This window comes from Mycobacterium pinniadriaticum, from assembly GCF_026242045.1.
GTDB classification, from domain to species: Bacteria; Actinomycetota; Actinomycetes; order Mycobacteriales; family Mycobacteriaceae; genus Mycobacterium; species Mycobacterium pinniadriaticum.
In genome coordinates this window covers 57,672-114,805 of record NZ_JAPJDO010000015.1, presented here as the reverse complement: position 1 = coordinate 114,805, position 57,134 = coordinate 57,672, and the positions used below count along the sequence as shown (strand labels likewise).

Annotated in this window: 55 protein-coding genes and 2 pseudogenes (1 of these 57 only partly in view); 37 read left to right on the top strand and 20 right to left on the bottom strand. The window is 66.6% G+C overall.

Annotated features, from left to right (window positions below; genetic code table 11):
• Positions 1-60 precede the first annotated feature (60 nt).
• Together ORI27_RS17985 and ORI27_RS17980 are read right to left on the bottom strand one after the other, a co-directional pair.
• Complete coding sequence (locus tag ORI27_RS17985) at positions 61-1,341, bottom strand: cytochrome P450 (RefSeq protein WP_265998336.1); 1,281 nt, start codon at positions 1,339-1,341, stop codon at positions 61-63.
• The gene (locus ORI27_RS17980; RefSeq protein ID WP_265998335.1) at positions 1,338-1,553 is read right to left on the bottom strand and encodes a ferredoxin; all 216 of its coding nucleotides are present in this window, start codon (positions 1,551-1,553) and stop codon (positions 1,338-1,340) included. Before ORI27_RS17980 ends, ORI27_RS17985 begins: the two co-directional genes overlap by 4 nt.
• A 139-nt stretch (positions 1,554-1,692) precedes the next feature.
• Between ORI27_RS17980 and ORI27_RS17975 the strand changes: the two genes are divergently transcribed.
• Positions 1,693-2,292, top strand: a complete 600-nt coding sequence (locus ORI27_RS17975; RefSeq protein WP_265998334.1) for a TetR/AcrR family transcriptional regulator — start codon at positions 1,693-1,695, stop codon at positions 2,290-2,292.
• Here ORI27_RS17975 and ORI27_RS17970 read toward each other — a convergent pair.
• From ORI27_RS17970 to ORI27_RS17955, 4 genes are all read right to left on the bottom strand, one after another.
• Positions 2,285-3,124, bottom strand: coding sequence for a mycofactocin-coupled SDR family oxidoreductase (locus ORI27_RS17970; RefSeq protein ID WP_265998333.1), 840 nt, complete (start codon positions 3,122-3,124; stop codon positions 2,285-2,287). The two genes, ORI27_RS17975 and ORI27_RS17970, sit on opposite strands and share 8 nt — an antisense overlap.
• A gap of 66 nt (positions 3,125-3,190) precedes the next feature.
• Positions 3,191-3,997: a carboxymuconolactone decarboxylase family protein gene (locus tag ORI27_RS17965; RefSeq protein ID WP_265998332.1), complete on the bottom strand. Its 807-nt coding sequence runs from the start codon at positions 3,995-3,997 to the stop codon at positions 3,191-3,193.
• Positions 3,994-4,806, bottom strand: coding sequence for a mycofactocin-coupled SDR family oxidoreductase (locus ORI27_RS17960; RefSeq protein WP_265998331.1), 813 nt, complete (start codon positions 4,804-4,806; stop codon positions 3,994-3,996). Before ORI27_RS17960 ends, ORI27_RS17965 begins: the two co-directional genes overlap by 4 nt.
• A gap of 7 nt (positions 4,807-4,813) precedes the next feature.
• Complete coding sequence (locus ORI27_RS17955) at positions 4,814-5,644, bottom strand: mycofactocin-coupled SDR family oxidoreductase (RefSeq protein ID WP_265998330.1); 831 nt, start codon at positions 5,642-5,644, stop codon at positions 4,814-4,816.
• Between the two features lie 123 nt (positions 5,645-5,767).
• Here ORI27_RS17955 and ORI27_RS17950 point away from each other — a divergent pair, with 123 nt between their 5' ends.
• On the top strand, positions 5,768-6,346 hold the full coding sequence (locus ORI27_RS17950; RefSeq protein ID WP_265998329.1) for a TetR family transcriptional regulator: 579 nt from the start codon (positions 5,768-5,770) through the stop codon (positions 6,344-6,346).
• Positions 6,347-6,374: 28 nt separating this feature from the next.
• Positions 6,375-7,373, top strand: coding sequence for an oxidoreductase (locus tag ORI27_RS17945; RefSeq protein ID WP_265998328.1), 999 nt, complete (start codon positions 6,375-6,377; stop codon positions 7,371-7,373).
• 62 nt (positions 7,374-7,435) lie between these two features.
• On the opposite strand, the gene ORI27_RS17940 is transcribed toward ORI27_RS17945, so the two are convergent.
• Positions 7,436-8,428 carry an esterase family protein gene (locus tag ORI27_RS17940; RefSeq protein ID WP_265998327.1) on the bottom strand — a complete coding sequence of 331 codons (993 nt, stop codon included), beginning with the start codon at positions 8,426-8,428 and terminating at the stop codon, positions 7,436-7,438.
• 189 nt (positions 8,429-8,617) lie between these two features.
• On the opposite strand from ORI27_RS17940, the gene ORI27_RS17935 reads away from it, so the two are divergent.
• From ORI27_RS17935 to ORI27_RS17810, 26 genes are all read left to right on the top strand, one after another.
• The gene (locus tag ORI27_RS17935) at positions 8,618-9,745 is read left to right on the top strand and encodes a homogentisate 1,2-dioxygenase (RefSeq protein WP_265998326.1); all 1,128 of its coding nucleotides are present in this window, start codon (positions 8,618-8,620) and stop codon (positions 9,743-9,745) included.
• On the top strand, positions 9,745-10,929 hold the full coding sequence (locus ORI27_RS17930; protein WP_265998325.1) for an alpha/beta hydrolase family protein: 1,185 nt from the start codon (positions 9,745-9,747) through the stop codon (positions 10,927-10,929). The genes ORI27_RS17935 and ORI27_RS17930 overlap by 1 nt, the downstream gene beginning before the upstream one ends.
• Before the next feature lie 85 nt (positions 10,930-11,014).
• Complete coding sequence (locus ORI27_RS17925; protein WP_265998324.1) at positions 11,015-12,217, top strand: CaiB/BaiF CoA transferase family protein; 1,203 nt, start codon at positions 11,015-11,017, stop codon at positions 12,215-12,217.
• Positions 12,214-13,119 carry a hydroxymethylglutaryl-CoA lyase gene (locus tag ORI27_RS17920; protein ID WP_265998323.1) on the top strand — a complete coding sequence of 302 codons (906 nt, stop codon included), beginning with the start codon at positions 12,214-12,216 and terminating at the stop codon, positions 13,117-13,119. The genes ORI27_RS17925 and ORI27_RS17920 overlap by 4 nt, the downstream gene beginning before the upstream one ends.
• A 6-nt stretch (positions 13,120-13,125) precedes the next feature.
• A complete protein-coding gene (locus ORI27_RS17915; protein WP_265998322.1) occupies positions 13,126-13,752 on the top strand; it encodes a TetR/AcrR family transcriptional regulator in 627 nt (208 codons plus the stop codon).
• Between the two features lie 19 nt (positions 13,753-13,771).
• Entirely contained in the window at positions 13,772-15,016 is a 1,245-nt protein-coding gene (locus ORI27_RS17910) for an acyl-CoA dehydrogenase family protein (protein WP_265998321.1), read from the top strand.
• Entirely contained in the window at positions 15,013-15,990 is a 978-nt protein-coding gene (locus ORI27_RS17905; RefSeq protein ID WP_265998320.1) for a phosphotransferase family protein, read from the top strand. The genes ORI27_RS17910 and ORI27_RS17905 overlap by 4 nt, the downstream gene beginning before the upstream one ends.
• A complete protein-coding gene (locus ORI27_RS17900) occupies positions 15,987-16,337 on the top strand; it encodes a DUF6285 domain-containing protein (RefSeq protein ID WP_265998319.1) in 351 nt (116 codons plus the stop codon). Before ORI27_RS17905 ends, ORI27_RS17900 begins: the two co-directional genes overlap by 4 nt.
• On the top strand, positions 16,337-16,720 hold the full coding sequence (locus ORI27_RS17895; protein ID WP_265998318.1) for a nuclear transport factor 2 family protein: 384 nt from the start codon (positions 16,337-16,339) through the stop codon (positions 16,718-16,720). Before ORI27_RS17900 ends, ORI27_RS17895 begins: the two co-directional genes overlap by 1 nt.
• A gap of 24 nt (positions 16,721-16,744) precedes the next feature.
• The gene (locus tag ORI27_RS17890; RefSeq protein WP_265998317.1) at positions 16,745-17,263 is read left to right on the top strand and encodes a YceI family protein; all 519 of its coding nucleotides are present in this window, start codon (positions 16,745-16,747) and stop codon (positions 17,261-17,263) included.
• Between the two features lie 95 nt (positions 17,264-17,358).
• On the top strand, positions 17,359-17,763 hold the full coding sequence (locus ORI27_RS17885; RefSeq protein WP_265998315.1) for an Rv3143 family two-component system response regulator: 405 nt from the start codon (positions 17,359-17,361) through the stop codon (positions 17,761-17,763).
• 162 nt (positions 17,764-17,925) lie between these two features.
• Entirely contained in the window at positions 17,926-18,285 is a 360-nt protein-coding gene (locus ORI27_RS17880; RefSeq protein ID WP_265998314.1) for an NADH-quinone oxidoreductase subunit A, read from the top strand.
• The gene (locus ORI27_RS17875) at positions 18,276-18,830 is read left to right on the top strand and encodes a NuoB/complex I 20 kDa subunit family protein (protein ID WP_265998313.1); all 555 of its coding nucleotides are present in this window, start codon (positions 18,276-18,278) and stop codon (positions 18,828-18,830) included. Before ORI27_RS17880 ends, ORI27_RS17875 begins: the two co-directional genes overlap by 10 nt.
• Positions 18,827-19,573 (top strand): NADH-quinone oxidoreductase subunit C, encoded by a 747-nt coding sequence (locus tag ORI27_RS17870; protein WP_407666348.1) that lies wholly within the window; start codon positions 18,827-18,829, stop codon positions 19,571-19,573. The genes ORI27_RS17875 and ORI27_RS17870 overlap by 4 nt, the downstream gene beginning before the upstream one ends.
• A complete protein-coding gene (gene nuoD, locus ORI27_RS17865) occupies positions 19,573-20,871 on the top strand; it encodes an NADH dehydrogenase (quinone) subunit D (protein WP_265998311.1) in 1,299 nt (432 codons plus the stop codon). The genes ORI27_RS17870 and nuoD overlap by 1 nt, the downstream gene beginning before the upstream one ends.
• On the top strand, positions 20,868-21,602 hold the full coding sequence (nuoE, locus tag ORI27_RS17860; RefSeq protein WP_265998310.1) for an NADH-quinone oxidoreductase subunit NuoE: 735 nt from the start codon (positions 20,868-20,870) through the stop codon (positions 21,600-21,602). The genes nuoD and nuoE overlap by 4 nt, the downstream gene beginning before the upstream one ends.
• Entirely contained in the window at positions 21,599-22,924 is a 1,326-nt protein-coding gene (gene nuoF, locus ORI27_RS17855; protein ID WP_265998309.1) for an NADH-quinone oxidoreductase subunit NuoF, read from the top strand. Before nuoE ends, nuoF begins: the two co-directional genes overlap by 4 nt.
• Positions 22,924-25,356 carry an NADH-quinone oxidoreductase subunit G gene (locus tag ORI27_RS17850; protein WP_265998308.1) on the top strand — a complete coding sequence of 811 codons (2,433 nt, stop codon included), beginning with the start codon at positions 22,924-22,926 and terminating at the stop codon, positions 25,354-25,356. The genes nuoF and ORI27_RS17850 overlap by 1 nt, the downstream gene beginning before the upstream one ends.
• Complete coding sequence (gene nuoH / locus ORI27_RS17845; protein WP_265998307.1) at positions 25,353-26,582, top strand: NADH-quinone oxidoreductase subunit NuoH; 1,230 nt, start codon at positions 25,353-25,355, stop codon at positions 26,580-26,582. Before ORI27_RS17850 ends, nuoH begins: the two co-directional genes overlap by 4 nt.
• Positions 26,575-27,129, top strand: coding sequence for an NADH-quinone oxidoreductase subunit NuoI (nuoI, locus tag ORI27_RS17840; protein WP_323055623.1), 555 nt, complete (start codon positions 26,575-26,577; stop codon positions 27,127-27,129). The genes nuoH and nuoI overlap by 8 nt, the downstream gene beginning before the upstream one ends.
• Complete coding sequence (locus ORI27_RS17835) at positions 27,126-27,860, top strand: NADH-quinone oxidoreductase subunit J (RefSeq protein ID WP_265998306.1); 735 nt, start codon at positions 27,126-27,128, stop codon at positions 27,858-27,860. The genes nuoI and ORI27_RS17835 overlap by 4 nt, the downstream gene beginning before the upstream one ends.
• Complete coding sequence (gene nuoK / locus ORI27_RS17830) at positions 27,857-28,156, top strand: NADH-quinone oxidoreductase subunit NuoK (RefSeq protein ID WP_005140925.1); 300 nt, start codon at positions 27,857-27,859, stop codon at positions 28,154-28,156. The genes ORI27_RS17835 and nuoK overlap by 4 nt, the downstream gene beginning before the upstream one ends.
• 11 nt (positions 28,157-28,167) lie before the next feature.
• Positions 28,168-30,051 carry an NADH-quinone oxidoreductase subunit L gene (gene nuoL, locus ORI27_RS17825; protein ID WP_265998305.1) on the top strand — a complete coding sequence of 628 codons (1,884 nt, stop codon included), beginning with the start codon at positions 28,168-28,170 and terminating at the stop codon, positions 30,049-30,051.
• Between the two features lie 5 nt (positions 30,052-30,056).
• Positions 30,057-31,622 carry an NADH-quinone oxidoreductase subunit M gene (locus ORI27_RS17820; RefSeq protein ID WP_265998304.1) on the top strand — a complete coding sequence of 522 codons (1,566 nt, stop codon included), beginning with the start codon at positions 30,057-30,059 and terminating at the stop codon, positions 31,620-31,622.
• Positions 31,619-33,184 carry an NADH-quinone oxidoreductase subunit NuoN gene (gene nuoN / locus ORI27_RS17815; RefSeq protein ID WP_265998303.1) on the top strand — a complete coding sequence of 522 codons (1,566 nt, stop codon included), beginning with the start codon at positions 31,619-31,621 and terminating at the stop codon, positions 33,182-33,184. The genes ORI27_RS17820 and nuoN overlap by 4 nt, the downstream gene beginning before the upstream one ends.
• A complete protein-coding gene (locus ORI27_RS17810) occupies positions 33,184-33,945 on the top strand; it encodes an enoyl-CoA hydratase (protein ID WP_265998302.1) in 762 nt (253 codons plus the stop codon). The genes nuoN and ORI27_RS17810 overlap by 1 nt, the downstream gene beginning before the upstream one ends.
• On the opposite strand, the gene ORI27_RS17805 is transcribed toward ORI27_RS17810, so the two are convergent.
• From ORI27_RS17805 to ORI27_RS17795, 3 genes are read right to left on the bottom strand one after another with little or no spacing between them, the layout of a single operon-like run.
• Positions 33,942-34,133 carry a hypothetical protein gene (locus ORI27_RS17805; RefSeq protein ID WP_265998301.1) on the bottom strand — a complete coding sequence of 64 codons (192 nt, stop codon included), beginning with the start codon at positions 34,131-34,133 and terminating at the stop codon, positions 33,942-33,944. The genes ORI27_RS17810 and ORI27_RS17805 overlap by 4 nt on opposite strands.
• A gap of 2 nt (positions 34,134-34,135) precedes the next feature.
• Complete coding sequence (locus ORI27_RS17800) at positions 34,136-35,023, bottom strand: SDR family NAD(P)-dependent oxidoreductase (protein WP_265998300.1); 888 nt, start codon at positions 35,021-35,023, stop codon at positions 34,136-34,138.
• On the bottom strand, positions 35,020-35,640 hold the full coding sequence (locus ORI27_RS17795) for a TetR/AcrR family transcriptional regulator (RefSeq protein ID WP_265998299.1): 621 nt from the start codon (positions 35,638-35,640) through the stop codon (positions 35,020-35,022). Before ORI27_RS17795 ends, ORI27_RS17800 begins: the two co-directional genes overlap by 4 nt.
• A 42-nt stretch (positions 35,641-35,682) precedes the next feature.
• On the opposite strand from ORI27_RS17795, the gene ORI27_RS17790 reads away from it, so the two are divergent.
• The 4 genes from ORI27_RS17790 to ORI27_RS17775 all read left to right on the top strand — a co-directional run bounded on the left by ORI27_RS17790 (position 35,683) and on the right by ORI27_RS17775 (position 40,430).
• A complete protein-coding gene (locus ORI27_RS17790; RefSeq protein WP_265998298.1) occupies positions 35,683-36,825 on the top strand; it encodes a phosphotransferase family protein in 1,143 nt (380 codons plus the stop codon).
• Between the two features lies 1 nt (position 36,826).
• Positions 36,827-37,939 carry a hypothetical protein gene (locus ORI27_RS17785; protein WP_265998297.1) on the top strand — a complete coding sequence of 371 codons (1,113 nt, stop codon included), beginning with the start codon at positions 36,827-36,829 and terminating at the stop codon, positions 37,937-37,939.
• An 81-nt stretch (positions 37,940-38,020) separates the two neighbouring features.
• On the top strand, positions 38,021-39,001 hold the full coding sequence (locus ORI27_RS17780) for a TIGR03617 family F420-dependent LLM class oxidoreductase (protein WP_265998296.1): 981 nt from the start codon (positions 38,021-38,023) through the stop codon (positions 38,999-39,001).
• Between the two features lie 70 nt (positions 39,002-39,071).
• The gene (locus ORI27_RS17775) at positions 39,072-40,430 is read left to right on the top strand and encodes a flavin monoamine oxidase family protein (protein ID WP_265998295.1); all 1,359 of its coding nucleotides are present in this window, start codon (positions 39,072-39,074) and stop codon (positions 40,428-40,430) included.
• Here the strand turns inward: ORI27_RS17775 and ORI27_RS17770 are convergent.
• Positions 40,420-41,367 (bottom strand): alpha/beta fold hydrolase, encoded by a 948-nt coding sequence (locus ORI27_RS17770; protein ID WP_265998294.1) that lies wholly within the window; start codon positions 41,365-41,367, stop codon positions 40,420-40,422. The two genes, ORI27_RS17775 and ORI27_RS17770, sit on opposite strands and share 11 nt — an antisense overlap.
• A 194-nt stretch (positions 41,368-41,561) precedes the next feature.
• On the opposite strand from ORI27_RS17770, the pseudogene bluB reads away from it, so the two are divergent.
• A pseudogene (gene bluB, locus ORI27_RS17765) lies at positions 41,562-42,139 on the top strand (5,6-dimethylbenzimidazole synthase).
• A 73-nt stretch (positions 42,140-42,212) separates the two neighbouring features.
• Positions 42,213-44,201 (top strand): Ig-like domain-containing protein, encoded by a 1,989-nt coding sequence (locus ORI27_RS17760; protein WP_265998293.1) that lies wholly within the window; start codon positions 42,213-42,215, stop codon positions 44,199-44,201.
• 4 nt (positions 44,202-44,205) lie between these two features.
• Here the strand turns inward: ORI27_RS17760 and ORI27_RS17755 are convergent, their stop codons facing one another.
• Complete coding sequence (locus ORI27_RS17755) at positions 44,206-44,559, bottom strand: hypothetical protein (RefSeq protein WP_265998292.1); 354 nt, start codon at positions 44,557-44,559, stop codon at positions 44,206-44,208.
• A gap of 347 nt (positions 44,560-44,906) precedes the next feature.
• On the opposite strand from ORI27_RS17755, the gene ORI27_RS17750 reads away from it, so the two are divergent.
• Complete coding sequence (locus tag ORI27_RS17750) at positions 44,907-45,278, top strand: STAS domain-containing protein (RefSeq protein ID WP_265998291.1); 372 nt, start codon at positions 44,907-44,909, stop codon at positions 45,276-45,278.
• A gap of 163 nt (positions 45,279-45,441) precedes the next feature.
• On the opposite strand, the gene ORI27_RS17745 is transcribed toward ORI27_RS17750, so the two are convergent.
• Both ORI27_RS17745 and ORI27_RS17740 read right to left on the bottom strand, forming a co-directional pair.
• Positions 45,442-48,063 carry a helix-turn-helix transcriptional regulator gene (locus tag ORI27_RS17745; RefSeq protein WP_265998290.1) on the bottom strand — a complete coding sequence of 874 codons (2,622 nt, stop codon included), beginning with the start codon at positions 48,061-48,063 and terminating at the stop codon, positions 45,442-45,444.
• 242 nt (positions 48,064-48,305) lie between these two features.
• Positions 48,306-48,524: pseudogene (locus tag ORI27_RS17740) on the bottom strand (serine/threonine protein kinase); the annotation flags it as partial.
• A gap of 251 nt (positions 48,525-48,775) precedes the next feature.
• Here ORI27_RS17740 and ORI27_RS17735 point away from each other — a divergent pair.
• Positions 48,776-49,975 (top strand): pyridoxal phosphate-dependent aminotransferase, encoded by a 1,200-nt coding sequence (locus tag ORI27_RS17735; RefSeq protein ID WP_265998289.1) that lies wholly within the window; start codon positions 48,776-48,778, stop codon positions 49,973-49,975.
• Here the strand turns inward: ORI27_RS17735 and ORI27_RS17730 are convergent, their stop codons facing one another.
• The 6 genes in view from ORI27_RS17730 to ORI27_RS17705 are tightly spaced (at most 14 nt apart) and all read right to left on the bottom strand, a layout consistent with a single transcriptional unit that may run on beyond the window.
• A complete protein-coding gene (locus ORI27_RS17730; protein WP_265998288.1) occupies positions 49,976-51,274 on the bottom strand; it encodes a cytochrome P450 in 1,299 nt (432 codons plus the stop codon).
• Between the two features lie 5 nt (positions 51,275-51,279).
• Positions 51,280-52,014 (bottom strand): class I SAM-dependent methyltransferase, encoded by a 735-nt coding sequence (locus ORI27_RS17725; RefSeq protein WP_265998287.1) that lies wholly within the window; start codon positions 52,012-52,014, stop codon positions 51,280-51,282.
• Between the two features lie 14 nt (positions 52,015-52,028).
• On the bottom strand, positions 52,029-53,135 hold the full coding sequence (locus ORI27_RS17720) for a methyltransferase (protein WP_265998286.1): 1,107 nt from the start codon (positions 53,133-53,135) through the stop codon (positions 52,029-52,031).
• Positions 53,128-55,338: an MMPL family transporter gene (locus ORI27_RS17715; RefSeq protein WP_265998285.1), complete on the bottom strand. Its 2,211-nt coding sequence runs from the start codon at positions 55,336-55,338 to the stop codon at positions 53,128-53,130. The genes ORI27_RS17720 and ORI27_RS17715 overlap by 8 nt, the downstream gene beginning before the upstream one ends.
• Entirely contained in the window at positions 55,332-56,984 is a 1,653-nt protein-coding gene (locus ORI27_RS17710) for an AMP-binding protein (protein WP_265998284.1), read from the bottom strand. The genes ORI27_RS17715 and ORI27_RS17710 overlap by 7 nt, the downstream gene beginning before the upstream one ends.
• Positions 56,984-57,134: the 3' portion of an acyl carrier protein gene (locus tag ORI27_RS17705; protein WP_265998283.1), read on the bottom strand. It continues 119 nt past the right edge of the window; 151 of the gene's 270 nt are visible here — the last part of the coding sequence; its start codon lies off the right edge, out of view; it ends in the stop codon at positions 56,984-56,986. Before ORI27_RS17705 ends, ORI27_RS17710 begins: the two co-directional genes overlap by 1 nt.

The window sequence follows — 57,134 nt, the reverse complement described above, 5'->3', positions numbered from 1 at the left end:
CCAGCGCGGCGCCCCAGGGATGGATCAGCATGGGGATCTATGGTTCTCGTAGCCCACGCTTCACGCAACGGGTTTATACGTGAGGTGTAGTTCGCTCAGGCCGCGTAGCAGGAACGTCGGCTCGTAGCGATAGACGCGGTCTCCGGACGGGCCGTGCTGCGTCGCGTCGATACCGATATCGGTCATGCGATCCAGCAGTCGGTTCAGCGTGACCTTCGCCTCCACCCGGGCCAGCGGTGCGCCCGCGCAGGTATGGATGCCGCGGCCGAACGTGATGTGCTCGCGGACGTTCTTCCGGTCGAGCCGGAACTCGTCGGGCCGCTCGAACTTGCGCGGGTCTCGGTTGGCCGCGCCAAGGCACAGCATCAGCACGGTGCCGGCGGGGATATCGACGCCCCCGAGGGTGGAGGTCTTGCGCGCCAGCCGGAAGTCGACCTTGGTGGGGCTTTCGATGCGCAGCGACTCCTCGATGAAGTTGCCGATCAGACTGCGATCGGCCCGCAGCCTGTCCTGGAGATCAGGCCGTTCGGCCAGCACCCGCGTCGAGGCGCTGAGGAGCTTGACCACAGTCTCCTGGCCCGCGGCGAAGAGGAAGGTCGCTTGGCGGACGACCTCGACGACTTCCGGCGTGGAACCGTCGGGATACGTTGCGGCGGCCAGGGAACTGAGCACGTCGTCCGCCGGCTGACTGCGCCGCTCGGTGATGTAGCGGATGAACTTCTCCTCCAACCACTCCAGCGGGTTGACGGCGACCGGGGTGTGGTCCAACGCGCCCACGGCGCTGCCCGGCGACTTGCCGGCGCCCAGACTCTGGCGGAATTCGGCGCGATCGTCCTGCGGAACGCCCAACAGGTCGGCGATCACCAGCGTGGCGAACGGCTTGCCGTACTCCCCGAGGAATTCGCATTTGCCGTTGGCGATGAATTCGTCGAGTTGGCGGTCCGCCAGCTCCCACATGAAGTCTTCGTTCTCCTTCAGCCGCGCGGGCGTGAGCAGGCGACTGAGCAGCGAGCGGGCCCGGGTGTGCGCGGGCGGATCCATGGTCACCATCAGTTCGTTGATGGGGAACAGGTGCCGGTGCGCCTCGATCTGCGCGGAGATGTCGTCGCCCTCCGGCACGAACGGCAGCGGTGGGAACGGTCCGCCGATCGCGTTCACCGCGGAGAACGTCTCGTAGTCCTTGAAGGCTGCGACCGCCTCGTCGTACCCGGTGATCGCCACGACGCCGTAGTTCGGCTCACGGAAAACGGGGTTCTGGGCCCGCAGGTAATCCAGGTAGCCGTAGGGGTCCTGGGCGATGTCCTGATCGGAGAAGTAGTCGGTCGTTGCGAAATCGGTCATCGTTGCGGGCCTTTCACAATGCTGATGGCTTGGCGTGGGCAGGCTGCCACTGCGGCCTCGACCTGTTCGCGCACCCCGTCCGGCGGCGACTCGACACACGTGGCCTGATCGGCCGAATCGACGTCGAAGACTTCGGCGGCCAGTTCGACACACAGGGCATGACCCTCGCACAGGTGCCGGTCGACCTGCACGTGCCAGCGAGCCACGGTCATCCAACCTCCCGTTTCGATTTTTGATCGATCGATCAAATTGTGCACTGGGACATGCTTACCACGGACGGAAATCGGTGGTCAAGAGTCCGGCGGCTGGTCGTCTAGCCAAGTAGCGAAATGTCCTGAGAGGATGACGGGTATGGCATCGACACCGAAGTCCAAAGACAAAGATGCCGGCGCGCGCGCCCGCCTGATGGAGGCGACCGCTCAGATCATGCTCGAAGAGGGGTATGCCGCCGCGACGTCGCGTCGGGTGGCGGCCCGTGCCGGGGTCCGCTCTGCCCTGGTGTACTACTACTTCCCGGCCATGGACGACCTGTTCGTGGCGGTGCTGCGATCCGGTTCGGAGGCATCGCTGGCGCGGATGCGCCAGGCGATCACCGCCGAGGAACCGTTGCGCGCCTTGTGGTCCATCAACACCGATCCGCGCTGGACCGGGTTGTACACGGAGTTCGTCGCGCTGGCCAACCACCGCAAGGTCATCAGCGCCGAACTGAAGTCCTACGCCGAACGCGTTCGCGATATCGAGACCGCCGCCGCGACAGTCGCCCTGCGGGCACATGGCTTCGACCTCAACGAATATCCGCCGGTCGCAGTCTCGATGCTCGTTGCACAGATTGCCCGCAGTCTGTGCAACGAGAGCGCCATCGGGATGACCGAGGGCCACGAGGAGATGGGAGAGCTGGTGGAGCGCTTCCTGAGTCGGTTCGCCGCCACCGAGCAAGCGCAGGCTACTTGAGCATGCTCCCGGCGTCCACCGTCATGGGTAGGCCAGTGACGTAGCGGGCCTCGTCGGACGCCAAGAACAGCACCGCATTGCTGATGTCGACCGGCTCGACCCAGCCGATCGGCAGCACGTGCATCATCTGAGCCACCACCGCCATATCGTCGGGCCCGGGATTCTCCAGATCTGGACGGAACAGCTTCATCGTGCCTTCGTTCATGAAGAGTGGGGTGTTCACGTTGGTGGGGTGTACCGAGTTCACCCGGATGGAATGGTGGCCCAGCTCGACGGCGAAGGTCCGCATCAGTCCGACCACGCCGTGTTTGGCGGCGATGTAGTGGCCGGTGTGCGGATACGCTTTCAGCCCGCCCACCGAACTGGTCAGGATGATCGAGCCGCCACGACCGGCCGAGATCAGGTGCGGTACTGCCGCTTTCACAGTCTTCCACACTCCGGAGAGGTTGACGGCGATCATATCGTCCCAGTCGGACTCACTGGTGTGGTCGAGCGTCTGCCCGCCATTGCCGATGCCGGCGTTGGCGACGATGATGTCGAGCCGGCCGAGCTGTTCCACACCCCCGTCGACGGCGGCCTTCACGGCGGCGTAGTCGCGGACGTCGACCTCCGCGGTCACAATCCGGCGATTGAGACCCTTGACCAGATCGGCGGTCTCGGCCAGATCGTCCGGTGTGGGCGCGGGGATGTCCTCATTGCTGCTGATGCGTTTGCACACATCGATGGCGATGATGTCGGCGCCCTCGGCGGCCAGTCGGACCGCGTGACTGCGGCCCTGACCCCGCGCGGCACCGGTGATGAAAGCGACCTTGCCTTCGACTCGTCCACCCATGACAAACCCTCGTCTTTCAGAAATTTGATCGATCGATCAAAACCTTCGCAGTCCGGGCGCCGCGTGTCAACCTGCGGCTTCGGCGCGCCACTCTTCGAGGACGCGTTGGTGCTGTTCATCGATGACCTGATCGAGGTGCGACGCCTTGGGCCAGCCGTAGTACGCAGCGAAATGCAGTGCTAGTTCCTTCATCTCGTCGAAGGAGACGTCACGGCTCTTCAGCGCGGCGTACACATGGCTGATGATCGGTATCAGCGTGTCCTGCAAAGCCACACAGGCCACCGTGATGAGCCGGCGTTCCTTCATACCGAGGCCGGGCCGAAGCCACATCTCACCGAAGACGAAATTCAGGATTCCCGCGCCCGAGTAGGGGTTGTCGCGGATGGGTGCGTACGGAATGCAGTTGATCTCCCTGAACGACTGCTCGCCGACCAGCAGTCGGACCTCGGGGTCACTCGGCGTGATCAGCGGAAGCAGTGGTTCCGGTGGCGGTGGACTCTGCCCGCGGTCGCGGTGGATCCGCTCCCATTGTTCGTCGACGACCATGTTGAACCATGACGCCTTGGGCCAGCCGGCGTAGACCGCGAAATGCAGGACTGCCTCGCGCATTTCGACGATGGACACGTCGCCGCTGTTGAGGGCGGCGTAGACATGGTCACGCAACGGCGCCTCGGCGTCGGCCGCCGCCACGCATGCCAGGGTGACGAATCGCCGGTCGCGGCGGCTCAGGATCGGGCGCGACCAGATCTCGCCGTAGACGAAGTCGATCAGACCGCTCCCGGCAGGCGTGGCATCGTCTGGTGCCGGAAAGGTCATCACGTCGGCGAACGACCGCCTGCCACGCTCGCGCCGGTCGCTGTCGACCGCGGTCATCGGATGGTCACCCCGGCGTCGACCTTGAGTTCGGTGCCCGTCACATAGCGGGACTCGTCGGAGACCAGATAGAGCACCGCGTTGCTGATGTCGATCGGTTCGGCCATCACGATGGGTAGCGCATTGAGGAAGATCGGCACCAGGTCGGGTCGGCCCTCGCCCAGCACCTGGTGCAGCGACTCGGGTCGCATTCCGGTCTCGACGCCGGTCGGGTGCACGGTGTTGACCCGAACGTTCACCGCGGCAAGCTCGTTGGCCAGTGCCCGGCTCAGCCCGACGACACCATGCTTGGATGCCGTGTAGGGAAGATGCAGCGGTGTTCCCTTCAGCCCCGCCGCCGAGCTGATGTTGACCAGGCTCCCGCCGTGGCTGACCAGGTGTGGCAGCGCCGCCGCGCAGGTGTTCCAGGTTCCGATGAGGTTGACGTCCAACACTGTTCGCCACTGTTCCGCAGTCGTGGTGTCCCAGGTTCCCACCGTGAGCACGCCCGCGTTCGACACCGCGGCGTCCAGCCCGCCGAGTTGGTCGACGCCGTCGTTGACCGCCGCGGCCAGCGCCGCGCCGTCGCGGACGTCCACGACATGAGTGACCGCGCGCCGGTTGTGTTGCTCGACCAGCCGGGCCGTCTCCTGGAGATCCGCCGGTGAGGCCAGTGGATACTCGATTTCCGGAATCCACTCGCAGATGTCCACCAGAATCAGGTCGGCGCCCTCTTCAGCCAGTCGCACGGCATGACTGCGGCCCATCCCCCGGGCGGCCCCGGTGATCAGCACCCGTTTCCCGGCAACCCGCCCTCGTGTGTCCGTCATCGTCGTCCTAGAGCTTGTTGCAGAAGCCGGCGTCGACCGGGAACGTAACCCCGGTGACGAACTTGGCTTCGTCACTGACCAGATACGCGATCGCGGCGCTGATGTCCTCCGGTTCGAGGAGGTCCACCGGCATGGGGTTCTGCAGATGCGGTCCCCCGTCGGGATAGTTCTCCAGGAACGACACCATCGCGGGATTGACCGCCATCATGGTGCGCACCGCGGTCGGATGCACGGTGTTGACCCGAATACTATGCGGGGCAAGAGCATTGGCCAGGGTTCGCATCAGCCCGACGAGGCCATGCTTGGACGCCGCATACCCGAGCCCGCCGCCCTGCAGGCCGCCGAATCCGCGCAGGCCCGCCGTCGAGCTGGTGAACACGATCGACCCGCCACGCTGCCCGGCGATCAGGTGCCCGATCGCGGCCTTGGCCGTGTGGAAGGCCCCGACGAGGTTCACGTTCAGCACATCGGTCCATTGCTCGAGCTCTTCGTCGATGGTCAGTTCGCGAAATGCCATGGTGGCGATGCCGGCGTTGGCGCACACGATGTCGAGGCGGCCGAACTGTTCGACCCCGGCATCCAGGGCGGCCTTCAATCCGTGGAAGTCACGGACGTCGGCGACGCCGGCAATCATCTTGCCGCCCTTGGCTTCAACGAGTTCAACGGTTTCATCCAGCTCGGCGCGGCTGGCCATCGGATAGCCGTTGGAGCCGATGTCGGCGCAGATGTCCACACCGATGATGTCGGCGCCGTCGGCGGCCAGCCGAATGGCGTGGCTGCGGCCCTGCCCGCGGGCCACGCCGGTGATGAACGCGACCTTGCCGTCCAGAGAACCCATCGATCCCGCTTTCGTTGCGCCGGCGGCGTCGCCGGTGGAGTTTCACGGCACAGTAACCGCGTTACTGCGGTACAGTAACCGTGTTACTCATCGACGGCAAGGGCATGTGTGAACAGCGTTGAGATGACAGCGGGGACCGCTGTCGACAGCCGCGACAGGATCGTCGACATCGTGGTCGACATCCTCGAAACCGAGGGTTACGACGCGGTGCAGCTGCGTGAGGTCGCTCGGCGTTCGCGCACCTCGCTGTCCACAATCTACAAGCGCTACCCCACCCGGGACAGCCTGATCCTGGCCGCGCTCGAAGCCTGGATGGACGAGAACCGGTACGCCGCGCTGGCCCACCAGCATCACGATCCCGGCGAGTCGATCTACGACGGGTTGATGCGCGTGTTGCGCACCATCTTCGAGCCCTGGGAGCGACACCCCCAGATGCTCAAGGCCTACTACCGGTCGCGCTCGGAAACCGGAAACGAACGCCTCCTGCACCGGGGGCTGGACATGGCGATTCCCGCGTTCATGGCGGTGCTGGACGGGGTCGACGACGACTTCGTCGACGACCTCGACGCCGCGGTGTCCAGCCTGGTCTATGGATTGTCCGGGCGCTTCGCCGCCGGCGAGATCGCGATCACCGACATCCTGCCCACCATCGAGCGAACGGTTCGGTGGTTCACCGCCGGCTATGAGGCGACGCGCAAGTAGAACACCGGCGGGCGCTACGGTCTTCGCTATGGATTCTTTCACCGCACTGCTGGCACGTCAGGACGGCGACCAGGTCACCGCCGCGATCGAGACGCTCGACGCGACCGAACTGCCACCCGGCGACGTCACGATCCGGGTCGCCTATTCCAGCGTCAACTACAAGGACGCGCTGGCCCTGACACCGCGGGGCGGCGTGGTCCGGCAGTATCCGATCGTTCCCGGCATCGACCTCACCGGTGAGGTGGTGGAATCCCAGTCCGCCGAATTCGCGGTGGGCGACCAGGTTTTGGCGCACGGCTACGACATCGGCACCGGACACCACGGCGGCTACGGCGAATACGTCCGGTTGCCCGCCGAACAGGTCGTCGCGCTGGGCTCGCTGACGCCCCGCGAGGGCGCGGCGATCGGAACCGCCGGCTTCACCGCCGCGATGAGCGTCGAGGCGCTCATCGCGCACGGCATCACACCGCAGGACGGACCGATCGTGGTGACCGGCGCGACCGGAGGCGTCGGATCCGTCAGCGTCGACATCCTCGCGGCGGCCGGCTACGAGGTGGTGGCGTCCACCGGTAAGGCCGAGGCCGCCGAGCATCTCAAGGCGCTCGGCGCCGCGGAGGTCATCGGCCGCCTGCCCGAAGACCCCGACGCCAAGCCCCGCCCGCTGGGCAAGACGCGTTGGGCCGGTGCCGTCGACTGCGTCGGTGGGGCCACCCTGGCTGACGTCATCAGCACGCTGAAGTACGGCGGAGCCGTCGCGGCCAGCGGCCTGACCAGGGGGCCCGGCCTGAATACCACGGTGATGCCGTTCATCCTGCGGGGCGTCTCGCTGCTGGGCATCGACTCGGTGCAGCTGCCGATCGGCCCGCGCCGCGCGCTGTGGGAGCGCCTGGGCGGCGACCTGAAACCGCGCCACCTCGGCGACGTCACCCACGAGGTCGACGTCAAGGACGTCATCGCGGTCATCGACCAGGTGCGCGCCGGGAAGTATTCCGGCCGGGCGGTGGTGCGGGTGGCCGGCGGCTTCTGACCCACCGACAACGAAAGCGGGCCGCCGGCACTGAGACCGGCGACCCACTTTCGTTCAAACCGTCAGGCCTGCGGAGTAGCGCCCAGGTGGCTGATCAGGTCGGGCTTCATCGCCTGAAGCTCGCGACCCCAGTACGCCCAGTTGTGGGTGCCGTTGTCGGGGAAGTTGAACACACCGTTCTTGCCGCCCGCGGCGAGGTAGTTGTCGCGGAAGGTGATGTTGGTGCGAATGGTCAGGCCCTCCAGGAAGGTGGCCGGCAGGTCGCCACCGCCCAGCTCGTTGGGCTTGCCGTTACCGCAGTAGATCCAGATGCGGGTGTTGTTGGCGACGATCTTGGGGATCTGCAGCATCGGGTCGTTGCGCTTCCAGCCGCTGTTGGGATCCTCGGTCGGGCCCCACATGTCGTTGGCCTTGAAGCCGCCGGCGTCACCCATGGACAGGTTGATCAGGAACGGCCACTGACCCTCGGAGGGGTTCAGGAAGCCCGACATCGAGCCGGCGTAGATGAACTGCTGCGGGTGGTAGACCGACAGGATCAGCGAGGACGAGCCGGCCATCGAGAGGCCGATGGCGGCGCTGCCGGTGGGCTTGACGTCGCGGTTGGCCGACAGCCACTGCGGCAGCTCCGAGGTAAGGAACGTCTCCCACTTATAGGTCTGGCAGCCGGTCTTGCTGCACGCCGGCGAGTACCAGTCGGCGTAGAAGCTGGACTGCCCACCGACCGGCATGACGATCGACAGGCCGGACTGGTAGTACCACTCGAACGCCTGGGTGTTGATGTCCCAGCCGTTGAAGTCGTCTTGGGCACGAAGACCGTCGAGCAGGTAGACCGCGGGTGAGTTCGGGCCTCCACTCTGGAACTGGATCTTGATGTCATGTCCCATCGAGGGCGACGGAACCATCAGATACTCCACCGGCAGGCCGGGACGCGAGAACGCTCCCGCCGTTGCCGATCCACCGACCAGACCGATCAGGCCCGGAAGGGCAGCGGCCACGACCGTGGCGGCCGCGAATCGGCGCGGCCATGCACGCACCTTGTCGAACAAGGACTTCACTAATCCACCCCAGCTTTCTATGACCCCGGTTCCCGGATGCAGAGTCGAGTAAAACATGCCGTCTCGAACCTGTGAAAGTCCGCCACGTTACACATTGGGCGTCGGGCTCTTGTCAGTGGGTCGAACAAAAACTAATGTCACTTTTAGTTTTCTGCCGTTCGCACCTCGACGCCGAACTCGGGAGATTCCATGGAATCCTTCACTCACCTGCGCAAAGGCACCACACCACGGCGATTGCACGCCGATTTGGATGGCCTCAAGGACGACGAGTTGGGCAGGGGCGGATTCACCGGGCGGACCGCCAACATCTACCGCCGTAACGATCCCACCGCTTTTCGCGCCACCGGGCCACTGCGGCCGCTCGATGTGCTCTCCGGTGAGCTCAAACCGGGCGATCTGACCGACCCCGCCGGGGCCCCGCTGCTGCTGTTCTCCAACCCCGACTGCCGCATCTCGTTGAGCCGGCGCGAGGCGGCCATGCCGTTCTACGTGCGCTACGTCGACGGTGACCTGCTGTGTTTCGTCCACCAGGGCACCGGCACCCTGGAGACCGAATTCGGTCCGTTGTCCTATCGTCCCGGCGACTGGATCTATCTGCCGAAGGCCTGCACGTGGCGCCAGACGCCGGGCTCGGGGAAGAGCCTGGAAAGCACCTGGCTGATCATCGAGGCCACCGACGAGTTCCGGGTGCCACCGGCGGGCCCGCTCGGGCGGCACTGGCCCTTCGACCCGTCGCAGGCCGTCATCCCCGACCCGGTGCCCACGGCCGACGGCGACGGCCCGCACACCGACGGTGAATACCAGGTGCGGCTCTATCACCGCCCGATCGACGGCATCGAGACCACGACACTGACCTATCCGCACAATCCGATCGACGTCGAGGGCTGGCGCGGCGACAACTACGCCTTCACCTTCAACGTGGACGACTACAACGTGATCACCTCCGACAGCGTGCATCTGCCGCCGATGGTCCATCTGTTCATGGAGGCGACGGGTGTCTACGTCTGCAACTTCCTGCCCAAACCGGCCGAATCCGTGCCCGGCACCGAACGCACTCCCTGGTATCACCGCAACGTCGACTTCGACGAGATCGCGTTTTTCCACGGCGGTTCGCTGTACGGCATCCCGATGCCGCCGGGTTTGATCAGCCACGCGCCGCAGGGCGTGCATCACGGCGCGCCGGAGAAGGCGCGGGAACGCGCCCGGCGGAAGTTCGACGAGTTCAGCCAGGTGGATTGGCAGGTCATCGCCGTGGACACCCGGAGGCGCCTGGTTCCCTCACCGGAGGTTCTGGCCAACGACCTCGGGCAGCACTGATGGTCACGCCGGTCAAGCGCGCCTATGAGCGCATCCCGTATCTGATTGCCTACCAGAACAATTCCGCCGTCCGCGATGTCTACGGCGGGGTGGCCGAGCTGGTAGTGCTGGAAAGCTACCTACTCAAACCGACGATACCGTCGGATACCGTGCTGGTGTTCATGCACCCGATCGGCGGCGGCGCCTACCTGCCGATGATCAACGCGCTGGCGCGCGCCGGTCATCACGTCATCTACTGCAACAGCCGCTTTCGGGGCACCGACTCGGCCCTGCTGATGGAGAAGGTGGTCGAGGATCTCGGCGAGTGCATCAAGGACGCCAAGAACCGGCTGGGCTACGCCAAGGTGGTCCTGGCCGGCTGGAGCGGCGGCGGCTCGCTGTCGGTGTTCTACCAGCAGCAGGCCCAGCACCCGACGATCACGACCAGCCCGTCGGGTGACGGCCCCGATCTGACCACACTGGGTCTGCTTCCCGCCGACGGCATCATGCTGCTGGCCGCCCACATCAGCAGGCACGGCACCATGACCGAGTGGATGGATGCGTCGATCCTCGACGAGAACGACCCGACGAAACGGGATCCCGAACTCGACCTCTACAACCCGGACAACCCCAACCAGCCGCCCTACACGCGTGAGTTCCTGGATCGCTATCACCAGGCGCAGATCGCGCGCAACCGACGAATCACGGCCTGGGTCAAGGACAAGTTAGCCGAGTTGAAGGCGGCGGGCCGGCCCGATGACGAGTTCTGTTTCGTCGTGCACGGCACGATGGCCGACCCCCGCTGGCTCGACCCGACCGTCGACCCCAACGAGCGTGCGCCCGGCACCTGCTATCTGGGTGACCCACAGGTGGTCAACATGAGCCCGGTCGGGCTGGCACGGTTCTGCACCCTGCGCAGCTGGCTGTCACAGTGGAGTTATGACGACGCCAATGGTGACGCCGTGAAGGCCGGCCCGGATATCGCCGTACCCGCGCTGGTGATCGGCAATCTCGCCGACGACGCCTGTACGCCCAGCCACACCCGCCGGCTGTTCGAAGCGATCGGGCACCCCGACAAGGAGATGCACGAGATCCCCGGTGCCAACCACTACTACTCCGGGCCCGATCAGCGGGAGACGTTGCGCCAAGCGGTGGGGATCGTCACCGACTGGCTGATTCGGCACGATTTCGCAAAGGCGGACTGATGTCACTTGCACGAGCAGTCGCACAATCGCACTGCACGGACACTTTTCATGCGAGTCTGCGTCTGCTCGCGAAGGCGGAGACGCTGTGACAACCGGACCGCTCGACGGTATCCGGGTGATCGAGGTCGGCACGCTGATCTCGGGGCCGTTCGCCGGCCGGCTGCTCGGCGACATGGGCGCCGAGGTGATCAAGATCGAACCGCCCGGCGCTCCCGACCCGCTACGCACCTGGGGCCAGGCCGAACTGGACGGCCACCACTTCTTCTGGACCGTGCACGCGCGCAACAAGAAGGCGATCACCCTCAACCTGCGCGAGGCCCGAGGCCGCGAACTGTTCCTCGATCTGGTCGAGCGCTCCGACATCATCATCGAGAACTTTCGGCCCGGCACGCTGGAGAAGTGGAGCCTGGGTTACGCCGTTCTGCGCGAACGCAATCGGGGCATCATCCTGGTCCGCGTGTCCGGCTACGGGCAGACCGGACCGGACGCGAAGAAGGCCGGCTACGCCTCGGTCGCCGAGGCCGCCAGTGGACTGCGCCACATGAACGGATTCCCCGGCGGCCCGCCGCCACGGCTCGCCCTGTCACTCGGAGACAGCCTGGCCGGGATGTTCGCCGCGCAGGGTGCGCTGGCAGCACTGTATCGGCGCACCGTCACCGGCGAGGGTCAGGTCGTCGATGCGGCACTGACCGAATCCTGTCTGGCGGTACAGGAGTCGACGATCCCCGATTACGACGTCGGTGGAGTGGTCCGCGGACCGTCCGGCACCCGACTGGAGGGTATCGCCCCGTCCAACATCTACCGCAGCGCCGACGGCAGCTGGGTGGTGATCGCCGCCAACCAGGACACCGTGTTTCGCCGGTTGTGCGCCGCGATGGGCCAGCCCGAACTCGCCGACGATGACCGATTCGTCGATCACCTTGCCCGCGGGCGTAATCAGGACGAGCTCGACAAGATCATCGGCGACTGGGCGGCCGCTCGCGAACCCGCCGACATCATCAGCACCCTGAGCGAGGCCGGGGTCATCAGCGGCCCGATCAACACCGTCGCCGAGGTCGTCACCGACCCGCAACTGGTATCGCGCGGCATGATCGCCGATCACTGGGACGAGCGGATCGCCCGCAATGTGAAGGGTCCCGGCGTGGTGCCGGTGCTGTCCGAGTCACCGGGGACCATCCGCTCGGCGGGATCGTCGCGACCAGGCCAGCACAACACCGAGATCTACGCGGACCTGCTGGGGCTGCGCGGCGACGAGATCGCCGACCTCGAGGCCAAGGGGGTGCTATGAGCGTGCCAGGAGAACATGTCACCATCCGCGAGGTCGCCCTGCGCGACGGCTTGCAGATCGAAGACCCGATCCCGTTGTCGGCCAAGCTGGAATTGCTGGCAGCCATCGCCGCCACCGGAGTCCGGGAAGTGGAGGCGACGGCGTTCGTCTCACCGTCGAAGGTGCCCGCACTGGCCGACGCCGCCGAACTCGCCGCCTGCCTGAGCGACTACCCCGACATCGAATTCTCGGCACTGGTGGCCAGTCCGAACGGCGCCAACCGGGCCATCGCGGCCGGTCTGCGTTCGCTGGAGTACGTGGTGTCCGCCGCCGACGCGCACAGCCGGGCCAATGTCGGGCGCGGCACCGCCGAAGCCACCGCGCAGATCGCCGACATCGTGGCCATCGCCCACGACTCCGGCGTCAGCGTCGAGGTCATCATCGCCACAGCCTGGGACTGCCCGTTCGACGGCCCCACCCCACCGCAGCGGGTACTCGACATCGTCGACGCCGCCTGCGAATCCGGCGCCGACCGGCTGGCGATCGCCGACACCATCGGCACCACCACACCCGGGCGGGTCACCTCACTGGTAAACCAGGTCATACCCCGCATCGGCACCCTGCCGCTGGGTGCCCACTTCCACAACACCCGAGGCGCCGGACTGGCCAGCGCGTATGCGGCGGTCGCGGCCGGGGTGCGGCGGCTCGACTCGTCGGTCGGCGGCCTGGGCGGTTGTCCGTTCGCACCAGGTGCCAGCGGCAACATCGCCACCGAAGACCTGGTATACCTGCTGCGCGACAGTGGGATCGGGGTCGACGTCGATCTCGACGCGGCTATCCGCGCGGCAACCGTCGCTCAGGCAGCGGTCGGACATGATCTGCCCAGTGCGCTGCTGCGGGCCGGCGACCGGATCCTGAACTGAACCGCCATGCCCGCCCAGACGCCCGAGACACTGTCGAGCAAGGGTCGCCAGACCCGGCTGGCGATCGAGGCTGCGGCCCGGAAGCTGTTCGCCGAGCGTGGTTTCCACGGCACAACGCTGGGTGATATCACCTCGGCCGCCGGCAGGTCACCGGCGGTCTTCTATCGCTACTTCGACGACAAAGAGGATCTGCTGGCCGCCCTGGCCGACTCGTTTCTCCATGATGTCGTCCTGCCGTCCGGACTGCGGCTACACCTGCCGGAGTCTCCGGACGACACCCGGTTCTTCGTCACCGTCGTGACGGCCTACTGGGACATGTTCAAGCAGAGCATCGGGATCATGATCGCAGTGGATCAGCTCGCCGCCACCCAAGCCCGATTCGCCCGGTTACAGAATCAGTTCCGCCAGTTCGGCATCGACATCGTCGCCGCATCGGTGCTGCGCGCGCAGGAACAGGGATATGCGGCGGGCCTTCAGCCCGAACACACGGCACTGGCGATCGCGCTGTTGTTCGAACAGTTCACCACGGTGTGCCTGCGCCCCGACAGCGCCGGTCTGGGCCTGAGACTGTCGGACACCGAAGCCATCACCACTCTGTCCGCCATCTGGAAGAAGACACTGTACGGCTTCTGAGCACCCAAAGGAGATCAACGTGGATTTCACTCTGCCCGAACACCTCCCGGCTTTGCTGGCCGAGATGGACGCGTTCATCGAAGCCGAGATCAAGCCACTCGAGCGCGAGCACATGCAGTATTTCGACCAGCGCCGCGAATTCGCCCGCACCGACGTCGACAACGGTGGCATCCCGCGCCGGGAATGGGAGGATCTGCTCGACGAGATGCGCCGCCGCGCCGATGCGGCGGGCTGGCTTCGCTATGGTCTGCCCTCGAAGTTCGGTGGCCGCGACGGCACCAATCTGGACATGGCGGTCATCCGGGAACACTTGGCGCACAAGGGACTCGGGCTGCACAACGACCTTCAGGACGAGTCGTCGATCGTCGGCAATTTCCCGCAGGTCATCATGATGGACCGGTTCGGCACCGAGGCCCAGAAGAGCGAGTGGATCGAGGCGATGCTGACCGGCACGCGGTCGATGGCGTTCGGCCTCACCGAACCCGACCACGGCTCGGACGCCACCTGGTTGGAGACCACAGCAGTACGCGACGGCGAAGACTGGGTGATCAACGGATCCAAGCGCTGGAACACCGGGGTTCATCGGGCCACGCATGATCTGGTGTTCGCCCGCACCTCCGGCGAGCCCGGCCAGGCCCGCGGTATCACCGCCTTCCTGGTGCCCTGCGACGCCGACGGTTTCGAGGTGCCCTTCTACTGGTGGACCTTCAACATGCCCACCGACCACGCCGAGGTGGAACTACACGATGTGCGGGTGCCCGCCGATGCCGTACTCGGCAAGCTGGACCACGGACTCGAGGTGGCGCAGACCTTCCTGCACGAGAACAGGATTCGTCAGGCGGCCAGCAGCCTGGGTGCGGCCCAGCACTGTATCGACCGCGCGGTGGACTACGCCGGCAAGCGGGTGACATTCGGCAAACCGCTCTCGGTCAATCAGGCGGTGCAGTGGCCGCTGGTGGAGTTGCAGACCGAGGCCCAGATGGTCCGGCTGCTGGTCCGCTACGCCGCCTGGGAGCTCGACCGCAACCACCACCTCGAGGTCTCCGACAAGGTGTCGATGGCCAACTACCGGGCCAACCGGCTGGTGTGCGAGGCCGCCGACCGGGCCATGCAGGTACACGGCGGCGTCGGCTACAGCCGCCACGAGCCCTTCGAGCACATCTATCGCCATCACCGCCGCTACCGGATCACCGAGGGCGCCGAGGAGATCCAGATGCGCCGGGTGGCCCAGCGGATGTTCAGGTTCGGCAAGCCGGCCCGATGACCGTGGCCGCCGACACGCTGTCCACCGATCTGGCCGGGGTACTGCGCCCATTACTCGGCCCGGCCACCGAGATCGCCAACCTGCGCGCGCTGACCGGCGGGGCCAGCCGTACCACGTGGGCGTTCGAGGCGGTGACGGGATCGCAGCGGCGCGCGTTGATCCTGCGCACCGGCCCACCCGATGACGTGCACGCCGGCATGGAGTTGGAGGCCGCCGTCCAATCGGCCGCCGCGGCGGCCGGCGCCCCGGTGCCCGACGTCCTGGTCGCCTCCGATTCCGTTGAAGCACTGGGTAACCCATTTCTGATCTGCGGTGAGATCGCCGGAGAGACCATCGTGCGGCGCATTCAACGCCAACTCGACGACCAGGGCCGCGCGGCACTGCTGCGTCAGTGCGCGCAGGCGCTGGCGGCAATCCATCGCGGCGCGGCCGACGCTCCGGGCCTCACCCAGCAGGACGACCTGGCTGAATGGCGGCAGCGCCTCGACGAAATGCGCGACACCACAGCCACATTCGAATGGGCCTTCCGGTGGCTGACCGCCAACCGGCCGCCGGCCTCTCCCCCGCGGCTGGTGCATGGGGACTTCCGGATGGGCAACCTGATTGTCGACGGCTCGGACCTGGCGGCCGTGCTGGACTGGGAACTGGTCCACATCGGCGAGATCTATGAAGACCTCGCGTGGTTCTGCATCCGGGCGTGGCGGTTCGGCGCCCCACCCACGATGGCCGCCGGCGGGCTGGGCAGCATCGACGATTTCGTCGCGGCCTACCAGGACGCCGGCGGGGCCGCCGTCGACCGCACGGCGCTGCGCTGGTGGCTGGTGCTGGCCACCCTGCGCTGGGGAGTGATCTGCCGGTTCCAGGCTGAACGCCACCTGTCCGGCCAGACCCGCTCGGTCGAGCTGGCCGCCATCGGACGGCGGGTCTGCGAAACCGAATGGGATGTCCTCGACCTGCTGGAGGGTGCGCCGTGACCGGGCTCAACGGGCGGCCCACCGCCGCCGAACTGATCGCCGCCGTCGCCGAATTCCTCGAAGGCGACGTCCGGGCCAACACCACCGGGTCGGTCAACTTCCACGCCCTCGTCGCCACCAACGTCCTGCGCACCGTCGAACGCGAACTGCTCGACCAGACCTCCGCCGAACCACTGGCCGCGCTGCGGCGGCTCGGTTATCCCGACGAGAGCGCCCTGGCCGCCGCGATTCGCGCCGGTGACCTCGATGACCGCGAGGGCGAGGTCATGGCAACCCTGCGTGCTCTGGTCCACCACCGCCTCGCCATCGCCCACCCCGGATACGACCGACCCGACCGAGGACGTTGATGTTCACCCACGACCAGATCCTCGACGTTGCCGACCGGCTGTTCGCCACGATCACGGCGGGTAACGTCGCGGCGGTGGCAGCACTGTGGTCCGATGACATCACCGTGTGGCACCAGGGCGAGGAACGGGACAACGACAAGGCACGCGCTCTGAAGGTGATCCGGTGGTATATCGGCGCCACCAGCTATCGGCACTATGAAGTGCTGGATCGGCAGGTGTTCGACGGCGGCTTCGTCCAGCAGCACATCCTGCATTCCACCACCGGCCGCGGCGAAAACGTGGCGCTGCGGGTCTGCCTCGTGGTGAAGATAGGAGATGACGGCCTGATCCGGCGAATCGACGAATACCTCGATCCCGCCGAACTGGCGCCGCTGCTGCCCTGAAAGTTTGCTCCGGAAGGAGATCGCATGTCCGCAATGCAGGCACTACTCGATGACCCCACCACCGCCGGACGCTGGCGGCTGGTGCCCGACCGATCCTCGGTGCGGTTCAAGAACAAGACCTTCTGGGGTCTGGCCACCGTCACCGGCGAATTCACCGATGTGCGCGGCTCAGGCGAGATCACCGCGACCGGCGCGGTGTCGGGCACGCTCGATATCCGGGCCTCGTCGCTGAAGACCGGGATCGGGAAGCGTGACGAGCACCTGCGCTCGGCGGATTTCTTCGACGTCGAGAAGCATCCCGAGATCCACGTCGAGGTGAGCTCGGTGACGCCCACCGGAGAAGCGCAGGCCACCCTGACCGTGCGGGGCACCACTACGCCGTTGCCGTTGTCGGCCACCGTCGAGCGAGCAGGCGACGGCACGGTGCGCGTCACCGCACAGACGGCGATCGATCGCACCACACTGGGGGTCAGCGGCAACATGATCGGCATGATGCCGACGACGACCACACTGCTGGCCGACGTCGTGTTCGCCAAAGAGTGATTTCGGCGCGCTTTCGGTCGCACACAGCGAACGTTTCCGCGCCGAACCTGCCGAACGCGATCGGCGGCAGGCGTTTACGCAGTAGCATCGGCGGCGTGTCTCGCCCCGGTGCGCAGCCCCTCCACGTCCTGGTGTACAGCAGCAATGCCCGCACCCGGGAACAGGTGCGGCTGGCGCTGGGCAAACGGGTTCATCCCGAACTGCCGGAACTGACCTACACCGACGTCGCCACCGGACCGATGGTGGTTCAGCTGATGGACGCCGGCGGATTCGATCTGGTGATCCTGGACGGCGAGGCGTCCCCGGTCGGCGGCATGGGCATTGCCAAACAACTCAAGGACGAGATCGCCGACTGCCCGCCGGTGCTGGTCCTCACCGGCCGGCCGGACGACGCGTGGCTGGCCAGCTGGTCACGGGCGGAGGCCGCGGTACCGCACCCGATCGATCCGATCCGGCTCGGTGACGCGGTCGTTGGTTTGCTGCGCACTCCCGTGCGGTGATCTGAACGCCAAATACGCTGTCGCCCTTGCCCTCTCGGACCGAGATAGGCCGCGCTCAGCACTTCAAGCCATCCTAACGAAAACGCGACGACCCACGTCTCAAGATCGCTAGGCTGTGCCTTAGCTCACATCTCCAGCCCTAGCGAGGAGTGACACAGCCATATGAGTCTCTACACACCCATCTTGGTGTTGGGAGTTATCGCGGCGGGGTTCGCGATCGTGTCGGTGGTGATCGCATTGGTGATCGGTCCCCGGCGCTTCAACCGGGCCAAGCTGGAGGCATACGAGTGCGGCATCGAGCCGGTGGCCGTGGAGGCGGCCGGTCAGCGGTTTCCGATCAAGTACTACCTGACCGCGATGTTGTTCATCGTGTTCGACATCGAGATCGTGTTTCTGTATCCGTGGGCGGTGTCGTTCGACGCTTTGGGGACGTTCGCGCTGGTGGAGATGCTGATCTTCATGGGCACGGTGTTCGTGGCCTACGGGTATGTGTGGCGCCGGGGCGGGCTGGAATGGGACTAGAGGAGACGCTGCCGGGCGGCATCCTGTTGTCGACGGTGGAGAAGGTCGCCGGGTTTGTGCGCAAGGGGTCGCTGTGGCCGGCGACGTTCGGGTTGGCCTGTTGTGCGATCGAGATGATGGCGACGGCCTCGCCGCGGTTCGATATCGCCCGGTTCGGAATGGAGCGGTTCTCGGCGACACCGCGACAGGCTGATTTGATGATCGTGGCCGGGCGGGTGAGCCAGAAGATGGCCCCGGTGTTGCGGCAGGTGTACGACCAGATGGCCGAGCCGAAGTGGGTGCTGGCGATGGGGGTGTGCGCCTCCAGTGGGGGGATGTTCAACAACTACGCGGTGGTCCAGGGTGTGGATCATGTGGTGCCGGTGGATATCTATCTGCCCGGGTGTCCGCCGCGTCCGGAGATGTTGATGCACGCGATCTTGGCCCTGCACGCCAAGATCGCGCAGATGCCGTTGGGGGTGCATCGGGCCGAGGCGATCGCCGCCGCCGAGCAGGCCGCCCTGGCCGCCCCCACCACCCTGGAACTCAAAGGCCTGCTCCGATGACCGGAGGGCAGGAGCGCAGCGACCCGGGAATTGGCACCGGAGGGCAGGAGCGCAGCGACCCGGGAATTGGCACCGCAGGGCAGGATCCCGGTGAGTTCATCGGTGTTCGCCACGGCATGTTCGGCAGCACGGGCAGTGGCGACACCTCCGGTTACGGCCGACTGGTCCGTGAGGTCGCCCTGCCCGGCAGCACACCGCGACCCTACGGCGGCTACTTCGACGAGGTGGTCGACCGGTTGGCCGAAGTGCTGGGCGACGACGAATTCGCCGCAGCCGCCGAACGAATCGTCGTCTTCCGCGGACAACTCACCCTGGAGATCCGTCGCGAACACCTGCAGAGCGTCGCACGGGCACTGCGTGACGACGAATCCCTGCGGTTCGAATTGTGTTGTGGGGTTTCGGGTGTGCACTATCCCGATGACGATGGCCGGGAGTTGCATGCGTTCTATCCGTTGATGTCGATCACACACAACCGGCGAATACAGCTGGAGGTGGCGTGCCCAGACGTTGATCCGCATGTGCCGTCGTTGTTTTCGGTGTATCCCACGGTGGATTGGCATGAGCGGGAGACCTATGACTTCTTCGGGATCGTCTTCGACGACCACCCCGGTTTGACGCGTATCGAGATGCCCGATGACTGGGTGGGCCACCCGCAACGCAAGGACTATCCACTGGGGGGTGTTCCGGTCGAATACCACGGCGCACAGATCCCTCCACCCGACGAACGTAGGTCGTATCACTGATGAGCACTGAGGACACCGTGATCGTCCTGGGTGGCCAGGACTGGGAGGAGATCGTCGCCGCCGCCCGCAAGGGTGAGGCCGGCGAGCGGATCGTGGTGAACATGGGTCCGCAGCATCCTTCGACACATGGGGTGTTGCGCCTGATTCTGGAGATCGAGGGCGAAACCGTCACCGAGGCACGGTGCGGGATCGGATTTCTGCATACCGGGATCGAGAAGAATCTGGAGTATCGCACCTGGACCCAAGGCGTGACGTTTGTGACCCGGATGGATTACCTGTCCCCGTTTTTCAACGAGACCGCCTACTGCCTGGGGGTGGAGGCGCTGCTGGACATCACCGACCAGATCCCGGACCGGGCCAGCGTGGTTCGGGTGATGATGATGGAACTCAACCGGATCTCGTCTCATTTGGTGGCGTTGGCCACCGGCGGGATGGAACTCGGGGCGATGACCCCGATGTTCTTCGGTTTCCGCGAACGCGAACTGATCCTGAGCGTGTTCGAGGCGATCACCGGGTTGCGGATGAACAACGCCTATATCCGTCCCGGCGGGCTGGCCACCGACCTGCCCGACGACGGCCCCCAACGGGTTCGGGAGCTGTTGGGAATCCTGCCGGCACGGTTGCGTGAACTCGAAGACCTGTTGACCCAGAACTACATTTGGAAGGCCCGCACCCAGGGCATCGGCTATCTGGATTTGACCGGCTGCATGGCGTTGGGGATCACCGGCCCCGTTTTGAGGTCCACCGGGCTGCCCCACGATCTGCGCAAGACCCAACCCTACTGCGGCTATGAAACCTACGATTTCGACGTCATCACCGATACCGGCGCCGACTGCTATGGCCGCTATCTGATCCGGGTCGGCGAAATGCACGAGTCCCTCAAGATCGTCGAGCAATGCCTGGACCGCCTGGAGCCGGGGCCGGTGATGATCAGCGACAAGAAACTGGCCTGGCCCGCCGATCTGCAACTCGGCCCCGACGGCTTGGGGAACTCCCCCGCCCATATCGCCAAGATCATGGGCACCTCCATGGAGGGTTTGATCCACCACTTCAAACTGGTCACCGAAGGCATCCGGGTGCCCGCCGGGCAGGTCTACATCGCCGTGGAGTCCCCCCGCGGCGAACTTGGCGTGCACATGGTTTCCGATGGCGGCACCCGTCCGTATCGGGTGCACTACCGCGACCCGTCGTTCACCAACCTGCAAGCCGTGGCCGCGATGAGCGAGGGCGGCATGGTCGCTGACGTCATCGCCGCCGTCGCCTCCATTGATCCGGTCATGGGAGGTGTCGACCGATGACAATTGATTTGGTCCTGGGCCCCCGCCCCGAGGAACCCGGTCCCCCCATCGGGGGGCGGAGCAGCTACCCCTCAGACGTCGAAGCCCGATTAGCCGCTGATGCCGCGGTCATCATCGCCCGCTACCCCCAGGCGCGTTCGGCGCTGCTACCCCTGCTGCACCTCACCCAATCCGAGGACGGGTACCTCACCACCGCCGGGATCACCTTCTGCGCCCACCAGCTGGACCTGACCCCGGCCGAGGTCGCCGCGGTGGCCACCTTCTACTCCATGTACCGGCGCACCCCCACCGGGGACTACCTCATCGGGGTGTGCACCAACACCCTGTGTGCGGTCATGGGCGGCGACGCCATCCTCGACACGCTGGAAACCGAACTCGGTATCCACGCCGGGAACACCACCCCCGACGGGGCTATCACCCTAGAACACATCGAATGCAACGCCGCCTGCGACTACGCCCCCGTCATCATGATCAACTGGGAGTTCTTCGACAACCAAACCCCTTCCACCGCAAAACACCTCATCGACCAGATCCGCAACGGACAACCACCGGCCCCAACCCGCGGCACCCAACTCTGCCCCTTCCGGCAGACCGCACGCACACTCGCCGGACTATCGCCCGCGAGCGAATCACCCGGAGGTGCGCCCGGTGCGGCGACGCTGGCCGGCCTTCGGGTCGCACACGAGCTCGGCATGTCGGCACCCGCGGTTCCCGAAAGCGATGCGCGATGACACCTACCACACCGCTGACTCCGGTTCTGAGCCGGTTCTGGGACGAGCCCGAACCGTGGACGCTGGAAACGTATGTGCGCCACCAGGGTTATCAGGCGTTGCGCACCGCACTGAACATGAAGCCCGACGACGTCATCGCCATGGTGAAAGAGTCCGGTCTGCGCGGTCGCGGCGGTGCCGGCTTCCCGACCGGGACGAAGTGGTCGTTCATCCCCCAGGATGCGACCGGGGCGGGTGCCAAGCCCAAATACCTGGTGGTCAACGCCGACGAATCGGAACCCGGTACCTGCAAGGACATTCCGCTGATGCTGACCACACCGCATTTCCTCGTCGAGGGTGCGATCATCGCGGCGTATGCGATCCGGGCTCGCCATGCCTTCATCTACCTCCGTGGCGAGGTGGTGCCGGTGCTGCGCCGGTTGCAGGCCGCGGTGGCCGAGGCGTATTCGGCGGGCTACCTGGGTACCGACATCCAGGGCTCGGGATTCGATCTGGACCTGATCGTGCACGCCGGGGCGGGCGCCTACATCTGCGGTGAGGAAACCGCACTCCTGGACTCGCTGGAAGGCCGGCGCGGCCAACCCCGGCTACGCCCACCGTTTCCCGCGGTCGCCGGGCTGTACGCCTGCCCGACGGTGGTCAACAACGTGGAATCCATCGCCAGCGTCCCGCCGATCCTGCTGGGCGGCGTGGACTGGTTCAAGTCGATGGGTTCGGAGAAATCCCCCGGCTTCACGCTGTATTCGCTCTCCGGGCATGTCACCAACCCGGGGCAATACGAGGCGCCGCTGGGCATCACCCTGCGCGAGTTGCTCGAGTATGCCGGCGGGGTCCGCAAGGGGCACGAACTCAAGTTCTGGACTCCGGGCGGCTCGTCGACGCCGTTGTTGACCGCCGAACACCTCGACGTACCACTGGACTACGAGGGAATGGCCTCGGCCGGCTCGATGCTGGGCACCAAGGCGTTGCAGATCTTCGACGAAACGACGTGCGTGGTGCGGGCGGTGCGCCGCTGGACCGAGTTCTACGCCCATGAGTCCTGCGGGAAATGCACCCCCTGCCGCGAAGGCACCTACTGGCTCAGCCAGATCTACGAGCGGCTCGAGACCGGCCGCGGCACCGCGGACGATATCGGAAAGCTGCTCGACATTTCCGACACGATTTTCGGAAAGTCGTTCTGTGCGTTGGGTGACGGCGCCGCCTCACCGATCATCTCGTCGATCAAGCACTTCCGTGAGGAATATGAAGAGCATCTCTCCGGCGGCTGCCCATTCGATCCGTACGCCTCGATGCTGGCCGCACCGGAGGGGGTGGGGGCCTGATGACACAGACCTCAGATAGAGATGCACCGGCCGCTCCCGCTCTGGAGATGGTCAATCTCGTCATCGATGATGTCGAGGTGTCGGTGCCCAAGGGCACGTTGGTGATTCGGGCCGCCGAGTTGATGGGGGTGCAGATCCCGCGGTTCTGTGATCATCCGCTGCTGGATCCGGTGGGAGCGTGCCGACAGTGCCTGGTGGAGGTGGAGGGCCAGCGCAAGCCGATGGCCAGCTGCACCACCACGGTGTCCGACGGGATGGTGGTGCGTACCCAATACACCTCCGAGGCCGCCGACAAGGCCCAGCACGGGGTGATGGAGCTGCTGCTGATCAACCATCCCCTGGACTGCCCAGTGTGCGACAAAGGCGGCGAATGCCCGCTGCAAAACCAGGCGATGTCCAACGGCCGGGTCGAAACCCGTTTCACCGACATCAAACGCACCTTCCCCAAACCGATCAACCTGTCCAGCGAGGTCCTGTTGGATCGGGAGCGGTGTGTGTTGTGTGCCCGGTGTACCCGGTTTTCCGAGCAGATCGCCGGGGATGCCTTCATCTCGTTGCTGGAGCGCGGCGCGCTGCAGCAGGTCGGTATCGCTCCGGGTGAGGCATTCGACTCCTATTTCAGCGGCAACACCGTGCAGATCTGCCCGGTCGGGGCGTTGACGGGCGCCGCCTACCGGTTTCGCGCCCGACCGTTCGATCTGGTGTCCAGCCCCAGCGTGTGTGAACACTGCGCCTCCGGGTGTGCCCAGCGCACCGATCATCGCCGCGGTGTGGTGTTGCGCCGGCTCGCCGGCGACGACCCGGAAGTCAACGAGGAGTGGAACTGCGACAAGGGCCGCTGGGCGTTCACCTACACCCGCGCCGGAGACCGCATCACCACCCCGATGGTGCGCGACGAGAACGGCGCACTGCGCCCGGCCTCCTGGTCGGAGGCCATCGCCGTGGCCGCCGCGGGGCTGAGGTCGGGACGGGCGGGTGTGTTGGTGGGTGGCCGAGTCGGCGCCGAGGACGCCTACGCCTACGCCAAGTTCGCCCGGATCGCTCTGGGCACCAACGACATCGACTTCCGATCCCGGCCGCACTCGGTGGAGGAACAGGAATTCCTGGCCGCGCAGATCGCGGGCCGCCGCGAGGTCAGCTACGCCGATCTGCAGGCCGCCCCGATGGTGGTCCTGGTCGGCTTCGAACCCGAAGACGAGTCCCCGATCGTATTCCTGCGGCTGCGCAAAGCGGTCCGCAAGCAGGGTCTGCGGGTGGTGAGTGTCGCCCCGTTCGCCTCCCCGGGTTCGACCAAGCTGGCCGCCCGGGTCGTGCCCACCGGACCGGGTCAGGAAGCGGCCGCCCTCGATGCGCTGGCCGCCGAGCTACCGCCCGGGGCGATCATCTTGGCCGGCGAGCGATTGGCCACCAGCCGCGGGGCCTACTCGGCGGTGGCCCGAGTGGCCGCACGCACCGGTGTCCGGCTGGCCTGGATCCCGCGTCGCGCCGGGGACCGTGGCGCACTCGACGCCGGTTGCCTGCCCAACCTCCTGCCCGGCGGGCGGCCAGTCGCCGATGATGCTGCGCGCCAACAACTCACGACCGCATGGCATGTCGATGAGCTTCCCGCAGCACCGGGCCGCGATACCACCGCGATCCTGGCCGCCGCGGCTGACGGTGAACTCGACGCGCTGCTCGTCGGCGGGGTGGATCCCGCCGACCTGCCCGAGCCACAAGCCGCGCTGGCGGCCATCGAGTCGACCGGGTTCGTGGTCAGCCTCGAGTTGCGTGAGTCCGCCGTCACAGCCCTGGCCGACGTGGTCTTCCCGATCGCACCCGTCGCCGAGAAGTCCGGTTCATTCCTGAACTGGGAGGGCCGACTTCGGCCTTTCGAACCGGCGCTGCCGTCCAACGCCCTCCCCGACCTTCGGGTGCTGCAGATCATGGCCGACGAGCTCGGCGTCGACCTCGGCTTCCGCACCGCCGAAGAAGCCCGCACCGAGATCGGCGCACTGGGCCCCTGGGGCGGCGAACGGCCAACTCCCCCATCCGTTTCGCCGAAGGAAGCACCGCCGTTGGAGCCTGACGAGGCGGTGTTGGCGGGGTGGCGGATGTTATTGGATGCGGGCCGCTTGCAGGATGGTGAACCGTTCCTGGCGGGCACGGCCAGGCCGACGGTGATGCGGCTGTCGGCGGCGACGGCAGCCGGGATCAGGGCGGCTGACGGGGACGTGGTGACGGTGTCGACCGGCCGGGGTTCGATCAGTGCGCCGTTGGTGATCACCGAGATGCCCGATGGGGTCGTGTGGCTGCCGTTGTGCTCACCGGGCAGCGCGGTGCACGAGCAGCTCGGGGTCACCGTCGGTGCGGTGGTGGGTATCGAACGGGAGGCCCCGGGCATGAGCCCGCCGGCGACGATGCAGAGCGAAGCGATGAGGAGGAGCGGCGCATGATCCCGCCGGATATGACGGTGTTCGGCCATGATCCGTGGTGGCTGATCCTGATCAAAGCCGTCGCGATCTTCGCCTTCCTGCTGCTGACGGTGTTGGTGGCGATCCTGCTCGAGCGGAAGATCTTGGGCCGCATGCAGATGCGGTACGGCCCCAACCGGGTCGGCCCGTTCGGCATCCTGCAGTCACTGGCCGACGGCATCAAGCTGGCACTCAAGGAAGGGTTGGTGCCCGCCGGCGTCGACAAACCCATCTACCTGATGGCGCCCGCGATTTCGGTGACGACCGCGATCCTGGCCTTCGCGGTGATGCCGCTGGGCCCGGTGGTGTCGGTGTTCGGGCACCGCACCCCGCTTCAGTTGACCGACCTGCCGGTGGCGGTGCTGTACGTCCTGGCGATCACGTCGATCGGGGTGTACGGCATCGTGCTGGCGGGTTGGGCGTCGGGCTCCACGTACCCGCTATTGGGCGGTCTGCGCTCCAGCGCACAGGTGGTCTCCTACGAGATCGCGATGGCGCTGTCCTTCGCCGCGGTGTTCCTCTACGCCGGAACCATGTCGACCTCGGGCATCGTGGCGGCGCAGGAGAAGACCTGGTACGTGGTGCTGCTGTTGCCGTCGTTCGCGGTATACCTCACCGCGATGGTGGGCGAAACGAACCGGGCCCCCTTCGATCTGCCCGAAGCCGAGGGCGAACTGGTGGGCGGGTTTCACACCGAGTACTCGTCGTTGAAGTTCGCCATGTTCTATCTCGCCGAATACGTGAACATGACCACCGTCTCGGCCCTGGCCACCACGTTGTTCCTGGGCGGGTGGCGCGCCCCGTGGCCGCTGAGCATCTGGGACGGCGCCAACACCGGGTGGATACCGCTGATCTGGTTCGTGGTCAAGGTCTGGATGTTCCTGTTTGTGTTCATGTGGCTGCGGGCCACACTGCCCCGGCTGCGCTACGACCAGTTCATGGCACTCGGCTGGAAGCTGCTCATCCCCACCTCGCTGATCTGGATCATGATCGTCGCGATCCTGCACAGCGTCGGCCACGCCGGCATCATCGACAACCTCATCGCCGCGGCGGTCCTGCTGATCGTGCTGCTGGCGGCGAACTCACTGCGGCACAGGCTCGTCCAACGCAAGGCCGCGCCGCCACCTCTCCCACCGAAGGCCGGAGCGTTCCCGATTCCACCGATGCCCGGCACGCCGGCCGCACGCAAGGAGAAAGCAGATGCCTAAGTTCCTCGATGCGGTCAAGGGTTTCGGGGTGACGTTTTCGACGATGTTCAAACGTCCCATCACCGAGGAGTATCCGGAAAAGCCGGGCCCGGTCGCACCCCGCTATCACGGCCGCCACCAGCTCAACCGCTACGCCGACGGGCTGGAGAAATGCATCGGCTGCGAATTGTGCGCCTGGGCGTGCCCCGCGGATGCGATTTACGTCGAGGGCGCCGACAACACCGAGGACGAACGCTTCTCGCCCGGAGAGCGCTACGGACGCGTCTACCAGATCAACTACCTGCGCTGCATCGGCTGCGGACTGTGCATCGAGGCCTGCCCCACCCGCGCGCTGACCATGACCAACATCTACGAAATGGCCGACGACAACCGCTCGGACCTCATCTACGGCAAGGACAAACTCCTGGCCCCCCTACAACCCGGGATGCAACCGCCGCCCCATCCGATGGCACCCGGGACCACCGACGACGACTACTACCTCGGACACATCGGCGGGCAGGAGCGAAGCGACTCGGGGATTAGGTCGACCGCAGAGGAGGTTCGATGACGACCACACTGTTGGCGGCCGAAACCCTCACCCGCACATCCACACCCGAGGCGGTGGCGTTCTGGATTCTCGCCGTCATCGCGATCGCGGGTGCGATCGGCGTCGTCGCGGCACCCAAGGCCGTCTATTCGGCCATCTTCCTGGCGACGACGATGATCGCGCTGGCGATGGTCTATGTCGCACAGGAGGCCCTTTTTCTCGGCGTCGTGCAGGTGGTCGTCTACACCGGTGCGGTGATGATGCTGTTCCTCTTCGTGCTGATGCTCATCGGTGTCGACTCCTCGGAGTCGTTGGTGGAAACCATTCGGGGTCAGCGGGTTGCGGCCATCGTGGCCGGCCTGGGGTTCGGCATTCTGTTGGTCGCCGGAATCGGCACGGTGGCGACGACGGGATTCGTCGGGTTGGCGCAGGCCAACGAGGGGGGCAATGTGCAGGGCTTGGCCACGTTGATCTTCACCCGAGATTTGTGGGCGTTCGAGCTGACCAGTGCGTTGTTGATCACCGCGGCCCTGGGGGCGATGGTGTTGGCGCATCGGGAGCGGTTCGAACGTCGAAAAACTCAGCGCGAGTTGGTGGTCGAACGCTTCCAGACCGGAGCGCGCGCCACCCCGCTGCCCAACCCGGGAGTCTATGCCCGCCACAACGCCGTCGACACCGCCGCCCGGCTACCCGACGGCACCGAGGAGGAATCGTCGGTGAGCACGATCCTTCGTGGGGACGGTCAGCGATGAATCCGGACAATTACCTGTACTTGTCGGCGTTGTTGTTCACGATCGGTGCTGCGGGGGTGTTGTTGCGGCGCAACGCGATCGTGATGTTCATGTGTGTGGAGTTGATGCTCAACGCGTGCAATCTGGCGTTCGTGACGTTCTCCCGGATGCATGGCCATCTGGACGGCCAGGTGGTGGCGTTCTTCACCATGGTGGTCGCCGCCTGCGAGGTGGTGGTCGGGTTGGCGATCATCATGACCATCTTCCGCACCCGACGCAGCGCCAACGTCGACGACGCGCATCTGCTGCGGCATTGAACGGCACCGCTATGACGACGCTGCTGATCCTGACGATTGCGCTGCCCCTGGCCGGGGCGGTGATCCTGCTGCTGGGCGGACGACGCACGAACGCGTGGGGACACCTGCTGGGGTGTGCCACGGTGATCGGCGCTTTTGCCTGCGGTGCAGTGTTGTTCACCCATCTGCTCGGCCTGCCCGCCGAAGACCGGGTGGTGCACGAGGTGTTGTTCTCCTGGGTACCCGTCGGGGTCCTGCACGTCGACTTCGGCCTCCAGTTGGATGCGCTGTCGCTGTGTTTCGTGCTGCTCATCACCGGCGTCGGCGCCCTGATCCACCTCTACTCGGTCGGCTACATGGCCGAAGATCCCGACCGGCGGCGGTTTTTCGCCTACCTCAACCTGTTTGTCGCCGCGATGCTGCTGCTGGTGCTGGCCGACAACTACTTGGGGTTGTATCTGGGCTGGGAAGGGGTCGGCCTGGCTTCCTATCTGCTGATCGGGTTCTGGTCCTACAAGCCGACCGCGGCGACCGCGGCGAAGAAGGCGTTCGTGGTCAACCGGGTCGGCGACATGGGATTGGCGATCGCGCTGATGGTGCTGTTCGCCAGCCTGGGTTCGGTCAGCTACGACACCGTGTTCTCCTCGGCGCCGGCGATGACGTCGGGCACCGTGACAGCGGTCGGGTTATTGCTGCTGTTGGGCGCGTGCGGCAAGAGCGCCCAGGTGCCATTACAGTCCTGGCTCGGCGACGCGATGGAAGGTCCCACCCCCGTCAGCGCCCTGATCCATGCCGCCACCATGGTCACGGCCGGGGTGTATCTGATCGTGCGCTCGGGCCCGATCTTCAACCACAGCCCGGCCGCGCAGGCCGCCGTGGTCACCGTGGGTGCGGTCACCCTGCTGTTCGGGGCGATCATCGGCTGCGCCAAGGACGACATCAAGAAGGCCTTGGCCGCCTCCACCATGTCCCAGATCGGCTACATGGTGCTCGCCGCCGGACTTGGCCCTGCCGGGTATGCGGTGGCGATCATGCACCTGCTCACGCACGGCTTTTTCAAAGCCGGCCTGTTCCTGGGTGCCGGTTCGGTCATGCACGCCATGGACGACGAGACCGACATGCGCCGCTACGGCGGCCTGCGCACCCTGCTACCGATCACGTTCGTCACCTTCGGCCTGGGATATCTGGCCATCATCGGCGTCCCACCGTTCGCCGGCTACTTCTCCAAAGACGCGATCATCGAAACCGCCCTCAACAGCGGCGGCCTCCAAGGCTGGCTGCTGGGCGGGGCAGCCCTGCTGGGTGCCGGGATCACCGCGTTCTACATGACCCGCGTCATGCTGCTCACCTTCTTCGGCCAGAAACGCTGGAAACCCAACACGCACCCCCACGAATCACCCCCCGTGATGACCGGACCCATGATCGTGCTGGCGTTCGGCTCCGTCGGCGCCGGTGCCTTCCTGGCCGTCGGCAACACGCTGCAGCACTGGCTGCAACCCGTCGTCGGCCACCACGAGACCCACCACACCATCCCGGCCTGGATCACCACCGTCACCGCCCTGGGCGTCGTCGCCATCGGCATCGCCGTGGCCTACCGGCAGTACGCGATGCACAAGGTTCCCGAGACCGCGCCGCTCGACGTGTCGGCGCTCACGGTCGCGGCGCGCAAGGACCTGTACGGCGACGCGGTCAACGAGGCGGTCTTCATGCGCGGCGGCCAGGAGTTGACCAAAGGCCTTGTGGTCGTAGATGAGAAGGGTGTCGAGGGGGTGACGCAGGGGCTGGCCTACGTCGTTGGCCGGATCTCGGATCGGCTGCGTGAGCTGCAGACCGGGTTCGCCCGCTCCTACGCACTGTCGATGCTGGCCGGTGCGGCACTCGTGATCGCCGTCGTCCTGTTCACGGCGTGGAGGTGACCACGATGACGAACCTCCCCTGGCTGACCATCCTCTGGGCGATCCCGGTGCTCGGCGCCGCGGTGATCATCGTGCTTCCGGCCTCGTCGCGGCAGTTCGCCAAGTACGCCGGCGTCGCAGTCTCGCTGGTGGTGCTGGCGCTGTCGCTTCTGCTGGCGGTGCGGTTCGACCCGGCCGGCGGGCAGTTCCAGTTCGTCGAAAACCATCCGTGGATCCCGTCTTTCGGCACCGGCTACATTCTCGGTCTCGACGGGATCGCGCTGGCCCTGGTGGTGCTCACCGCCGTGCTGGTACCGATCCTGCTGATCGCCGGCTGGAACGACGCCGACGACCGGCCCGGGCTGTCCGGCCGGGCACCACACAGCTACATCGCGCTGACGCTGGCCATCGAAGGCATGGTGATGATGTCGCTGGTCGCCCTCGACATCCTGCTGTTCTACGTCTTCTTCGAAGCCATGCTGATCCCGATGTACTTCCTCATCGGCGGATTCGGCGGGGCCGGTAGGTCCAAAGCCGCGGTGAAGTTCCTGCTGTACAACCTGTTCGGCGGGCTGATCATGCTGGCCGCCGTCATCGGGCTCTACGTGGTCACCTCCGCCAGCAAGGCGTTCGACGCCGGAACCTTCGACTTCCGTGCGATCGCCGACGCCGTCGCCACCGGGAAATTCACCATGAGCCCCGGCATCGCCAACGCACTGTTCGCGGGGTTCATGTTCGCCTTCGCCGTCAAGGCCCCGTTGTGGCCGTTCCACCGATGGCTGCCGGACGCCGCGGTGCAGGCCACCCCGGCGTCGGCGGTGCTGATGATGGCCGTGATGGACAAGGTCGGCACGTTCGGGATGTTGCGCTACTGTCTGCCGCTGTTCCCCGACGCGGCAACCTATTTCCGGCCGCTGATCATCGCACTCGCGGTCGTGGGCATCGTCTACGGAGCTGTCGTGGCCATCGGCCAGACCGATGTCATGCGGCTGATCGCCTACACCTCGATCAGCCACTTCGGCTTCATCATCCTGGGCATCTTCGTCATGACCAGCCAGGGACAGGCCGGCTCCACCCTCTACATGGTCAACCACGGCATCTCCACCGCCGCCCTGTTCCTGATCGCCGGATTCCTGGTCAGCCGCCGCGGCAGCCGCCTCATCGCCGATTACGGCGGAGTCCAGAAAGTCGCCCCCATCCTGGCCGGCACCTTCCTGGTGGCGGGCCTGGCGACCTTGTCACTTCCCGGACTGGCGCCGTTCATCAGCGAATTCCTGGTGCTCATCGGCACGTTCACCCGCTACCCGGCGTTCGCCGTGATCGCCTCGGCCGCGCTGGTGCTCTCGGCGGTCTACATCCTGTGGGTGTATCAGCGCATGATGACCGGGCCCGTCGCCGACGGCAACGACAAGGTTCGGGATCTGCGGCCCCGCGAGCTGTTGGTGGTGGCACCGCTGATCGCCCTGCTGATCGGTCTCGGGGTGTACCCCAAGATCGCCCTCGACGTCATCAACCCCGCGGTGACGGCAACCCTGACCTCGATTCACCAACCCGACCCGGCGCCCAAGGTCGCAGAGGGGATCCGTCCATGAACCCACCCAGCATCGAATACGGCCAACTCTCACCGATGCTGATCATCCTCGGGGTGGCCGTCGCCGGGGTGCTCGTCGAAGCGTTCGCGCCCCGCAAGAGCCGCTACCCCATCCAGGTCACGCTGAGCCTGGGCGGCCTGGTGGCGGCCTTCGTCGCCGTGGTCCTGGTGGCGCGCGATCTGCATGGCGGGGTCGGTCAGGCCGTGGTGGTCGGCGCTGTTGCCGTGGATGCGCCGGCACTGTTCCTGCAGGGCACGATCCTGCTGATCGGGGTGCTCGGCGTCTTGCTGATCGCTGAACGGCGGGTGCCTGCCGAATCCGGCGACAGCGCAGCCAGTTTGGACGCATTCACCGCCGACGCGTCGGCGGTGCCGGGCAGCATCGCCGAGAAGATCGCCACCAAGGCCGCGCTGGTGCAGACCGAAGTGTTCCCGCTGACCATGTTCGCCGTCGGCGGCATGATGCTGTTCCCGGCCGCCAATGACCTGTTGACGATGTTCATCGCGCTGGAAGTGTTCTCGTTGCCGCTGTACCTGATGTGCGGCCTGGCGCGGCGCCGCCGACTGCTCTCGCAGGAAGCCGCCCTGAAGTACTTCCTCCTCGGCGCCTTCTCCTCGGCTTTCTTCCTCTACGGCATCGCCCTGCTCTACGGCTACGCCGGCACCCTGAGCCTGACCGGTATCGCCCACTCCATAGACACCACCACCGACAACACCACCCTGGCCCTCATCGGCGCCGCCCTGGTCACCGTCGGCCTGCTCTTCAAGGTCGGCGCCGTCCCCTTCCACTCCTGGATTCCCGACGTCTACCAAGGCGCACCCACCCCGATCACCGCCTTCATGGCCGCCGCCACCAAGATCGCCGCCTTCGGCGCCATGCTGCGCATCTTCTACGTCGCCCTCCCCGGCCTCAACCACGACTGGCGACCCGTGCTGTGGGCGATCGCGATCCTGACCATGGCCGTCGGCACCATAACCGCGGTGACGCAGACCGATGTCAAGCGGATGCTCGCGTATTCCGCTGTGGCCCACGCCGGTTTCATCCTCACCGGAGTGATCGCCGCGAATCCCGAAGGGGTGTCGGCCACGCTGTTCTATCTGTTCGCCTACGGCTTCTCTACGCTGGGCGCCTTCGCGGTGGTCAGTGTGGTCCGCGACGCCGGCGGTGCCGAGGAGACCGGCATGGCCCGCTGGGCGGGGCTCGGCCGCCGATACCCGCTTGTCGGCGTGGTGTTTTCGCTGTTTCTGCTCGCCTTCGCCGGTATCCCGCTCACCAGCGGATTCGTCAGCAAGTTCGCGGTGTTCAAGGCGGCCGGGCAGGGCGGGGCCATTCCCTTGGTGGTGGTGGGTGTGATCGCCTCGGCGATCGCCGCATACTTCTACGTGCGGGTGATCGTGCTGATGTTCTTCACCGATCCTCCCGAGGACGCGCCGGAGGTGGTCACGCCCAGTTCGCTGAGCGTCGCGACGATCACGCTCACCGCGGCCATCACGTTCGCGCTCGGGGCTCTACCCCAGCCGCTGCTCGACCTTGTCGACCATGCGGCTAGATTCCTGACCTGATGATCCTTCTCAGCGATGACCATGGCGCCGTCCGGGTCTTGACGATGAACCGGCCCGAGGTGCGCAACGCGCTGAGCACCGAACTGTTCGAAGGGCTCCACGCCGCACTCGGCGAGGCCGACGGCGACGACTCGATCCGCGCCGTGGTGCTCACCGGAACGGATCCGGCGTTCTGCGCGGGTGTCGACCTCAAACAAGCGCAGAGCCTGGGCATGGACTACTTCGGCCGGTTCGACAAGATGAACTGCATGGACGCGATCGTCGCGCTACGCAAACCCGTCATCGGGGCGGTGAACGGACCGACGTTCACCGGCGGCCTGGAGATCGCACTGGCGTGTGACTTCCTGATCGCTTCGGAGCGTGCGGTTTTCGCCGACACCCACGCCCGGGTCGGCATCCTGCCCGGTGGCGGGATGACGGCGCGGCTGCCCCGGCTGGTCGGCTCCGGGATGGCCCGGCGACTGTCGATGACCGGCGAAGTGGTCAACGCGCACCGTGCAGAACGTATCGGGCTGGTCACCGAAGTGGTTGACCACGAACAGCTTCTGCCCCGTGCTCTCGAACTGGCGAACCAGATCGCGGAAGTGCCGGCACCGACCATGGCCGGCCTCAAAGAGATCTATCGCAGCGGCACCGCGGCGATCACCGGACCGGCGCTGAAGGCCGAACGCACGGTCGCCGGCACCACGATGGTGGACACCGGACAGCTGGCGGCCCGACAGCGTGAGGTCGCCGAGCGCAACAAACGGCAAATTCTCTAGCGCCCAAACCAACGTTTGGCCGCGAAAGCGCGAGTAGACAGCAGCATTACGTCGATCTCGGCGCGCTTGCACCCGTGCGTTCCCAGCAGGCCGGCGACCTCCAGACCCAGGCCGGTCGCACCACCGGTGACGAGAGCGACCTTCCCGGCCAACAGATCGGCCCGGAACGGGCTCGCCTGGTCACTCATCGCTAGCCCAACGCGGATGCGGTGTTCGTGAACGGCGCGAAGCTGCCGTCGAGCACCTCGAGGTGCCCGATCGTGCGGCCCGTCACGACGTTCGGGTCGACGAGCGCCAGTTCAGCGGCCGCGCGAGCGAACTCATCCTCGCCGGACACGTTGTCGAATTCGCTGCGGTAGTACGACAACCCAGGCGTCGGGATCGGCCGCGAGGGTGACAGCGCGTTGACCGCGATGTTGTGGCGCTGCAGATCATAAGCCGCGCACCAGGTCAGGTGCTCCAGCGCCGCCTTGGACCCGCCGTAGCCGGGCAGCACCCCACCGTCGAAACTCCGGTAGGGCCCATCACCCGGGACCCGCGAGGCCACCGACGTCACGTTGATGATCGACCCGACACCCGCCGAGAACATGTCCGGGCACACCAGCTGGATGAGCTCGTAGGAGGCCAACACCCCGATCTCGAAATGACGGCGATACGCGTTCGGCGGGATCGCCAGGAATCCGGGCCAATCTGCGTTGGCCGCCGCCGGCGCGCGCTTCGGCTTGGGCTGCTTCGGTGCGCCCTCCGGCTTGGGCGGGCGACCGGGAGCGGTGAACGCCGCGTTGTTGACCAGGATGGTGACCGGCCCGAATGCCGCACGGGCCTCGTCGACCAGGCGGGGCAGGTCATCGCGCTCCAGCAGGTCGGCCTGGATCGCCACCGCGCGCCCGCCGGCGGCTTCGACGGCCGCGACGGTCTCGCCGATGGTGCCCGGCAACCGTTCGTCCCACTGCTGCTCGGTTCGGGCCACCACCGCCACCGCGGCGCCCTCGGCCGCCAGGGCCAGCGCGGTCGCGCGGCCGAGCCCGCGGCTGGCGCCGGTGACGATGGCGGTTCGGCCGGCCAGTCGTCCCGTCATGGCATCCCTCTTCTCTGCAGCGCCACCCCGTGCACCAGGATCGCCGCCGTCTGGTCGACCCAGTTCGCGTCCAGGATGTCGTCCGGGCGCAGCAACAACCGCATCATCGTCGCACCACCGATCAGTTCGATGAGGCGTTCGGGGTCCACATCGGCGTGAACTTCGCGGCAGTGCACCGCTTCGACCAGCCGATCCTGGACCGCGGCGAACAGATCGGTGAAGCGGGCCATCACCCGCGCGTTCAGCTCGGGATCGGCACCCATATCGGCGATCAGACCGGGCAGGGCGGCCCGCACCACCGGGCTGGTGAAGACGTCCCGCGTGGCCTGCAGCATTGCCCGCACATCGGCGGCGATATCGCCCGCCGGAGTGGCCAGTGCGGTCGGCGCGGTCGGAAACGCGGCTTCGTGGACCAACTCCGCCTTGCTGGACCAACGGCGGTACAGGGCCGTCTTCGTCGTCCCCGCCCGTTCGGCGACCGCCGCCAAAGTCAGATTCGGATAACCGATTTCGACAAGCAGCTCCGCGGTCGCACGCAATATGGCAGCGTCGATACGCGGATCGCGGGGCCGGCCCGCGGTCCCGGTCTTGTCAAGCGGAGACGGGTCTGCTTTCATAACGCTACCCACCGTATCGTAATAGGGTTGGAGAGGACAAAGGTGACCAACCAACCGACCGTAGAAACCGAGCTCGGGCGATTGCAGCGTTCTGGTCGCGACGTCAGCACCGTTCCCACGGTGTTGTCGGAGTGGCTGTCCACCGTCATGCCCGGTGGCGTGAAGCCGGAGGTGACCGTCGAGAGCGGCATCGACTCCAACGGCATGTCGTCGGAGACCATCGTCCTGACCGGCCGCTGGGAGGAAGACGGCAAGAAGGTCGAGCAGAAATGGGTGGCACGGGTGGCACCCACCGCCGAAGACGTTCCGGTGTTCATCACCTACCGGATGGACCATCAGTTCGAGGTGATCCGGCTGGTCGAGGAGTTGACCGACGTGCCGGTGCCGAAGGTGCGTTGGATCGATCCGACCGACAAGGTTCTCGGCGCCCCGTTCTTCCTGATGAATCACGTCTCGGGCATCGTTCCGCCCGACGTGATGCCCTACACCTTCGGCGGCAACTGGTTCGCCGATGCGCCCGCCGAACAGCAACGCGCCCTGCAGGACGCGACGGTCGAGGTCTTGGCCAAGCTGCATTCGATCCCCAACGCGGCCGCCACATTCGGCTTCCTGGCCGAGGCCGTGCCCGAGGGTGACACGCCGCTGCGCCGCCAGTTGAACTGGCTCAAGGGCTGGTACGAGTTCGCCGTTCCCGATATCGGCCGCTCGCCGCTGGTCGAGACCGCGTTGCAGTGGCTGGAGGACAACTTCCCCGACGACGTCGCGGCAACCGAACCCGTCCTGGCGTGGGGTGACTCGCGGGTCGGCAACGTCCTCTACGAGGACTTCCGCCCAGTGGCGGTGCTGGACTGGGAGATGGCGACACTGGGCCCGCGTGAACTCGACGTTGCGTGGATCATCTTCGCGCACATGGTGTTCCAGGAGCTCGCTGGCCTGGCCGGGATGCCGGGTCTACCGGATGTGATGCGCGAGGAGGACGTTCGCGCCGCGTACGAAAAGCTGACCGGCGTCAAACTCGGTGACCTGAGATGGTTCTACGTCTACTCCGGGGTGATCTGGTGCTGTGTGTTCATGCGTACCGGCGCACGGCGCGTGCACTTCGGCGAGATCGAGAAGCCCGAAGACGTCGAGTCGATGTTCTATCACGCCGGGCTATTGCGCCGGCTTATTGAGGAGAAAGCCTGACATGCTCGGACCACTCGACGAATACCCCGTCCACCAGGCGCCATTGCCGATCGCCTGGCCGGACTCCTCGGACCGAAACTTCTACGACCGCAGCTACTTCAACGCCCATGACCGTACCGGGGACATCTTCTTGATCACCGGCCTGGGCTACTACCCCAACCTCGGGGTCAAGGACGCCTATGTCCTGGTCCGCCGGGGTGACACGCAGACCGCGGTGCACCTGTCCGATGCGATCGACTCCGACCGGCTCAACCAGCACGTCGGCAACTACCGCATCGAGGTGCCCGAGCCGCTGCAGAAGATCCGGATCGTGATGGAGGAGACCGAGGGCATGGCGGTCGACCTCACCTGGGAGGGCCTGTTCCCGGTGGTGCAGGAGCAGCCGCACATCATGCGCCAGGGCAACCGGGTCACCCTCGATGCCCAGCGATTCGCCCAATTGGGTTCCTGGGCAGGGCATATCGCCATCGACGGCGAGGAGATCACTGTTGACCCGTCGGTCTGGATCGGCAGCCGCGACCGATCGTGGGGCATCCGGCCCATCGGCGAGGCCGAGCCGGCGGGCCGGCCGGCCGACCCGCCGTTCGAAGGCATGTGGTGGCTGTATGTGCCGATGGCCTTCGACGACTTCGCGATCGTGGTCATCATCCAGGAGGCACCCGACGGCTTCCGCTCACTCAACGACTGCACCCGGATCTGGCGCGACGGGCGGGTCGAGCAGCTGGGCTGGCCGCGGGTGAAGATCCACTATCGTTCGGGCACCCGGATTCCGACCGGGGCGACCATCGAGGCCACCGACGCCTCCGGTGCGCCACTGCGGTTCGATGTGGAGTCCAAGCTCCCGGTCCCGATCCATGTCGGCGGCGGTTACGGCGGCGACTCGGATTGGATCCACGGCGTGTGGAAGGGCGAGAAGTTCACCGAGCGGCTCACCTACGACATGAACGATCCGGCGATTATCGGGCGTTCCGGCTTCGGGGTCATCGATCACGTCGGGCGCGCGGTCTGCCACGACGGCAACGCGTCGGCCGAGGGCTGGGGCCTGTTCGAGCACGGTGCGCTGGGCCGCCACGACCCGTCCGGCTTCGCCGACTGGTTGACGGTGGCGCCGTAATCCATTCGCCCAAACCGACGTTTGGCAGCGAAAGCACGAGTAAAACCCCGCAAAACGTCGATCTCGATCGCTAGGTATCCCGTGAAAATCCTGACGGCCCTGTACGGGCCCACTGATGCAAGCGACCGTGCGCGCGCGTTGCGCGATGCCGGGGCCAGCGGCGTGTTCACCTTCGAAGGCCCGCACGACGTGTTCGCACCGCTGACGCTGGCCTCCGGTGTCGGCGGGCTGGACCTGATGACCAATGTGGCAATCGCATTCCCGCGCAACCCAATGCAGTTGGCGAACCAGGCCTACGATCACCAGCTGCTCGCGCAGGGCCGATTCACACTCGGACTGGGCACCCAGGTGCGCGCGCAGATCGAGAAGCGCTACGGTGTCGCGTTCGACAAACCAGTGGCGCGGATGAGCGAGCTCGTCCGCGCGCTGCGGGCGATCTTCAACACCTGGGAAACCGGTGAGCGCCTGGACTTCCGCGGCGAATACTACCGGCACACGCTGATGACTCCGACGTTCAATCCCGGCCCGAATCCCTTTGGGCCGCCACCGATTTATGTCGGCGCACTCGGACCTCGGCTGACCCGGGCGACCGCGGAAGTCGCCGACGGGCTGCTGGTGATGCCGTTCGGCTCAAAGAAGTTTCTCCATGAGTCGACGATGCCGGCGGTGCGCGACGGCCTGGCCGCCGCGGGGCGAACGGAGTCGTCGTTCGCGGTGGTGCCGGAGATCATCCTGTCGGCGGGCGAGGACCACGACGCGACCCGGCGGTTGCTCGCGTTCTACGGGTCCACCCCCGCCTACCGTCCGGTGCTGGACATCCACGGGTGGGGCGAGCTGCAACCCGAGCTGAATTCGATGTCCAAACAAGGCAAATGGCTGGAGATGGCCGGGCTGATCACCGACGAGATGCTGCACACCATCGCCGCGTGCGGCACACCCGAGCAGATCGCCGCCCATATCCGTGAGCGGGTCGACGGCGTCGGCGATACCGTTTGCCTCTACCAGCCCGGCCCGATAGCGACCGAAACGCTGGCCGAGATCGTCGACGAGCTCGCCCGCTGACCCACGTCGAGATCGACGTATTGACGCGTTCCACTCGCACTTTTGCAGCCGTTTGTCGGTTTGGGCGGAGATGAGCAGCGACACTGGTGGGGTGGGTTACGACGTTGTGGTCATCGGCGCCGGTTTTGCCGGCTTGGTAGCGGCGCGCGAGCTGGTCAAAGACGGTTTCGACGTCGTGGTGCTGGAGGGCCGCGACCGAGTCGGCGGGCGCTCGAGCACGACCACCCTGGCCGGTGTCCCGGTCGACCTGGGCGCCACCTTCGTCGGCCCCACCCAGGATGCGGTGCTGACGCTGGCCAAGGAACTCGACTGCCTCACCGAGCCGACCTACTGCCGGGGCGCAAACCTCATCCGGTGGCGGGGCAAGGTGCGCTCGTATCGCGGGACCATCCCCAAGTTATCGCCGCTGGGGCTGCTCGACATCGGCCGGATCCAATGGCAGGTCGAGCGGCTCGGCCGGAATATCGACATCACCAAGCCGTGGACGGCGTCCCGCGCCGCCCGGCTCGACGGAACCTCGCTGGGCGGCTGGCTGCGCTCGGTCGGCGCCAGCTCCTCCTCGCGGGACCTGATGGCGATCATGGCGCGTGTGACCTGGGGTGCCGAGCCCGACGACGTGTCCATGCTGCATGCGGTCCGTTACGTCAAAGCCGCCGGCGGTCTGGATCGGATGCTCGACGTGGTCGGCGGCGCCCAGCAGGATCACTTCCCGGCCGGCACTCAACAGATCGCCGACAAGATGGCCGCCGAGCTGGGCGATCGTGTCCGGCTCAATGCGATCGTCTCCCGGGTCGAATGGTCCGACGACGCGGTGGCCGTGACGTCCTCCGGAGGCGTCGTGGAGGGACGGCGCGCGATCCTGGCGATACCGCCGGCACACCGCCAGGGCATCGACATCGCCCCACCCCTGCCGATCGGCTATCAACAGCTGGCCCAACGCTGGCCCCAGGGCGCCCTGAGCAAGGCCTACGCCGCCTACTCTCGGCCCTTCTGGCGTGACCAGCACCTGTCCGGCCAGGCGCTGTCCGACCAGGGTCCGGTTTTCATCACGTTCGACGTCAGCCCCGGCGACGACGGGCCGGGAATCCTGCTCGGTTTCGTCGACTCCCGCGGATTCGACGCGCTGACCCCCGAACACCGTCGTCAGACGGCGCTCGCCGGGTTCGCCGCGCTGTTCGGCCCCGACGCCGAGAATCCCATCGAGTACCTCGACCATTGCTGGGGCGCAGAGACTTTCGCCCCCGGCGGGCCGACGGCGGCGGTGCCGCCGGGGGCCTGGACGGAATTCGGCCCGCTGCTGCGCCAGCCGGCCGGTCCGCTGCACTGGGCCGGTACCGAGACCGCCGATGAGTGGACCGGGTTCCTGGACGGGGCGGTGAGCTCCGGGCAACGCGCGGCAGCCGACGTCGCCGCGATCCTCAGGAGCTGATGCGCCGCTGCGCGGTCACCGATTCGGTCAACGCCCGCAGATGCCGGTTGACCACCGCGGGGTGTTCCAGGATGGCGCAGTGCCCACCCGGGATCTCCACGAGTTCGACCAGGTTGGGGGCCGCTTCGGCGATCTTGCGGGCCTGGCACATCGGCAGGAGGCGGTCCTGGGAGCTTCCGACGACCAGGGTGGGGACGGTCAGGCCGGCCAGGTCGATGTGGCGCGGGCCCATCTCGTCGACGAGCACCCGCGCCCACGCTCCACGCCCGGCGGCCGGCGTGGCGGCGAACAGGTCGTGGATGAGCTCGGCCACCGCGGGGTCGGCCCCGGCTCCCACGGCCATCAACGTGACGAACCACCGGCTGCCGGGCTGGGCGCCCCGGATCAGCGGGGCCCCGCCGAACATCTTGATCATCCGGCGCGCGGCCAGCGACCGGCCGCCTGCCAGCATCGGCGGCACCCGCAGCAGGTTGATCTCTTCGAGCAGGTCGCCGGTGGTCGTGTTGATCAGGGCGACGGCGTCGGCACGATGGGCGACCCGGTGCCGGTAGCGATCCGACCAGGAGCTGATCGCGATCCCGCCCATCGAATGACCGGCGATGACCGCCCGCTCCCCGGGGCGAAGGGTCGCCGACAGCACCGCGTCCAGGTCACCGGCCAGGTGACCAAGGCTGTAGGCCGATCGGTGTGCCAGCCCGCTGCGACCGTGTCCGCGGTGGTCGTAGGCGATCACCCGGTAGTCGCGGGACAGGTCGTTGATCTGCTCATGCCAGACCCGGATGGCACAGGTGATGCCATGCGCCAGCACGATCGGGTAGCCGTCCTCGGGCCCGAAGACTTCGGTGTGCAGGCGGGTGCCGTCGGCGGCCCGGACCTCGACGGTACGGCTGGGCGGCAACGTGGGACCGCTGATGACGGCCGCCTGGGACGCTGACATGGCCCGCTCCTCGCTCGGCGCGGCAGCGCTGCCACACCGGAAACATCAGAGTAACCATCGCGGCGCGGCCGAACCGCGGGGCCGCGCCCGTCGTTACCGCGCCGTCCCCTCTCTAAGATGACCCGGTGACCGACCACGCGTTCACCGCGCAGGAGCGGCGCGCCGTCTACCGGGTGATCAACGAGCGCCGCGACATGCGCCGGTTCAGCCCGGGCACCACGGTGCCCGAGGGGCGGTGCTGGCCCGCCTACTGGCGGCGGCGCACGCCGCGCCCAGCGTCGGTCTGATGCAACCGTGGCGGTTCATCCGCATCACCGACGAGGGATTGCGGCACAAGATCCACGCCCTGGTCGACGAAGAGCGCCGGCAGACCGCCGCCGCACTGGGCGAGCGGGCCGAGGAGTTCCTGGCGCTGAAGGTGGAAGGCATTCTCGACTGCGCCGAACTGCTCGTGGTCGCCCTCGGCGACGGCCGCGCCGGCCACGTCTTCGGCCGCCGGACCATGCCGCACATGGACCTGGCCTCGGTGTCGTGCGCGATCCAGAACCTGTGGCTGGCGGCCCGTGCCGAAGGTCTCGGGATGGGCTGGGTGTCGATCTTCGATCCAGCGCGTCTCGGCGAACTACTGGAGATGCCGTCCGAAGCCGAACCTGTCGCGGTGCTCTGCCTGGGCCCGGTGCCCGACTTTCCCGACCGGCCCGCTCTGGAGATCGACGAATGGACGTTCGGCAGACCGCTGGCCGAATTCGTCAGCGAGAACCGTTGGGGTTGAACCGGTCTTTCCGGTGCAGACTTCCGCTACGCTACGACTCGTAACTGAACACGATGTCGTGCGAGGAGCCCCGATGAATCCGCCCGCCGAGCGATTCCGACCACATCGCTGCGGCAGGTATATCGGCAGGGTCGGCGCACTGGCACTGTTCCTCGGCGTCGGCGCTGCGGTCACACCGGCGGTGGCGTCCGCCGACACCGCCAGATCCCCGTCGCACTCGTCGGCCGCACATGCATCGGCATCAGCACACTCTGCCAAGAGTGCTGCGGTGCAGGGCCATTCGGCGCGCTCCCGCGCCCAGACCAACAACACCGTCACCGCATCCGGGACGGCATCGGTCCGCCGGGCGGCCAAGACCACACCGGCCGGCAAGGCGGATCCCCTCGGCGTGCCCCGACTGCCCTCCCCCGAAGTAGTGCTGTCGGCCGCCACTCAGTGGCTTCGTCGCCAAGCCACCGCGACGCTGTTCAACACCACGCCGACCACCGCGTACGACCCGACCCAGAACAGCGAGTCCGACACCGGCGTGGTGTCGGGCAACCTCAACGCCGTCGATGCCGAGGGCGATCGCATCTCCTACGTCATCACCTCCGCGCCGCAACAAGGCAGCGTGGCGATCAACCCCGACGGCACCTTCGCCTATGTACCCGACGACGACCTCGCCACCGCCGGTGGCACGGACAGCTTCACCGTGCGGGTCTCCGATCGTGCCGGTAATCCGCTGCACGTCAACCTCGCCAACATGATCAACCCCGATCCGTCCAGCGGCCGCACGCAGGTCGACGTCACCGTGGATCCGACCGCCACTCCGCCATCGGATCAGGTGCAGATGGAAGCGCTGGCCATGCAGATCGCCAGCTCCCGGCAAATGCAGTTCGCCAAGAACATCCTGCGGCCGGTGTGGCTCACGCTGGGGGTGTTGAAATACCTGCCGGCGGGTGGCCTCAGCGCCACCAACATCGCACGCCTCAACCAGGATCTGGACGAGTTCACGTTCGGGGTTGCCATGCGCGTGGTGAACACCGATCCCTACCGGCCCGAGATCCTCACCTACGAGATCCCGCCCCATAACTGGGGCCTGTTCGACGTACCGGGTGGACGCTGGGCCTACGACAACCCCGACTCGATCTACCGCACGATTCCGGTCAAGGCCAACTCGTCCTATGTGATCACCGGCAGGTTCGTGGGCGACCCACCCAAGGATCTGAACTTCTCGGTGTACACCAATGCCGACGTCACCAATTCGGTTGACAACATCGGCATCCACGACCTGGTGGTCAACCCCGACGGCACCTTCACGATCACCGTGAACTCGTCGCTCGACGACGGCCAGCCCAATCACCTGCACCTGACGTCCGATGCGCAACTGGTGTTCATCCGCGACACGCTGGGCGACTGGACCGCGTCACCGGTGGAACTCTCAGTGGAGCGAGTGGAGGGCCCGGACGCGCCGCCGGCCAAGTCCTACGCACGATTGGTCAAGGGCGCCACCGAGATGATGCTCAATTCCGGTATCGGGCTGTACAGCCTGATGCTGCTGCCGTTCATCCAGCCGGTCAATTCGCTGGGCAAGCCGACACACACCTTCGGAACGCTGGCGACCCAACGCCAGAGTTCGACACTGTTCCATCTCAGCGACGACCAGGCCATGGTCGTCACGGTCACGCTCGGCGATGCCGGCTACTTCACGGCACCGGTCACCGATGCGTGGACCATCACACCGGACTACTGGAACCACCAGAGCAGCCTGAACTCGTCGCAGGCCATTCCGAACGCGGACGGCTCCTACACGTTGGTCATCTCGAATACCGATCCCGGCGTGGCGAACTGGGTCGACACAGCCGGACTCAACCAGGGCAGCCTGTTCGTCCGCTGGCAACTGCCCGGAACCAACCCGGATGCCGGAGCGCCGACGGTGACCTCCCGCGTGGTGCGCCTCGAGGACCTGCCCTCGGTGCTGCCCGCCGATACCGTGTCCGTCACGCCGGAGAAGCGCGCAGAACAGCTCGCCGACCGCCAGCAGGCCTACGAGTCACGCTTCGCCCGGTTCCTGACGATATAGCCGGTCAGCCGACCGACGCGCAGCCCACGTAGGGGATGCAACCGGTGGCCCCGCCCGGGCCTGCCGAACCGCTGGGCCCGTTGGGGATACCGCCGCTGGCGCCGCCGGGACCCGCGGTGCCACCGGGACCATACGGAATGGACCCACTCGCACCGCCCGGGCCCGCCGTACCGCCGGGGCCACCGGGAATGCTGCCGGATGCGCCGTCCGGTCCGGCCGTGGCGACCGGACATGGACTGCCATCGGGGTTGACGCAGCCCGGGGCCGGATCGGCGAAGGCCAACGGAGCGGCCGCGATCGCGGCGGTCGCAGCACCGGTGAGGAGAACTGATGTCAGGGAAATCTTCTTCAGTGCCATGTGCTCAGGTATACCCAACTTGACGCCAACGCACCCACCCAGGCACGCAGCAAGTAGACACGGACCGATGAAGACACCGCTCGCCGTTGGATCGGCGGCCGCTGCCCTACTACCCCCGGGCGATGCGCCGTGCCGGTGAACAGTGGGAGATTTACTCGCCTGCGTGTAGGCTCATGGCAGGTTGACTTTCCAACCGCGGTATTCGTCGCAGGCGTGCGGTGTGCCTCAGCACCCGCCATGCGAGCCTCTCGGGCGCGTCCCACAGAAAACAATGCTTTCCCCTCCTAGCGCTCAACGGAGCCACCCCAATGCCTCGTCCTATCTGCGGTTCGCCCGTCGACCAACCCGTGCCAAAGATCGTCAACCGTGATGACGATTCCCGAAACCGGCTGCACCTCTTCGCCGAATGGCGAAGTACCACCGAAGTTCGGATAACCGCCGCCGGCCACGTCGACATGTCGACAGCCCAACAATTCAGCGAGTACGTTCTCCGCCGGGCCGGCAACTGCAAGAGCCTGATCCTCGATATGACCCAGGTGACATTCTTTGACTGCGCGGGCTTTTCGGCGCTCCGCTATATTGACGAGCGTTGCCGGATGGCAAAAGTCACCTGGACGATCCAACCAGCGCCCACCGTGTCGCGGGTCATGGCCCTTTGCGATCCGCTCAACGGGCCGCCGATGTCAACTGGTACCGACTTTGAATCAGCCTGCGCATGAAAGACTCTCGAACAACACCCAAACAGGTTCTGACTCCTGAGCTGAAGGACACTTCAATCAACACGTTATTCTCCCACCCCATTGAAGCCCATTCCGAAACATCGCCGAACGATGAAGGACCCTCGACACCGGTGGAAACCCCGCTGTTCTCCCACGCGGACCGTTAGCGGGCCTCCGGATCGGTGTCGCGCATGAGCCGGATCAGCTGCTCGCGTTCGTTGATGCCGAGATGTTTGTAGATGCGGTAAAGGTGGCCCTCCACGGTGCGCACCGATACCACGAGTCTTTCGGCGATCTGCTTGTTCGACAGTCCACCGGCGACCAGCAGGGCGATCTCACGCTCACGACCGCTGAGCGGCAACGGGACTCCGCTTGTCGCCGTCGCAGGAGTGTGTAGACCGAAGGTGCTCACCAGCCAGTGCGCCCGCGTGGACGATTGCAGACCCGGCAGGCGCGCACCGGCCCGCCGGTGTGCCAGCGCCGCCGCGGTGAAGGCGTCCGCGGCGTGCGCCGCCATCCCGAGGGATTCCCACTCGCCGGCCACCCGCTCGAGCTCCTCCCCGTCGCCGGCGACGACGGCTTCACCCTGCCTGGCCGCCAGATTCGCGATCGGCGTATTCAGTTGCCCTTCAAGAGCTTTGAGACGAGCCACGTCGGGTTGCATTCCGAATCGCAATCCGGTGTGCAGAGCCTCCAACTCGCCGGTGGTGATGCCGTAACCACGGGCGGCCGCGGCCGCCCGCTCGATCGCGCTGTGGGCGTCGGCGGTCGCACCGGTGGCGGCGCTGTGATACGCCCTGGCCAGTTCGAGTAGCGGGCGGAACACTTCCACCGCTGGCCCCCATGCGCTTTCGGCCATGCTCAGCGCCCGCGCCGCGGCATTGGTGTCGCCGCGTAGCACCTCCGCCTGAACGGTCCAGGTCGCAACGAGGGGGACCCATCCGCCCGACAGGGTGGACACCATGGCTGACAGTGCCCGTTGAAGCCATTCGCACGCGTCCTGCGGGCGGCCGGCCGCAAGCTGAACCCGACCGGCCATCGCCGCGACGATGGCTTCGGCGTGCGGAGCGCCATGAGCAAGTGCACGCTGTCGCTCGACGATGGCCGAAGCGGTGTCGATATCGCCTTGGTTGAGGGCCGACAACGCTTCCGACAACGCGATTGCGTACTGCTGTGGCCCGGACGCGCAGTGGCGTGCCGCGTCGGCGCCGCGGTGGGCCGCAGCCGCTACCGCCTCGGGCTTGCCGCGAAGGTTCGCCGCCGCCGCCGCGGGGACCGCCGCCCACAGGACCGCCATCGGCATCGCGTCCGGATCGGCGATCACTGCCGCGCTTGCGGCCTCCGCGGTGTCGAGGTCAGCGGCAAAATAGGCGATCGACGCCTCGACCGCGAGGGCGTAGCTGCGCAGCGCGGGGACCGTGACGCGCGACCGGACCGTGCCCAGCACTTCCTCTGCCTCCGCACGCCGTTGGCAGCCGAAGAACAGGTTCGTCGCGCGCAGGCAACCCCAGCGGACGAGCATGATCGGGTCGCGCGGGTCGAACGTCGAGAGCAGGTCCTCAGCCTCCTGATTTGAGCCCTGCCAGGCCAGCGCGTCGGCGAGCGCGATCGCCGCGCGTAGCCCGCCGCCGTGGTCGTAGGCGAACCGCGCCAACTGTTCGGCGAGGCTCAGGCTGGACATCGTCATCGCGCTCTCGGCGGCGTCGATCACCAGATCGACATCAGGTGTCGCATCACTGTTCATCATCAGGCGGGCCAGTTCGATGACCAGCCGCGGATCCCTCGCCGAATTCTGGTCCAGATCGCCGACCACTGACCAAAAATTTTGCGCCAGAGAGGTATTGATCTGTCGTAGCCGGGCCAGACCGCAGCCCTTGCGCACGACGTCAGCCAATACCGGGTGCGCCACCTGAACTCGCATCCGTAGTGGATCGCTGATCACGTGGATGACCGCATGTCGTTCGGCATCGCTGATCGCATCGGTATCGCACATCGAGCGCAGTGCGTTCCAGTCCAGAACTTCAGCGGCCGCGACGATTTCGAGAACGGCACGCTCACTCGGAGCTAGGCTGCGGACCCGCGCCTCGAGAAGCTGCTCGATATCGGAGCCCAGGCGCGGCATATGAGTGAGCCGCCATCGGCCGGTGTCATCGGTAAGCGCACCGTCGTCGAGAGCGGTGTCGAGCAGGCCGCGCAACAGCAGCGGACTGCCCGCCGCCAGTTCGTGGAACTGGTCGACGACGGTTCCGGCAACGGGGCCGCCCAGGGTCGCGGCGAGCAGCTGTCCGGTGTCGGCGTGGGAGAACTCCCCGACCTCGATGCGGCGAAGATACTGGTCCTTCCACAGTGCGGTGATCGCATCGGGGACTTCGGCGTCCGACCTCATCGTGACGATCAACGTCGCCGCCCCCCGCACGGCCAACTGGTGCACAACAATTGCCGAGAGTGGATCGAGCAGGTGCGCGTCGTCGACGACGAGCAACAGGTCGTCCACACCGTCGAGCGCGTCGTGGGCCGCGGCCAGGAGACGAATCGGCTCCAGCGCGGCGGGGATCTGCACGATCCCGGCGAACGCAGCCAACGGCACATCGCGGGAGGTGTGGGTTCCCAGGACGTAACGCGCGCGCATCCCGCGCTCGGCGAACCGTTCGGCGACCTGGCGCGCGAGCGCCGTCTTCCCGACACCGGCCTCCCCGACGAAAACGACGCCGTTCGACGACGGGTCCTCGACGGAATCCATCGCCTGTTGGATCTCGGCCGACCGGGCGACGAACGGCCACTCCAATGGCAGGCCCCCTTCTACGGTTCCTCCGTGCGGCATACGGTCCTGAAGAGCAGCTCGATACTAGCGCCGGACAGTCGTTGACCGGGGATTACTGACACAAGAGTCGACCCGGGGCCAAACCTGGGGATGTTTCTTGTTCCCTTTGCCGTGTCCCCGGCCGCCCTGGCTGGGCACCGGCTGGCTCGGCTGCTGGATGACCGGGCTCGGCGGCGGCGCGACGGTTGGCGATGGGGTCACCGGTGTGCTGGTACCGACCGGTGCGACAGGCGCGCCGCGGGCCGGGCCTCGTCCTCGAACCGGCGCCGGATGTCGGGCAGTGCCCCGAGCGCAGGGTGCAGCAGCTTGACGGCCACCGGCCGGCGCAGCCGGGTGTCCCAAGCGTCGCGGACCTCGGCCATGCCGCCGCGTCCCAGGATCCCGCGCAACTCGTAGCGGTCCACGAGCATTTCGTGGCCGGTCATTCTTTCCTGGTAGCCGCGATCGGGGAAGCGCAAACCCTCCGCGGGCGAGCACCCGATCGGCGACCGGCCGACTGATTAATTGATCAGTCGCACAACCCGACGCTAGGCTTCTGACGCATCCGTAAATACCGCTTCAGCCCCAGATGACCTGCAGATTTGACCGGTAGACAACCGGCGAGCACATCGGCCATCGCTTAACCGCACTGAGTACGAGCGCTTTCTGCGATGCTCTCTGCGGTGGAAGGACCCGTATGAAGTTCGCGCAGTCCAGCAGGTTGTCCAACCTGTCGCACGAAACCCCAGGGCCCATCGTCGAAGAGGTGGCGCGGCTGGAGGCCGCCGGACACCACGTCATGCGACTGGATACCGGTGATCCCCATGCATTCGGGTTCGAGCCGCCCACAGCATTGCTCCAGCAGATCACCAGTACCTTGCCAGCTTCCGCGGGCTACACCGGCCCCAAGGGCCTGCCATCGGCGCGGCAGGCGGTGGTGCGGTATTACTCGGATCTCGGTGTCGCCGATGTCGACGTCGAGAACGTGTTCGTGGGTAATGGCACGTCTGAGTTGATCGCGATCGCGATGACGGCTCTGCTCGACGATCGCGACGAAGTGCTGGTGCCCGCTCCCGACTTCCCGGTCTGGACCGCCGCCGTCAACCTCAGCGGGGGGCACGCCGTTCACTACCGGTGCGACGAATCATCGGACTGGTACCCCGACGTTGCCGATATCGCCGCAAAGGTCACCGCCCGGACCCGGGCGATCGTCATCATCAACCCCAACAATCCGACGGGCGCGGTGTATCCGCCCGAGGTGCTGAGCGAGATCCTCGATGTCGCGCGCCAACACAACCTCATCGTGTGTTCCGACGAGATCTACGACAAGATCATCTACGACGACGTCGTCCACACCACGACCGCCTCGCTGGCGCCGGATCTGCTGTGCCTGACCTTCAACGGTCTGTCGAAGGCCTACAGCTGTGCGGGGTTTCGCACCGGCTGGCTCGCGGTGTCCGGTCCGACCGACCACGCCAAGAGCTACCTCGCGGGTCTGACAATCGTGGCCGGGTTGCGCCGCTGCGCGAACGTTCCTGCCCAGCAGGCTATTGGGGTTGCGTTGGGAACCGACGACCTCACGCTGCCCATCGGCAGGTTGAGCGACCAACGCGACCGGGCGTGGGCCGCGCTCAACGCGATTCCGGGCGTCTCATGTGTCAAGCCGAAGGGCGCGTTGTACGCCTTCCCGAAGATCGATCTGCGCCTCTACCCGATTCGAGACGACGAGCAGTTCATCCTGGATCTGTTGCTCCAGGAGAAGATCCACCTCGTTCCCGGCACCGGGCTCAGTTGGCCCGCGCCCGACCACTTCCGCATCGTTACCCTGCCGCCGGCGGCCGAGCTGGAATCGACCATCGCGCGGATCGGCAGCTTCCTGGCCACCTACCGCCAGTGACTAGCGCCGCGCGAGCACATCCAAGGCGATCTCGCGGCGCGGCCGGGTAGCGATACCGCGGGGCACCGCACGCGGTGGCGTCCCGCCCGGACCGCGCGCGCGCAACTCGAGACTCTTCATGATCGTGCCGATCGCCACAGCCAACTCGCTGTGCGCGAAGGCCGCACCGATACACCTGCGGTACCCGCCGCCGAACGGCGCGTAATGGAACGGCGACGGCTTGGCGTTCAGGAACCGCTGCGGGTCGAACGATTCCGGATCCGCCCACAGCTCTGGGTTGAAATGCAATGCGGGAAGCGCGATTCCGACCACATCCCCGGCCGAACGGGCGACGCCGGCGATCGTCAGCGGCACGGTGAGCCGACGCAGAACGATCGGCACCGTCGGGTGTACCCGCAGCGTCTCCTGGATCACCGCGCCGAGATAGGGCAGGCTGGCGATCCCGGCCGGGGTGGCCACCGTCGCCAGCTCCTCGACGACGCGGGAGCGAATGCCCTCGTCACGGTGGATGTGGTAGAGCGCCCAGGTCAGCGACGTCGCGCTGGTTTCGTGGCCGGCGGCCAGCATCGTCCGCAGTTGGTCATGCAGCACATCGTCGGGCAGCAGGTTGCCCTCGTCATCGGTGGTGCCGAGAATCAGGTCGAGCACGTCGCTGCCGGGTTCACCGCTACTTTTTCGCTCTTCGATCTGTTCGGACAACATCTGGTCGAGCTGGGAGCGAAAGGCGAGCAACCGGGCCCACGGACCCCGCCCGGCGAGGTCGCGGCGCAGAACAGGCACCAGCATCAGCGCCGCGTTGCCGGATCGCAGCAATTCGGCTGTCACCCTCGCATATTCACGGCGGCGAGCGCCGTCCGTCACGCCGAACACCACCCTGATCACCACGTCCAGCGTGATGCCCCGGGCCGTTTCGCCGACGAGCAACTGATCGCCCGGCCGCAGGGTCGCGATGTGGTCGCTGGTCGCCTCGGCGATCACCTCGACGTAACGGCGCATGATCTCGCCGCGGAATGGTGGTGCCAGGGCGCTTCGGGCCCGCCGGTGAGCCTCCCCCGACAGCAGGATCAGTGAGTTCCGTCCGACAACCGGTTCGATCGGGTTGGGCAGCGGAGCCCGGGACTCGGCGCCGGAGACGGTCAGGATGTCGCGTGCGCCTTCGGCGGTCGAGAAGAACAGGACCTCGCCGAGCCCGGGAAAGCGCACCGGGAACGGCCGCCGATCGGATGCATGACGCCGGAAGAATCCTTCGGGGTCGATGCCGGCCCAGGCCGCACGGCCCAGCGCCGCCACCGCCGCCATGCTGCTCACCTCACCCTCGACGCGACAACGACCTGGTTGCGCCCCAGTCGACTGAACTCGACGGCGATGCCCGGGCCGGAGTGCACGGCCAGCGACCGGAATGCCGACGGGCTGTAGGCGCGCATCGAACTGATCAGTCCGTCGTGGGCGAAGGGCAGGAAGACGAACGGCAGCATCGACGCCAGTCGCAGCAGGTGCAGCGCGGCCGGGGGCCGGCGCAGATCGCACACGACCAGTTTGTCGGCGACCCGGGTCCCCTCGGTCAGCACCCGGGCCGCCTGTACCGGCGGTAGGTGGTGGAACGACAACGCGAACAGCGCGAGGTCGTAGGCCCGGTCGGGCGCGTCGATGGCGGTGGCATCAGCGCGGCGCACCACAGCACGCGGGTGGGCGCCCAGGTCGCCGGCGCGGATGTGCGACACCGAGACCGGGTCGATGTCGGTCACCGTCACCCGCGCGGTGGGGTGCGTCGCCAGGACCGCGCGGGACAATGCGCCGTGGCCCGCGCCCAGTTCCAGGATCACGGGCTCGGGAATGTCCGCGACGAGCGGCAGGGCGAGGGCGGCAAGACGTTCGTGATCGTGCAGTATCCGGCCCATCCACTCGAGGGACCAGATCACCTGCCGTTTGATCCGATCGTCGATGTCGTCGCGGTCCAGATATTCCGGACGATCGGTCTGCAATCGCCGGTCCAGCCATGAGGCGTCGAACCCGCCGCGCGGCATCGCTGCGATATCCATCCGGATCCCGTCGCCTATCCGGGGTGGGCTTCGTCGACGACGGCTTCGATCACGCAGAGCGGCGAAGCGGTCGGGATCACGCTGGTCATCCGGAAACCGGCTTGCCGCAGTAGATTCCGATACTCGTCCGCGGTCCGCTCGCGGGACCCGAGATTCAGCAGCATCTCCAGGTCCACCCAGTTCTCCGGGCCGTCTCGGCCGTTCTCGCGCACCACCATCTCGACCAGAAGCACTGTCGACCTCGGCCCGGCGGCCGCGCGAACATTGCGGAGGATCCGCAGCGCCCTGTCGTCGGCCCAGTCGTGGATGATGTTCTTGAGCAGATAGGCATCGCCACCGCCGGGGACATGGTCGAAGAAGGATCCTTCCACGATCTGTACCCGGTCGGCTACATGCTTGTCGGACAGCAGCTTTGGGGCACCGACGACGACGCGGGGCACGTCGTAGAGGATGCCACGTGCCCCAGGGGCCGACCCGAGGACGGCGGCCAGCATCGCGCCCTGTCCCCCGCCGATGTCGACGATGGTGCGATGAGCGCTGAAGTCATAGCCGGCGACGACGACAGCGAGCGTCATCTGGGCCAGGCACGTCATCGTCTGGTCGAAGAGTTCTGCGTGCTCGGGTATCTCGACGAGGTAGTCGAAACCCTCCATCCCACGCAAGGCCGGAACGATCGACTCACCATTGCGTACCGACTCCGTCAGCAGGGTCCAGCGTTCGCGCTGCTCCTGCGAACCCTGGAACAGCGCGGCACCTTTGAGAGAGATCGGAGCGTCGGAACGCAGAGTTTCGGCAAGGGAATTCAGCGCATAGCGACCGTCGCGGCGGCGACGAAAGATGCCGCGACCGATCAACGCCCTCATCAGACGCCCCAGCGAGTCGGGGTCCGCATCCACCCGCGCGGCCAACGCACCGATCGGCAGCGGTCCGTCGGCGAGCGCGTCGGCGATACCGAGTTGGGCGGCCGTGGTGATCGCCTGCGCGGGCCAGCCGGACACGACCAGTTCCATCATCGCCATAGGTGCGGGCACCATCCGCTGATGGAGCCGCAGCAGGTGATGGCGCGCGAACTCGACGGCGCGGGCCAGGCGCGCGGGCGGCGCCGCCGGGAGTCTAGGCATGGGGTGCCTCCCGAATTCCAACCCGCTCATGCAGGCGCACCAGCGATTTCGGCGCCCACCAGTTGAATCGGCCCATCACATGCATGAAGGCCGGAACGAGCAGGACCCGCACCAGGGTGGCGTCGGCCAGGACTGCCAGCGTCAGGCCGACGCCCAGCATCCGCAGGAAGGACACCTGCGCACCGGCCAGTGCCGCGAAAGTGATGGCCATGATCAGTGCGGCCGCCGTGATCACCCGCGCGGTGCGGGCCAGTCCCAACGCGACGCTCCTGTCGTTGTCGGCGGTCGTTTTCTCACTCGCCAACCAGAATTCGCGGATACGGGAAACCAAGAACACCTCGTAGTCCATCGACAACCCGAAGGCGATGCAGAACAACAGCACCGGGATGCTGATCGCCAGGGTTCCGGTGGACATGGTACCCAACGCATCCAGGTTGCCGTCCTGAAAGATCCACACCAGGGCGCCGAACGCGGCGGTCAACGACAAGACGTTGAGAATCAACGCTTTCAACGGCACCACGACGCTGCCTGTCATCAGGAACAACAGGACGAACGTGATCCCGGCGATGATCGCCAGCACCACGCCAAGCCGGGACGCGATGGCGTTGGCGGTGTCCCGGTTGACCTGGGCGGTCCCGCCGATCAGGACCTGCGTGCCGGCCGGGGCGGGCACCGCTTGCAGCTGGTCGAGCTGGGCCCCGGACGCCGCGGAATACAGTGGTGCGGTGCTGGCGACGGTCAGGAACGCGCTGCCATTCGTAACGGCGTTGGCCGCCGTCGGTGGGCCCGCCGGCGCGCCGGCGACGAAGGTACCCCCCGGGGCCGAGACCGACGATACGTCGGAGGCCCGCGACAGCGCAGCCGCGTAATTGTCCAGTTGCGCCGGAGTGACATCGTTGGCGTCCGGTATGACGATGGCCAGGTTTCTGGCCAGGTCGGTATTGAACTGGGTGCGCAGCTGGTCGCCGACCAGGTGCGGTGCGCTCGCCGTCGGCAAGACCCGGTCATCGGGCACCCCCCACTTGACGCCGAGGAACGGGGCTCCCAGCGCCAACAACAGCGCGACGATTACGACGCCGATCGGCACGGCCCTGCGCATCGAGAACATCGCCAGTCGGTACCAGGGGCTGTCTTCCACCGGACGGACCACGGCGACCGGGCGTCGCAGCCACCGGCGCGGATCCAACGCATCCAGCCGCTCACCGAGCAACACGATCGCTGCCGGTGTCACGAAAATCGCCGCCAGGGACGCGAACGCGACGACGGCGACGCCGGCGTAGCCGAACGATTTGAGCGCATAGATCGGGAACAGCACCATCGCCGACATCGACAGCGCGACCGTCAGGGAGGAGAACAACACCGTCCGGCCGGCCGACACCATCGTGCGCATCAGCGCGTCGTCGCGGTCGGCACCGGCGGCCCGCTCGTCGCGGAACCGGCTCAGCAGGAGCAGCGTGTAGTCGATGGCCAAGGCCAGTCCCAGAGCCACGGCGAGATTGAGCGCATAGATCGAGACGTCGGTGGCGAAGGTGATCACGTGCAGCGCGGCCATCGCCCCGAAGATCGCGACGGCGCCGACGGCCACCGGCAGCGAAGCCGCGACCAGCCCGCCGAACACCCATACCAGCACTAGGAAGCTCAGCGGAATCGCGATGCCCTCCATGACTTTCAGATCTTTCTCACTCTGTAGAGTGATCTGCTGCATCATGGCCGCCTCACCGCCGGCGCGAACGGTCACCCCGTCACGGTCGTACACCACCCGGTCGATCAACGCCTCAGCATTCTTGGGAGCGCCGTTGTCACCACCGGTGATTCCGGCGACGATCACGCCGATCGTGCCGTCCTTACTGATCAGCGGTGCGGCTGCGGGCGGCGGGACGGTCCACGGCGAACTCACCGTCGCCACGCTGGGTGACTCGGTGAGGGTACGTACGATCTCGGTCCCGGTCGTCCGCGCCGCCGGGGAATCGACCCCGTCGGCCGAGCTGACGGTGATCAGCAGCGGCATGTCCCCTTGGCCGAAGGCGTGGGCCAGCACCGACCTCGCCCGTGACGACTGGGCACCGGGATCGGTGAGTCCGCCGGCAGAAAGCTTGCCCGCCACCGGAACTCCGAACACCGCCGTACCGACCAGGACAAGTAGCGCAACCCCGATCATCCGGCGAGGAGCCCGAATCGCAACCCGCGCGATGCCGGCTAACACGGTGACAGCGTTCCCGCCAACCACTGTGTGCGGGCCTCGAGGCGACGCAGTTTTCCGCTGGACGTGCGGGGTAGTGTTCCCGGCGCCAACAGCTCGACGTGGTGTGCGGAGATCCCGGTGTGCTGCAATACCCGGGCCGTCACCTCGGCCGCCAGATCGACCGGTGCATCGGGGGTGATCTCGACGAGGATCGCCAGTGCTTCGTCGTCCGCGCCGGCGGGAAGGTAGCCGACCGCCACCGCACATCCGGTGCGCACTCCGGGCAGCCCGTCGAGGGCGGCTTCGAAGTCCTGGGGCGCGTGGTTGGCGCCGCGGATGATCACCGTCTCCTTGCTGCGTCCGCACACGAAAAGTTCACCGTCGTGGACGAATCCGAGGTCGCCACAATCCAGCCAGTCGCCGTGCAGCACCTGCCCGGTGAGGTCGGCGCGGCCGAAGTAGCCCGCCATCACACTGGGTCCTCGAACGACGATCTGCCCCACCCGATCCTCGGGCAGTGGCCGGGAATCGTCGCCACGGATCTCGACCTCGACACCGGCCAACGGGCGCCCGGTGCTCACCAGTTCTTTGTCGCCGGGTAGGACCGAACCTCCCGTCGTCAGCGCCACAGCCTCCACACCGAGTGTTCTGAACATGGTGCCGGCCGGCTTGAACGTCACGGCCAGTGCCGCCTCGGCCAACCCGTAAACCGGTGTGAACGCCGCCGCGTCGAATCCCCAGCGTCCGAAGCGCTGACTGAACCGGCGCTGGACCTCGGCATTGGTCAGCTCCGCACCGTTCAAGCACAGCCGCCAGGAGCTCAGGTCGACACCGGCCAGTTCGTCGTCGCGGATCCGCTTGAGGCACAGACCGAACGCGAAGTTGGGTGCCGCGGTGACGGTGCCGCCGTGTCGGGATATCGCGCGTAGCCAGGCCGCGGGTACGGCAAGGAACAGTTCGGGGGGAAGCAATACCAACGGCCGCGGCAGATAGAACGCCGTCAGCAGGTTTCCGATCAACCCCATGTCGTGATAGAGCGGCAGCCAGCTGACCCCCACTTGCTCGGGCATACCGGCACTGATGAAGTAGTCCGCGATCGCCGCGATGTTGTACAAGAGATTGCGGTGGGTGAGGGCGACGGGTTTGGGATCGTGAGTTGTGCCCGAAGAGAATTGGATCAAGGCGAGATCATCTGCAGCCGGCACGCTGGTAGCGCCGTCGGGTGTTCCAGTCAACTCGGCGACCGTGACGCAGCGGGTGCCCGCCGCCTCCAGCAGCGGGCGGATCCGGTCCTCAGTCACCACCAGGGTCGCCTGAACCGCCCGCAGCATCGCCGCGGTGCGGTGCCGGTACTCCTCGAGTTTGCCGAGCCGCACCGGTGGATACAGCGGCACCGGGACGGCGCCCGCGTACAGCACGCCGAAGAAGCAGGCGACGAATTCAGGAGAGGTCGGTAGCACCAGCGCGACCCGGTCACCGCTGCTCACTCCGGCGTTACGGAGACCGGCGGCAAGTTCGCGGGCACGCCGACGAACCTCGGCCATGGGGACTTCGGTGTCGCACTCGTTGCGGTCGACGAAGAACAGGCTCTGCCCGGATTGCGCTGCCGCGTCGAGCATCTGCGTCAGGGTGTCGAATTTCGGCCGGATGGCCGAGCCGCCCTTCACTAACGTTCCTGGATCCGGCGCAGCACCAGCCGGGCCAGGTCACCGACGGTGTTCAGGTCGTCGCCGTCCTCGGCGTCGAGTTCGATGTCGTAGCGTGCTTCGATCCGGAAGACCAGCGACAGCACCCGGGCGGAATCCATCCCGGCGTCC

Coding starts and splice junctions, on each gene's coding strand:
- ORI27_RS17805 (WP_265998301.1), bottom strand. CDS start 34,133: ATGAGTGACCAGGCGAGCCCGTTCCGGGCCGATCTGTTGGCCGGGAAG.
- ORI27_RS17965 (WP_265998332.1), bottom strand. CDS start 3,997: ATGACCGCGGTCGACAGCGACCGGCGCGAGCGTGGCAGGCGGTCGTTC.
- nuoF (WP_265998309.1), top strand. CDS start 21,599: ATGACACCTACCACACCGCTGACTCCGGTTCTGAGCCGGTTCTGGGAC.
- nuoN (WP_265998303.1), top strand. CDS start 31,619: ATGAACCCACCCAGCATCGAATACGGCCAACTCTCACCGATGCTGATC.
- ORI27_RS17870 (WP_407666348.1), top strand. CDS start 18,827: ATGACCGGAGGGCAGGAGCGCAGCGACCCGGGAATTGGCACCGGAGGG.
- nuoL (WP_265998305.1), top strand. CDS start 28,168: ATGACGACGCTGCTGATCCTGACGATTGCGCTGCCCCTGGCCGGGGCG.
- ORI27_RS17785 (WP_265998297.1), top strand. CDS start 36,827: ATGCTCGGACCACTCGACGAATACCCCGTCCACCAGGCGCCATTGCCG.
- nuoE (WP_265998310.1), top strand. CDS start 20,868: ATGACAATTGATTTGGTCCTGGGCCCCCGCCCCGAGGAACCCGGTCCC.
- ORI27_RS17880 (WP_265998314.1), top strand. CDS start 17,926: ATGAGTCTCTACACACCCATCTTGGTGTTGGGAGTTATCGCGGCGGGG.
- nuoI (WP_323055623.1), top strand. CDS start 26,575: ATGCCTAAGTTCCTCGATGCGGTCAAGGGTTTCGGGGTGACGTTTTCG.
- ORI27_RS17720 (WP_265998286.1), bottom strand. CDS start 53,135: ATGCCTAGACTCCCGGCGGCGCCGCCCGCGCGCCTGGCCCGCGCCGTC.
- ORI27_RS17850 (WP_265998308.1), top strand. CDS start 22,924: ATGACACAGACCTCAGATAGAGATGCACCGGCCGCTCCCGCTCTGGAG.
- ORI27_RS17820 (WP_265998304.1), top strand. CDS start 30,057: ATGACGAACCTCCCCTGGCTGACCATCCTCTGGGCGATCCCGGTGCTC.
- ORI27_RS17970 (WP_265998333.1), bottom strand. CDS start 3,124: ATGGGTGGACGAGTCGAAGGCAAGGTCGCTTTCATCACCGGTGCCGCG.
- ORI27_RS17935 (WP_265998326.1), top strand. CDS start 8,618: ATGGAATCCTTCACTCACCTGCGCAAAGGCACCACACCACGGCGATTG.
- ORI27_RS17770 (WP_265998294.1), bottom strand. CDS start 41,367: ATGTCAGCGTCCCAGGCGGCCGTCATCAGCGGTCCCACGTTGCCGCCC.
- ORI27_RS17905 (WP_265998320.1), top strand. CDS start 15,013: ATGACCGTGGCCGCCGACACGCTGTCCACCGATCTGGCCGGGGTACTG.
- ORI27_RS17955 (WP_265998330.1), bottom strand. CDS start 5,644: ATGGGTTCTCTGGACGGCAAGGTCGCGTTCATCACCGGCGTGGCCCGC.
- ORI27_RS17985 (WP_265998336.1), bottom strand. CDS start 1,341: ATGACCGATTTCGCAACGACCGACTACTTCTCCGATCAGGACATCGCC.
- ORI27_RS17915 (WP_265998322.1), top strand. CDS start 13,126: ATGCCCGCCCAGACGCCCGAGACACTGTCGAGCAAGGGTCGCCAGACC.
- ORI27_RS17890 (WP_265998317.1), top strand. CDS start 16,745: ATGTCCGCAATGCAGGCACTACTCGATGACCCCACCACCGCCGGACGC.
- ORI27_RS17760 (WP_265998293.1), top strand. CDS start 42,213: ATGAATCCGCCCGCCGAGCGATTCCGACCACATCGCTGCGGCAGGTAT.
- ORI27_RS17920 (WP_265998323.1), top strand. CDS start 12,214: ATGAGCGTGCCAGGAGAACATGTCACCATCCGCGAGGTCGCCCTGCGC.
- ORI27_RS17960 (WP_265998331.1), bottom strand. CDS start 4,806: ATGACGGACACACGAGGGCGGGTTGCCGGGAAACGGGTGCTGATCACC.
- ORI27_RS17950 (WP_265998329.1), top strand. CDS start 5,768: ATGACAGCGGGGACCGCTGTCGACAGCCGCGACAGGATCGTCGACATC.
- ORI27_RS17795 (WP_265998299.1), bottom strand. CDS start 35,640: ATGAAAGCAGACCCGTCTCCGCTTGACAAGACCGGGACCGCGGGCCGG.
- ORI27_RS17895 (WP_265998318.1), top strand. CDS start 16,337: ATGTTCACCCACGACCAGATCCTCGACGTTGCCGACCGGCTGTTCGCC.
- ORI27_RS17975 (WP_265998334.1), top strand. CDS start 1,693: ATGGCATCGACACCGAAGTCCAAAGACAAAGATGCCGGCGCGCGCGCC.
- nuoD (WP_265998311.1), top strand. CDS start 19,573: ATGAGCACTGAGGACACCGTGATCGTCCTGGGTGGCCAGGACTGGGAG.
- ORI27_RS17775 (WP_265998295.1), top strand. CDS start 39,072: ATGAGCAGCGACACTGGTGGGGTGGGTTACGACGTTGTGGTCATCGGC.
- ORI27_RS17875 (WP_265998313.1), top strand. CDS start 18,276: ATGGGACTAGAGGAGACGCTGCCGGGCGGCATCCTGTTGTCGACGGTG.
- ORI27_RS17835 (WP_265998306.1), top strand. CDS start 27,126: ATGACGACCACACTGTTGGCGGCCGAAACCCTCACCCGCACATCCACA.
- ORI27_RS17980 (WP_265998335.1), bottom strand. CDS start 1,553: ATGACCGTGGCTCGCTGGCACGTGCAGGTCGACCGGCACCTGTGCGAG.
- ORI27_RS17800 (WP_265998300.1), bottom strand. CDS start 35,023: ATGACGGGACGACTGGCCGGCCGAACCGCCATCGTCACCGGCGCCAGC.
- ORI27_RS17755 (WP_265998292.1), bottom strand. CDS start 44,559: ATGGCACTGAAGAAGATTTCCCTGACATCAGTTCTCCTCACCGGTGCT.
- ORI27_RS17730 (WP_265998288.1), bottom strand. CDS start 51,274: ATGGCGGCGGTGGCGGCGCTGGGCCGTGCGGCCTGGGCCGGCATCGAC.
- ORI27_RS17930 (WP_265998325.1), top strand. CDS start 9,745: ATGGTCACGCCGGTCAAGCGCGCCTATGAGCGCATCCCGTATCTGATT.
- nuoK (WP_005140925.1), top strand. CDS start 27,857: ATGAATCCGGACAATTACCTGTACTTGTCGGCGTTGTTGTTCACGATC.
- ORI27_RS17725 (WP_265998287.1), bottom strand. CDS start 52,014: ATGGATATCGCAGCGATGCCGCGCGGCGGGTTCGACGCCTCATGGCTG.
- ORI27_RS17945 (WP_265998328.1), top strand. CDS start 6,375: ATGGATTCTTTCACCGCACTGCTGGCACGTCAGGACGGCGACCAGGTC.
- ORI27_RS17810 (WP_265998302.1), top strand. CDS start 33,184: ATGATCCTTCTCAGCGATGACCATGGCGCCGTCCGGGTCTTGACGATG.
- nuoH (WP_265998307.1), top strand. CDS start 25,353: ATGATCCCGCCGGATATGACGGTGTTCGGCCATGATCCGTGGTGGCTG.
- ORI27_RS17735 (WP_265998289.1), top strand. CDS start 48,776: ATGAAGTTCGCGCAGTCCAGCAGGTTGTCCAACCTGTCGCACGAAACC.